Source organism: Manganibacter manganicus, assembly GCF_002075885.1.
GTDB lineage: Bacteria > Pseudomonadota > Alphaproteobacteria > Rhizobiales > Rhizobiaceae > Mesorhizobium > Mesorhizobium manganicum.
This window is the reverse complement of sequence record NZ_MDET01000022.1, coordinates 1-54,379: the sequence shown is the minus strand read 5'-3', so window position 1 is coordinate 54,379 and position 54,379 is coordinate 1. Positions and strand designations below refer to the sequence as shown.

Annotated in this window: 58 protein-coding genes; 24 read left to right on the top strand and 34 right to left on the bottom strand. The window is 62.1% G+C overall.

The annotated features are described in order from the left end of the window. Positions 1–125: 125 nt before the first annotated feature. The 3 genes from BFN67_RS14270 to BFN67_RS14260 form a co-directional block, all read right to left on the bottom strand. Positions 126–581 carry a hypothetical protein gene (locus BFN67_RS14270; protein ID WP_245295245.1) on the bottom strand — a complete coding sequence of 152 codons (456 nt, stop codon included), beginning with the start codon at positions 579–581 and terminating at the stop codon, positions 126–128. A 77-nt stretch (positions 582–658) separates the two neighbouring features. Then, a complete protein-coding gene (locus BFN67_RS14265; RefSeq protein WP_245295248.1) occupies positions 659–1,603 on the bottom strand; it encodes a YVTN family beta-propeller repeat protein in 945 nt (314 codons plus the stop codon). A 47-nt stretch (positions 1,604–1,650) separates the two neighbouring features. After that, positions 1,651–2,913: an ABC transporter substrate-binding protein gene (locus BFN67_RS14260; RefSeq protein WP_080919901.1), complete on the bottom strand. Its 1,263-nt coding sequence runs from the start codon at positions 2,911–2,913 to the stop codon at positions 1,651–1,653. Positions 2,914–3,143: 230 nt separating this feature from the next. Here BFN67_RS14260 and BFN67_RS14255 point away from each other — a divergent pair, with 230 nt between their 5' ends. Genes BFN67_RS14255 through BFN67_RS14235 form a run of 5 tightly spaced genes read left to right on the top strand, consistent with a single transcriptional unit; the run spans position 3,144 to position 7,491 of the window. After that, positions 3,144–4,337, top strand: coding sequence for a (5-formylfuran-3-yl)methyl phosphate synthase (locus BFN67_RS14255; RefSeq protein ID WP_080920222.1), 1,194 nt, complete (start codon positions 3,144–3,146; stop codon positions 4,335–4,337). Next, positions 4,334–4,987 carry an amino acid kinase family protein gene (locus BFN67_RS14250; RefSeq protein ID WP_080920221.1) on the top strand — a complete coding sequence of 218 codons (654 nt, stop codon included), beginning with the start codon at positions 4,334–4,336 and terminating at the stop codon, positions 4,985–4,987. Before BFN67_RS14255 ends, BFN67_RS14250 begins: the two co-directional genes overlap by 4 nt. After that, entirely contained in the window at positions 4,987–5,538 is a 552-nt protein-coding gene (locus tag BFN67_RS14245) for a flavoprotein (protein ID WP_080920220.1), read from the top strand. Before BFN67_RS14250 ends, BFN67_RS14245 begins: the two co-directional genes overlap by 1 nt. Further along, entirely contained in the window at positions 5,531–6,928 is a 1,398-nt protein-coding gene (locus tag BFN67_RS14240; protein WP_080920219.1) for a DUF6513 domain-containing protein, read from the top strand. Before BFN67_RS14245 ends, BFN67_RS14240 begins: the two co-directional genes overlap by 8 nt. Further along, positions 6,928–7,491 (top strand): DUF447 domain-containing protein, encoded by a 564-nt coding sequence (locus BFN67_RS14235; protein ID WP_080920218.1) that lies wholly within the window; start codon positions 6,928–6,930, stop codon positions 7,489–7,491. The genes BFN67_RS14240 and BFN67_RS14235 overlap by 1 nt, the downstream gene beginning before the upstream one ends. 1 nt (position 7,492) lies before the next feature. Here BFN67_RS14235 and BFN67_RS14230 read toward each other — a convergent pair whose 3' ends face one another. Then, a complete protein-coding gene (locus BFN67_RS14230) occupies positions 7,493–8,530 on the bottom strand; it encodes a hydantoinase/oxoprolinase family protein (RefSeq protein WP_080920217.1) in 1,038 nt (345 codons plus the stop codon). A gap of 31 nt (positions 8,531–8,561) precedes the next feature. Between BFN67_RS14230 and BFN67_RS14225 the strand changes: the two genes are divergently transcribed. After that, the gene (locus tag BFN67_RS14225) at positions 8,562–9,275 is read left to right on the top strand and encodes a HisA/HisF-related TIM barrel protein (protein WP_245295265.1); all 714 of its coding nucleotides are present in this window, start codon (positions 8,562–8,564) and stop codon (positions 9,273–9,275) included. 224 nt (positions 9,276–9,499) lie between these two features. Here BFN67_RS14225 and fae read toward each other — a convergent pair whose 3' ends face one another. The 7 genes from fae to BFN67_RS14190 all read right to left on the bottom strand — a co-directional run bounded on the left by fae (position 9,500) and on the right by BFN67_RS14190 (position 16,000). Beyond that, positions 9,500–10,006 (bottom strand): formaldehyde-activating enzyme, encoded by a 507-nt coding sequence (fae, locus tag BFN67_RS14220; protein ID WP_080920216.1) that lies wholly within the window; start codon positions 10,004–10,006, stop codon positions 9,500–9,502. A gap of 164 nt (positions 10,007–10,170) precedes the next feature. Next, on the bottom strand, positions 10,171–11,010 hold the full coding sequence (locus BFN67_RS14215; protein WP_080920215.1) for a triphosphoribosyl-dephospho-CoA synthase: 840 nt from the start codon (positions 11,008–11,010) through the stop codon (positions 10,171–10,173). 6 nt (positions 11,011–11,016) lie between these two features. Next, positions 11,017–11,961 carry an ATP-grasp domain-containing protein gene (locus BFN67_RS14210; RefSeq protein WP_080920236.1) on the bottom strand — a complete coding sequence of 315 codons (945 nt, stop codon included), beginning with the start codon at positions 11,959–11,961 and terminating at the stop codon, positions 11,017–11,019. Between the two features lie 73 nt (positions 11,962–12,034). Further along, positions 12,035–12,991, bottom strand: coding sequence for a methenyltetrahydromethanopterin cyclohydrolase (gene mch, locus BFN67_RS14205; protein WP_080920214.1), 957 nt, complete (start codon positions 12,989–12,991; stop codon positions 12,035–12,037). Continuing rightward, positions 12,988–14,133, bottom strand: coding sequence for an ATP-grasp domain-containing protein (locus BFN67_RS14200; protein ID WP_080920213.1), 1,146 nt, complete (start codon positions 14,131–14,133; stop codon positions 12,988–12,990). Before BFN67_RS14200 ends, mch begins: the two co-directional genes overlap by 4 nt. Next, complete coding sequence (locus BFN67_RS14195; RefSeq protein ID WP_080920212.1) at positions 14,096–14,989, bottom strand: NAD(P)-dependent methylenetetrahydromethanopterin dehydrogenase; 894 nt, start codon at positions 14,987–14,989, stop codon at positions 14,096–14,098. Before BFN67_RS14195 ends, BFN67_RS14200 begins: the two co-directional genes overlap by 38 nt. Before the next feature lie 42 nt (positions 14,990–15,031). After that, positions 15,032–16,000, bottom strand: a complete 969-nt coding sequence (locus tag BFN67_RS14190; protein WP_080920211.1) for a beta-ribofuranosylaminobenzene 5'-phosphate synthase family protein — start codon at positions 15,998–16,000, stop codon at positions 15,032–15,034. 106 nt (positions 16,001–16,106) lie between these two features. Between BFN67_RS14190 and BFN67_RS14185 the strand changes: the two genes are divergently transcribed. The 5 genes from BFN67_RS14185 to BFN67_RS14165 all read left to right on the top strand — a co-directional run bounded on the left by BFN67_RS14185 (position 16,107) and on the right by BFN67_RS14165 (position 21,016). Then, entirely contained in the window at positions 16,107–16,487 is a 381-nt protein-coding gene (locus BFN67_RS14185; protein WP_080920235.1) for a 4a-hydroxytetrahydrobiopterin dehydratase, read from the top strand. A gap of 119 nt (positions 16,488–16,606) precedes the next feature. Continuing rightward, the gene (locus tag BFN67_RS14180) at positions 16,607–17,686 is read left to right on the top strand and encodes a molybdopterin-binding domain-containing protein (RefSeq protein WP_080920234.1); all 1,080 of its coding nucleotides are present in this window, start codon (positions 16,607–16,609) and stop codon (positions 17,684–17,686) included. After that, positions 17,680–19,311 (top strand): formylmethanofuran dehydrogenase subunit A, encoded by a 1,632-nt coding sequence (locus tag BFN67_RS14175; RefSeq protein ID WP_080920210.1) that lies wholly within the window; start codon positions 17,680–17,682, stop codon positions 19,309–19,311. The genes BFN67_RS14180 and BFN67_RS14175 overlap by 7 nt, the downstream gene beginning before the upstream one ends. Next, the gene (gene fhcD / locus BFN67_RS14170; RefSeq protein WP_080920209.1) at positions 19,299–20,207 is read left to right on the top strand and encodes a formylmethanofuran--tetrahydromethanopterin N-formyltransferase; all 909 of its coding nucleotides are present in this window, start codon (positions 19,299–19,301) and stop codon (positions 20,205–20,207) included. The genes BFN67_RS14175 and fhcD overlap by 13 nt, the downstream gene beginning before the upstream one ends. Beyond that, the gene (locus BFN67_RS14165; protein ID WP_080920208.1) at positions 20,204–21,016 is read left to right on the top strand and encodes a formylmethanofuran dehydrogenase subunit C; all 813 of its coding nucleotides are present in this window, start codon (positions 20,204–20,206) and stop codon (positions 21,014–21,016) included. The genes fhcD and BFN67_RS14165 overlap by 4 nt, the downstream gene beginning before the upstream one ends. Positions 21,017–21,097: 81 nt before the next feature. On the opposite strand, the gene pqqE is transcribed toward BFN67_RS14165, so the two are convergent. The 4 genes from pqqE to pqqB are packed head-to-tail and all read right to left on the bottom strand — an operon-like array spanning position 21,098 to position 24,217. Continuing rightward, on the bottom strand, positions 21,098–22,228 hold the full coding sequence (pqqE, locus tag BFN67_RS14160) for a pyrroloquinoline quinone biosynthesis protein PqqE (protein WP_080920207.1): 1,131 nt from the start codon (positions 22,226–22,228) through the stop codon (positions 21,098–21,100). After that, on the bottom strand, positions 22,225–22,524 hold the full coding sequence (pqqD, locus tag BFN67_RS14155) for a pyrroloquinoline quinone biosynthesis peptide chaperone PqqD (protein ID WP_245295264.1): 300 nt from the start codon (positions 22,522–22,524) through the stop codon (positions 22,225–22,227). Before pqqD ends, pqqE begins: the two co-directional genes overlap by 4 nt. Next, on the bottom strand, positions 22,524–23,279 hold the full coding sequence (gene pqqC / locus BFN67_RS14150; RefSeq protein WP_080920206.1) for a pyrroloquinoline-quinone synthase PqqC: 756 nt from the start codon (positions 23,277–23,279) through the stop codon (positions 22,524–22,526). Before pqqC ends, pqqD begins: the two co-directional genes overlap by 1 nt. Further along, complete coding sequence (pqqB, locus tag BFN67_RS14145; RefSeq protein WP_080920232.1) at positions 23,276–24,217, bottom strand: pyrroloquinoline quinone biosynthesis protein PqqB; 942 nt, start codon at positions 24,215–24,217, stop codon at positions 23,276–23,278. The genes pqqC and pqqB overlap by 4 nt, the downstream gene beginning before the upstream one ends. Here pqqB and BFN67_RS24560 point away from each other — a divergent pair. Continuing rightward, on the top strand, positions 24,101–24,553 hold the full coding sequence (locus BFN67_RS24560) for a hypothetical protein (protein ID WP_192856843.1): 453 nt from the start codon (positions 24,101–24,103) through the stop codon (positions 24,551–24,553). The genes pqqB and BFN67_RS24560 overlap by 117 nt on opposite strands. 25 nt (positions 24,554–24,578) lie before the next feature. Here BFN67_RS24560 and BFN67_RS14140 read toward each other — a convergent pair whose 3' ends face one another. The 4 genes from BFN67_RS14140 to BFN67_RS14125 all read right to left on the bottom strand — a co-directional run bounded on the left by BFN67_RS14140 (position 24,579) and on the right by BFN67_RS14125 (position 28,742). Beyond that, a complete protein-coding gene (locus tag BFN67_RS14140; protein WP_080920231.1) occupies positions 24,579–25,166 on the bottom strand; it encodes a PQQ-dependent catabolism-associated CXXCW motif protein in 588 nt (195 codons plus the stop codon). A 58-nt stretch (positions 25,167–25,224) separates the two neighbouring features. Continuing rightward, positions 25,225–26,118 carry a substrate-binding domain-containing protein gene (locus BFN67_RS14135; protein WP_139789176.1) on the bottom strand — a complete coding sequence of 298 codons (894 nt, stop codon included), beginning with the start codon at positions 26,116–26,118 and terminating at the stop codon, positions 25,225–25,227. Between the two features lie 4 nt (positions 26,119–26,122). Further along, positions 26,123–26,647, bottom strand: coding sequence for a c-type cytochrome, methanol metabolism-related (locus BFN67_RS14130; RefSeq protein ID WP_080920205.1), 525 nt, complete (start codon positions 26,645–26,647; stop codon positions 26,123–26,125). Between the two features lie 178 nt (positions 26,648–26,825). Continuing rightward, a complete protein-coding gene (locus tag BFN67_RS14125) occupies positions 26,826–28,742 on the bottom strand; it encodes a methanol/ethanol family PQQ-dependent dehydrogenase (protein ID WP_080920204.1) in 1,917 nt (638 codons plus the stop codon). A 690-nt stretch (positions 28,743–29,432) separates the two neighbouring features. Between BFN67_RS14125 and BFN67_RS14120 the strand changes: the two genes are divergently transcribed. Beyond that, a complete protein-coding gene (locus BFN67_RS14120) occupies positions 29,433–29,804 on the top strand; it encodes a hypothetical protein (protein WP_080920203.1) in 372 nt (123 codons plus the stop codon). A gap of 67 nt (positions 29,805–29,871) precedes the next feature. Here the strand turns inward: BFN67_RS14120 and BFN67_RS14115 are convergent, their stop codons facing one another. The 6 genes from BFN67_RS14115 to BFN67_RS14090 form a co-directional block, all read right to left on the bottom strand. Continuing rightward, positions 29,872–30,717 carry a quinoprotein dehydrogenase-associated SoxYZ-like carrier gene (locus BFN67_RS14115; RefSeq protein WP_080920202.1) on the bottom strand — a complete coding sequence of 282 codons (846 nt, stop codon included), beginning with the start codon at positions 30,715–30,717 and terminating at the stop codon, positions 29,872–29,874. Positions 30,718–30,807: 90 nt separating this feature from the next. Beyond that, positions 30,808–31,791, bottom strand: a complete 984-nt coding sequence (locus tag BFN67_RS14110; RefSeq protein WP_080920201.1) for a quinoprotein relay system zinc metallohydrolase 2 — start codon at positions 31,789–31,791, stop codon at positions 30,808–30,810. After that, positions 31,788–32,540 carry an ABC transporter ATP-binding protein gene (locus BFN67_RS14105; RefSeq protein WP_080920200.1) on the bottom strand — a complete coding sequence of 251 codons (753 nt, stop codon included), beginning with the start codon at positions 32,538–32,540 and terminating at the stop codon, positions 31,788–31,790. Before BFN67_RS14105 ends, BFN67_RS14110 begins: the two co-directional genes overlap by 4 nt. Beyond that, a complete protein-coding gene (locus BFN67_RS14100) occupies positions 32,509–33,255 on the bottom strand; it encodes an ABC transporter permease (RefSeq protein WP_080920229.1) in 747 nt (248 codons plus the stop codon). Before BFN67_RS14100 ends, BFN67_RS14105 begins: the two co-directional genes overlap by 32 nt. Before the next feature lie 50 nt (positions 33,256–33,305). Next, on the bottom strand, positions 33,306–34,295 hold the full coding sequence (locus BFN67_RS14095; RefSeq protein WP_080920199.1) for an ABC transporter substrate-binding protein: 990 nt from the start codon (positions 34,293–34,295) through the stop codon (positions 33,306–33,308). 15 nt (positions 34,296–34,310) lie between these two features. Continuing rightward, positions 34,311–34,520 carry a hypothetical protein gene (locus BFN67_RS14090; protein WP_080920228.1) on the bottom strand — a complete coding sequence of 70 codons (210 nt, stop codon included), beginning with the start codon at positions 34,518–34,520 and terminating at the stop codon, positions 34,311–34,313. A gap of 329 nt (positions 34,521–34,849) precedes the next feature. Between BFN67_RS14090 and BFN67_RS14085 the strand changes: the two genes are divergently transcribed. Continuing rightward, positions 34,850–35,230 carry a c-type cytochrome gene (locus tag BFN67_RS14085; protein ID WP_080920198.1) on the top strand — a complete coding sequence of 127 codons (381 nt, stop codon included), beginning with the start codon at positions 34,850–34,852 and terminating at the stop codon, positions 35,228–35,230. A 152-nt stretch (positions 35,231–35,382) separates the two neighbouring features. Here BFN67_RS14085 and BFN67_RS14080 read toward each other — a convergent pair whose 3' ends face one another. Continuing rightward, positions 35,383–35,679, bottom strand: coding sequence for a hypothetical protein (locus BFN67_RS14080; RefSeq protein ID WP_080920197.1), 297 nt, complete (start codon positions 35,677–35,679; stop codon positions 35,383–35,385). A gap of 136 nt (positions 35,680–35,815) precedes the next feature. On the opposite strand from BFN67_RS14080, the gene BFN67_RS14075 reads away from it, so the two are divergent. Then, positions 35,816–35,980, top strand: coding sequence for a DUF3309 family protein (locus BFN67_RS14075; protein ID WP_080920227.1), 165 nt, complete (start codon positions 35,816–35,818; stop codon positions 35,978–35,980). Between the two features lie 103 nt (positions 35,981–36,083). On the opposite strand, the gene BFN67_RS14070 is transcribed toward BFN67_RS14075, so the two are convergent. Continuing rightward, entirely contained in the window at positions 36,084–36,482 is a 399-nt protein-coding gene (locus tag BFN67_RS14070) for a low affinity iron permease family protein (protein ID WP_080920196.1), read from the bottom strand. 499 nt (positions 36,483–36,981) lie between these two features. On the opposite strand from BFN67_RS14070, the gene BFN67_RS14060 reads away from it, so the two are divergent. The 6 genes from BFN67_RS14060 (at position 36,982) to BFN67_RS14035 (ending at position 43,026) form a co-directional block, all read left to right on the top strand. Then, entirely contained in the window at positions 36,982–37,185 is a 204-nt protein-coding gene (locus tag BFN67_RS14060) for a CsbD family protein (RefSeq protein WP_080920194.1), read from the top strand. Positions 37,186–37,320: 135 nt separating this feature from the next. Continuing rightward, positions 37,321–37,530 carry a hypervirulence associated TUDOR domain-containing protein gene (locus tag BFN67_RS14055; protein WP_080920226.1) on the top strand — a complete coding sequence of 70 codons (210 nt, stop codon included), beginning with the start codon at positions 37,321–37,323 and terminating at the stop codon, positions 37,528–37,530. Next, complete coding sequence (locus BFN67_RS14050; protein WP_080920193.1) at positions 37,530–38,063, top strand: DUF488 domain-containing protein; 534 nt, start codon at positions 37,530–37,532, stop codon at positions 38,061–38,063. Before BFN67_RS14055 ends, BFN67_RS14050 begins: the two co-directional genes overlap by 1 nt. Positions 38,064–38,184: 121 nt before the next feature. Continuing rightward, positions 38,185–40,134 (top strand): PrkA family serine protein kinase, encoded by a 1,950-nt coding sequence (locus BFN67_RS14045; protein WP_080920225.1) that lies wholly within the window; start codon positions 38,185–38,187, stop codon positions 40,132–40,134. Positions 40,135–40,151: 17 nt separating this feature from the next. Continuing rightward, complete coding sequence (locus BFN67_RS14040; RefSeq protein WP_080920192.1) at positions 40,152–41,465, top strand: YeaH/YhbH family protein; 1,314 nt, start codon at positions 40,152–40,154, stop codon at positions 41,463–41,465. A 4-nt stretch (positions 41,466–41,469) separates the two neighbouring features. Further along, positions 41,470–43,026: a SpoVR family protein gene (locus BFN67_RS14035; protein WP_080920191.1), complete on the top strand. Its 1,557-nt coding sequence runs from the start codon at positions 41,470–41,472 to the stop codon at positions 43,024–43,026. 66 nt (positions 43,027–43,092) lie between these two features. Here BFN67_RS14035 and BFN67_RS14030 read toward each other — a convergent pair whose 3' ends face one another. From BFN67_RS14030 to BFN67_RS14010, 5 genes are all read right to left on the bottom strand, one after another. Further along, positions 43,093–44,532, bottom strand: a complete 1,440-nt coding sequence (locus BFN67_RS14030; RefSeq protein ID WP_080920190.1) for an amidase — start codon at positions 44,530–44,532, stop codon at positions 43,093–43,095. A gap of 10 nt (positions 44,533–44,542) precedes the next feature. Further along, complete coding sequence (locus tag BFN67_RS14025; protein WP_080920189.1) at positions 44,543–45,631, bottom strand: Gfo/Idh/MocA family protein; 1,089 nt, start codon at positions 45,629–45,631, stop codon at positions 44,543–44,545. Between the two features lie 93 nt (positions 45,632–45,724). After that, entirely contained in the window at positions 45,725–46,879 is a 1,155-nt protein-coding gene (locus BFN67_RS14020; RefSeq protein ID WP_080920188.1) for an ABC transporter substrate-binding protein, read from the bottom strand. Positions 46,880–46,942: 63 nt separating this feature from the next. Then, complete coding sequence (locus BFN67_RS14015; protein ID WP_080920187.1) at positions 46,943–47,785, bottom strand: ABC transporter permease; 843 nt, start codon at positions 47,783–47,785, stop codon at positions 46,943–46,945. Positions 47,786–47,797: 12 nt separating this feature from the next. Further along, positions 47,798–48,616, bottom strand: a complete 819-nt coding sequence (locus tag BFN67_RS14010; RefSeq protein WP_080920186.1) for an ABC transporter ATP-binding protein — start codon at positions 48,614–48,616, stop codon at positions 47,798–47,800. Between the two features lie 320 nt (positions 48,617–48,936). Between BFN67_RS14010 and BFN67_RS14005 the strand changes: the two genes are divergently transcribed. Beyond that, on the top strand, positions 48,937–49,854 hold the full coding sequence (locus BFN67_RS14005) for a MurR/RpiR family transcriptional regulator (RefSeq protein ID WP_080920224.1): 918 nt from the start codon (positions 48,937–48,939) through the stop codon (positions 49,852–49,854). A gap of 230 nt (positions 49,855–50,084) precedes the next feature. Beyond that, positions 50,085–51,863 carry an NAD(P)/FAD-dependent oxidoreductase gene (locus tag BFN67_RS14000; protein WP_080920185.1) on the top strand — a complete coding sequence of 593 codons (1,779 nt, stop codon included), beginning with the start codon at positions 50,085–50,087 and terminating at the stop codon, positions 51,861–51,863. A gap of 113 nt (positions 51,864–51,976) precedes the next feature. Here the strand turns inward: BFN67_RS14000 and BFN67_RS13995 are convergent, their stop codons facing one another. Beyond that, positions 51,977–53,221 carry an amidohydrolase/deacetylase family metallohydrolase gene (locus tag BFN67_RS13995; RefSeq protein ID WP_080920223.1) on the bottom strand — a complete coding sequence of 415 codons (1,245 nt, stop codon included), beginning with the start codon at positions 53,219–53,221 and terminating at the stop codon, positions 51,977–51,979. A 253-nt stretch (positions 53,222–53,474) separates the two neighbouring features. Between BFN67_RS13995 and BFN67_RS13990 the strand changes: the two genes are divergently transcribed. After that, positions 53,475–53,981, top strand: a complete 507-nt coding sequence (locus BFN67_RS13990; RefSeq protein ID WP_080920184.1) for an SDR family NAD(P)-dependent oxidoreductase — start codon at positions 53,475–53,477, stop codon at positions 53,979–53,981. On the opposite strand, the gene BFN67_RS13985 is transcribed toward BFN67_RS13990, so the two are convergent. After that, positions 53,914–54,379 (bottom strand): ATP-binding protein (locus BFN67_RS13985; RefSeq protein WP_139789142.1); only part of this gene is annotated, 466 nt, incomplete at its 5' end. The two genes, BFN67_RS13990 and BFN67_RS13985, sit on opposite strands and share 68 nt — an antisense overlap.

Genomic DNA, 54,379 nt, shown 5'->3' with positions numbered 1-54,379 from the left:
ATGGCCGTAGAAATGGCTGACGCCGGCGACATCGAGCGCCGCCGGTTTGCCTTCACGGTCGATTGTTCTCACATGCTGCAAGCAGTGCTCCTTTCCTCCCATTAATAAGACGGGAAGAAAGCCGGCTATTTGATGGTTATGGTTCCCTTGACGCCCTTGTCGGCGAGATCGGGCACCGACCATGTGTATTTGCCTGGCCGAACCGTATGGAACTGCACCAGTATGGTGCCCTTGTCGTCGAATTCCAGCCAGGCCGGGGCGCCGGCCATGTGAACCTCGAGATCGTCGATGACGATCTGGTCGACCCAGACATTGCGGAACAGATCGGTCATGAACTTGTATTCGAAGCCGCCCTCGGAGGTGATCTTCCAGCGATAGCCCTGGTTGGCAATCAGTTCGAAATCCTTGGTGTTGACGTCATAGTTGGAATCTTTCGAGCCGATGATCAGCTCCGGCACGTTCTGACTTGAACGCGTGTGCTGCGGCGCATCATCGTCATCGTCGGCCGCATGTGCCGCAAGGGGGCTAAGGCCAAGCCCCGTAAAGGCGATCAAGGCGATGGCGGTGCAAAATTTCATCATGTTCTCCCCGTTGGTTGCAATTTGGCAGGTGGTATGGAGCCTGATCCGAAAAGCCTGCGACTTTTCGGGACCGGGCTCTAGTTCGGTGCGACGATGACCCCCCAGGGCTCCTTGCCCACGGTGAGCGACTGGACAGGCTCGTCCGTCGCCGCATCGATGAAGGTGATGTCGTTGGAATTGCCGTTGGTGGAAATCAGCGTCTTCTGGTCCGGCGTGAACGCCAGATGCCAGACGCGCTGGCCGACGAGGATGTATTTCAGCACCTCGTAGGTCTTGGTATCGACCACCGCGACATGGTTGGCGGGACCGAGCGCGATATAGGCCTTCTTGCCGTCGGCGCTGATATTGACGCCGACCGGCTGGATCGTCTCGGCCCTGAGGCCGGGGATCTCGAAGGTGATCTTGTGCACCACCTCGCGCTTGGCGTTGTCGATGACGCTGACCGTGCCGCCGACCTCGGCGCTGACCCAGACCTGCGAACCGTCCGGCGTGAATTCGGCATAGCGCGGCCGGGTGTCGACCAGCACATTGTCGACCACTTCATGCGTCTCGGTGTCGATGAAATGCGCCATGCTGGTGGTCTCGGACGTATTGACCAGCACCTTGCCGTCCGGGCTTATCCCCATGCCTTCCGGCTCGACGCCGACCGGGATTTCCGAAAGCACCTTCTTGTTCTCGACATCGATGACGGTGACCAGATTGTCGTCCTCATTGGCGACGTAGAGCTTCTTGCCGTCGGGCGAGAGCACGAAAAGCTCGGGGTCCGGCCCGGACGGCAGCGAACTGACGATCTCCATGGTCGCGGTGTCGATGACCTCAACCGTGTCGTCGTCACTGGCGCACAGATAGATGAACTTGCCGTCATGCGAGATGGTGATGCCGCGCGGCCGCTGGCCGACATCGACCGTCTTGACCACCTTCATCGTGTCGGTGTCGACGACACTGATCGAATTGCCCTTCTCGTTGGAGACATAGGCGGTATAGGCGAAGGCGGGGCCGCCGGTGACGCTGGCGGCAAGCATGGCCAGGATCAATGCTCTTGGTCGCACCTGAATTCCTCCCGTTCGGTTCATTTGAGAACGCATTTGGTTTCCGGCTTGTCCACGCCGAGCGTGTCCAGTTCGGAAACCTGATGAAGATAGCCTTCCTGCGGCGAGGTCGAGATGACCGACCTGGTGTCGCCCAGCAGGATCGGCTGCCGAAGCTGAAGGTTCCAGTCGCGGAAGGTCAGCTTCTGCCCCTTGAAGGCGGCGACCGAAAACTTGTCGGAACGCAGATAGGCGTCCATCGTCTCGGGATCGGTGCCCTTGGCGCGGGTGGCCGCCTCGCCGACGACGCGAACCGCCGTCCATGCCAGCATGTCCTTGGACAGCATGCGCCGCCCGGTGGCCTTGAGGAAACGGCTCTGCATCTGAATGCCGGCCCATTGCTCGCTGGCCGGGTGCCAGGCCGAGGGCACGAGCCCGGTGGTTCCGGCCACCGGGCGCGGCATCCAGGTGCGGTATGGCACATAGGTGCCGAACACCTCGCTCTCGTCGGCGACCAGCATCACGTCGTAATCGGGAAGCCCCTGCGTGAAGGTCGAGATCAGCTTCTGGATCTGCACCGCGCCAGTGTCGGTGCGGCGCGCCGTGCCGGTGTCCTTGAATTCCTTCTCCGCCAGGATTTCGCCGCCGAAACGCGACGCGGCCCGGCGCAGCGCATTGGCAAAGAGATGGTCGCCCTCATGCGAACCGTAGATCAGCACCCATTTCGGCCAGCGCTTCCACATCAGATATTGCGCCAGCGCATCGGCCAGCATGGAGCGCGTCGGCGCGATGTGGAAGACGTTGATGCGGCAATTCTCTTCGCGCAAGCTGTCGTCGGTGGCGCCGATATTGAAGATCAGCACGCCCTTGTCGCGGGCGATGTCGGCGATCGCCAGAATTTGCCTGGCCGAAAGATCGGCCACCACATAGCGGTCGCCCTTGGCGACCAGTTGGTTGAAGGCGGCGACCGGATCGTCCTCGGGCTTGATCTGGATCGTGTCGAGGGTGAAATGCTGACGCAGGAACTTGCCGGTCGTGTCATTGTCGGCAATCGCCACATTGGCTCCGGCAATGCCTTCGTCCTCGGGCGGCTGGTCAAGCAGGGAAAGCGTCAGATGCGGCTTGAAAGCACGCAGATAGCCGATCCGGATTTCTGTGATCGGCTTTTCAGCCTTCTTCGCCGCCGTGGCCTGGGCCGGCTGTTCCTGCGCTATGGCAGATGAACCGTTAACCGCGAGGCCATTGACCGCAAGAGCAAGTGCGCCCAAGAAGACCGCGACGCTGCGTGGTCTCGCATCTGTCATAAACAAATAACCAATTCTCGCGCCAAAGTCCGAACTTGTCGGAAAAAAGCGAAGTCAAGGTGCCCGTGGCGGACTGTAATCAATTCGAAAAAATTATCAAACCCAGTGACCGTATTTTCCCCACAGGCAAGTTTTTTTCGTTATGATTATCCATTGCATAATGCATCGCGCCGGTGAAACTGTTCCGGACAGACTGGAGTTACAATCCGCATGATCAAGGTTCTGGTGCCATGACCAAGATGCTGGCCAGCGTGACGGGGCCGCAGGAGGCGCAGATCGCGCTTTCGGAAGGCGTCGATATCATCGATCTGAAAGACCCGAAGGCCGGCGCGCTGGGCGCGGCGACCATTCTCGCCATCACGGAAACGGTGATGCTGATTGCCGGCCGCCGGCCGGTCAGCGCGGTTTGCGGCGACCTGCCGATGGAACCGCGAACCATCCGCGCCAAGGTCGAGGAGATTGCCGCTACCGGCGTCGATTATGTCAAGATCGGTTTCTTTCCTTCCCAGGCCGCCGCCGATTGCGCCCGCGCGCTCAAGCCGTTAGCCGGCAAGGCAAAGCTGATCGCGGTGCTGTTTGCCGATCTCGACCCGGACTTGAGCCTGTTGCCGGTTTTTGCCGAAAGCGGCTTTGGCGGCGTCATGCTCGACACGGCGAAAAAGGGGCAGGGGCGGCTGCTCGATCACATGCCGCTGGTCGACATCGATGCCTTCGTGCGTCGCGCCAGGGAAGCGGGGCTTGAAGTCGGGCTGGCCGGCTCGCTGGAAGCGCCGGATGTGCCGCGCCTGTTGACGTTCGGACCTGACTTTCTCGGCTTTCGCGGTGCGCTTTGCGATGCCTCGGTGCGCACTGACGCCATCAGCGCCGAGGCGGTGGCGCAAATCCGCGACCTGATACCGGAAGAGCGCAAGGCCGGAAGTTCGGCAAGCGTCGATTACCGGCTTCTGGCGGCGCGCGGCTATTCGCCCGATGCCATCGACCCGACACTCGGCACAGACCGCATCTTCGTACGCGATTTCGTGCTGCCGGTGGAGATCGGTGCCTATTCCTTCGAGCACGGTCACACCCAAACGGTACGTTTCGACGTCAGCGCCGATGTGCTGCGCGTTACCGATCATCCTGAAGACATGCGCCATGTCTTTTCGTACGACATCATCATGGACGGCATTCGCGCCATCGTCGCGCGCGGCCATGTGCAGTTGAGCGAAACGCTGGCCGAGCAGATCGCCACCATGGTGCTGGAGCATCCGCGCGTGGCGCGCGTCGTCGTCAAGGTGGAAAAGCTGGAGTTGGGGCCGGGTGGCGTCGGCGTCGAGATCGAGCGCAAGCGCGCCAAGCAGCAGCGCGCCACGGGCCCGCGTGGCGCGAGCGGCGAGACGCAGACCGTGTTTGCCGGCGGTGGCCGGAAAGGCCGCCACTCTTGAAGGCAGTCGTCGTCAAGCTCGGCGGAAGCACGTCGCGCGAGGCGCAGGGGCCGGTCTGGATTGCCGCGCTGGCAAAAGCGGCGCTGCCGCTGGTGATCGTGCCGGGCGGCGGGCCGTTTGCCGACGCGGTGCGTGCCGCGCAGGCAGATATGGGCTTTTCCGATCGTGCCGCGCATGCGATGGCAGTTCTTGCCATGGAACAGTTCGCCCACCTTATTCTCGACGAGCAACCCGTTGCCGATGGCCGGCCCCGGCTGGTCGGCGTCCGCTCTTTTCCTGAAATGCAAGCCGCGCTGGCTGCAGGCCGCATTCCGGTCTGGCTGCCGTCCTGCATGGCGCTGGAGGCGCACGACATTCGCGAATCCTGGGACGTGACCTCCGATTCCCTCGCCGCATGGCTGGCCGGCAAGCTGACGGGGCAAACCTTGCTGCTGATCAAGCAGAGCGGTGACTTTTCAGAAGGCGATACGGCCGTCAGCCTGATGCAACGCGGCATTCTCGATGCCGGCTTTGCCGAAATGCTGCCGCAAGGCGTGGAATTGCGGCTGGCCGGGCCGAACGATGCGCCTGCAGCCGCCAGCATCCTTGCTTCGGGCAGGCTGCCCGGCGTGGCGATAAAGTCCGCGCAAGCCGTGGAAAGGACCGTGTGATGGGCAAGCTCTCCGTTCCGCGCTGGGCGTGGGTGCTGACCGGATCGGGGCACTTCTTCACCGAGAGTTTCGAGCTTATTCACGACCTGCAGAATTGCGACGTCTTTGTCTCGAAAGCCGCGGCGGAAGTGCTGCGCATGTACAAGCTGAAACTCGATTTTCCCGAGACCACCCGCGTGCTGCACGACAAGACGGCCAGCGCCATTCCGGTCGGCGAATTCTACCATGGTGTCTATCATACGGTGGTGATGGCGCCGGCCAGTTCCAATACGGTGGCCAAATGCGTATTCGGCATTTCCGACACGCTGGCCACGAATGTCTTTGCGCAGGCCGGCAAATGCCGAGTGCCGGCCATCGTCTTCGCCTGCGATACCGCGCCGGAGCTTGAAACCATGGCGCCACACGGGCTGGTCAAGGTTTATCCGCGCCGCATCGACCTTGAAAACACCGAACGCCTGAAAACGTTCGAGCGAACGCAGGTGGTGGAATCGCTGGCCGACCTGCGCGCCGCGATAAGTCGTCGGAAGTCCGAGCTGGAAGGTCATGGCTGAGCGTTGGGCCTTCCTGACCGGTCATCTGGCCAGGGTGCGGCTGGAGCGCCTGCTTGCCGGCCTCGGCGAAACCGACTTTGCCTGGGAGGTGATCGATATCGGCGTCAAGGTCGCGGCCTTGATGAGCGAGGAAATCATTTCCCGTCGTCTCAAGCTGCCTCAAGGCATCAGCCGGGTCATTCTGCCGGGGCGTTACCGTGGCTCGCTGGAAGGGTTGGAAGTGCGTTTCGGCGTGCCGTTTGAGCGCGGTCCCGATGAGGTCGCCGATCTTCCGGCCTATCTCGGCAGGCCGGGCGGGCCACCCGATCTTTCCCGCCATGACATGCGCATCTTCGCCGAGATCGTCGATGCCTCGACGCTGCCGCTCGATGATCTGCTCAAGCGCGCGCGCCGGCTTGCCGATGGCGGCGCCGATGTGATCGACATCGGCTGCCTGCCCGACACGCCGTTTCCGGGCCTTGCAGATGCCGTGCGGACGCTGAAAGGAGAGGGGCTTTCGGTCAGCGTGGATTCCGCCAACATCGGGGAGTTGGAGACGGGCGCGCGCGCCGGCGCCGATTACCTGCTCAGCCTCAACGAAAACACGCTGGCGCTTGCCGGCGATTATCCGGTGACGCCGATCCTGATTCCGGCCAATCCCGGCGATCTGGATTCACTTGGCCGCGCCATAGCCGCCGCGCAGGACGCCGGCATTGCCTTTATTGCCGATCCGGTGCTGGATCCGATCCATTTCGGCTTTGCCGCTTCGCTCGGCCGCTTCATCGAGGCGCGCCGCCGCTGGCCGGATATCGAATTGATGATGGGCACAGGCAATCTGACCGAGTTGACCGACGCCGACAGCTCCGGCGTGACCGCAATTCTGGCCGGCCTGTGCTCGGAACTGGAAATCCGCAATGTGCTGACCGTCCATGTTTCGCCGCACACGGTTCGCACCGTCGAGGAGCACGATATCGCCCGACGCATGCTCTATGCAGCTAAACGCGACGGCGCGCTGCCGCGCGGCTATCACGCCGGGCTGTTGCAGGTGCATGACCGCAAGCCGTTCGCCTTTTCAGCCGAAGATATCACCCAGCTTGCCGGCGAACTGCGCGACGCCAATTTCCGCATCGCCACCACGGAGGAAGGCGTCCATATCTTCAGCGGCAAGGGGCATGAAGTGGCCACCGACGCGTTCGAGCTTTTCCCCGGCCTTGGCGTGGAAAACGATGGCGCACATGCCTTCTATCTCGGTGCCGAACTGATGAAGGCCGAAATCGCCTGGCGCCTCGGCAAGCGCTACGCGCAGGACGAGCCGCTGGCGTGGGGTGCGGCAGCGCCGGCGCCGGAGGCCGACCGCACGCGGCTGAAGCAGGCCGGCCATACGTTAACGGCCAAGAAGGGGGACCGGTGATGCCCTATATCCGCGAATGTATCGTCACCACCGTGAACCGGGCGGGCAGGGTGCATATCGCCCCGCTCGGCATCATTGCCCAAGATGACGGTTGGGTGATCGCGCCGTTCCGTCCCTCCACGACGCTCGACAATCTCACGCAGGTTCCCTTTGCGGTCGCCAGCTATACCGACGATGTGCGCATCTTTGCCGGTTGCCTGACGGGCCGCAAGGACTGGCCGACCGTGCCGCTGGCGGGCTTTGCCGTTCCAAGGCTGGCGGCTGCGCTCGCTCATTCGGCGTTGGAGGTGGAAAGCGTGGCCGACGATGGCGCGCGCCCGCGCCATTTCTGCCGCGTGCTGGACGAGGCCGTGCATGCGCCCTTCACCGGCCTCAACCGGGCCAAGGCGGCGGTGCTGGAGCTCGCCATTCTGGTCAGCCGGCTCGGCATGCTGCCGGAAGAGAAGATCGATGCCGAGATCGCCTATCTGACGATTGCCATCGACAAGACCGCCGGCCCGCAGGAACGGGAAGCCTGGGACTGGCTCATGCAGCGTGTGAAGCAGCACAAGGCCGGGCTATGACCTATGCCGCGTCGGCAGCCAGCAAGGCCACGGCGGAAGCCGGCCCGGCGGATCGCGCTTCGCCGCGCATGCTGTCATCGGCGGGGATGAGATCGCCGAAATCCGCATAGCGGCGCTGCATCCTCTCAGCCAGCCGGACGATCTGGGTGTGGCCGATGCCCGCACCGACAACGGGCACGGATGGCGGCAAGCCTGTCGCAACCAGAACCGCGGCGTCATGCACCTGCCGAAGCTGACGTTCGCTGAACCAGCTTGCGATCTGTTGCCATTCCTGCGCAGGCAGGTCGGCGGCATCGCGGCCCAGCAGATGCGCCAGCCGCGAAATCGAGCCGTCCACCGTCTTGGGCTTGCCGTCGACCGTCGGGTGCTTGTCGTCGTCCTCGTTGAGCACGCCGAGAATGCGATGCACATCGGCCATGGCGGCGAAATACTCGTTCATCAGCGGCGTCATGCGCCCGCCGACCGGCGCCGATTGAGCAAGTGCAAAGGGGAAGCTGCGGGTAAAGCCGGTATAGACCAGTTCACCGGTCAACAACCTGCCGGCGTCGGTTCCGCCCTGATTGGCGACCCGGTTACCGCGCAGCGCCAGAATATCGGTGGTGGTCGAGCCCATATCGACAAACAGGGCCTCGCCGGTCAGCTTCGCCACCAGTGAGGCGGTGGCGTGCCAATTGGCGGACGCGACCTTGAGCGGCATGGTGCGGGCCTTGTCGCGCGTCACGAAACCGGCCGACACCGTGTAGATCAGCCTGTCGCCCGTCGGGAAATGCCGTTCGATCACATCGATCAGGCCGCGAACGCCTTCTTCACGCGTGGCGAATACATCCGAGAGTTCGCCCGTCATGGTGAAGGCCAGCCTGACGGCGCCACGGTAAAGAGGTGCGGCTTCGGAAAGGGCGGCGTCAAGGCAATCCAGCCCTTCCCAGATCGGCGTGGCGAAGGTCTGCGCCGCCACGAGGCGCTTCGCTTCAGCCCGTGCGATCTTGAGATGGGCACCGCCAATATCGAAGCCGGCGACGACGCTCTTTTCTTTTTCCATGGTTCAGGCTTTCATGTCGTGAGTTGAAACTTTGGAGGTCGAAACGGTGCGCATCATCCCGGTTCTCGATCTGAAAGACGGTCAGGTGGTCCATGCCAGGAAGGGGCAGCGCGACCTCTACCGGCCGATCGAAACGCCGCTGAGCCCGACCTCCGAGCCGGCTTCCGTGGCGGCCGGCCTGCGCTCGCTCTACCCGTTTCCCACATTCTATATCGCCGATCTGAACGCCATTGCCGGCGGCCTGCCGAATGACGAAGCGCTGGCGGCGCTGCGCGGAATGAAGCTGCAGCCGCAATTGTGGGTCGATGCGGGCATTGCCGAAAGCGGGCCGCTGGCGGCAGCGCTGGAAAAGCCTTGGCTGCGGCCGGTTCTCGGCACCGAATCGCAGAAGGATGCCTGGCTGCTGGCGCGTTTTGCCGGCCACCCCAACCTGATTCTGTCGCTCGATTTTCCGGGTGCGGATTTCCATGGCCCTGCCGGCATTTTCGACAATGTGGATCTGTGGCCACAGACGGTGATCGTCATGACGCTGGCCAGGGTCGGAGCCGCAGGCGGTCCCGATTTCGAGCGGCTGCAAGCGATCAAGGCCAGGGCCGGAAAGCGGGCAATCATCGCCGCCGGCGGCGTTCGCGGCGCCGACGATATTCGCAGCCTTGCCGAACTTGGCATAGACGGCGCGCTCGTCGCCACCTGCCTGCATAGCGGCACGCTGACGCCCGACCAGATTAAGACCCTGCACAGCTAACAAGCCGGCGAAGAGAATGTTCCTCGCCGGCTTTCCGGTTCACAGAGCGCGACGACGTTCAAGTGAACGCAGTCGCTTCAAGTTTCTGTCTTTGACGCATGATCGTGTCCGAAAAGTCTGCGACTTTTCTGGATCAAGCTCTAGAAACCCAGACTTTTCATCAGCCGGCGCAACAGACCATCCGGCGTCGCAGAGGGTTCTACCTGTGCGGGGCTGTCTCTTGTCTAAGCCGCGAACGGATGCTTGACCTTGTCGCGCTGCGCCGTCGCCTCGGCTGCCGTCGGCGTGCCCTCGACGGCGCGCTTGATGGCTTCCTTGGTGGCTTCGTAATTGTACTGCTGGATCTTGGCATCGTCGGCCGCGTCCCAGTGGATGAACACACCGACGCAGATGAACACGTCGTCCGCCTCATTGGCCGGGATGACGCCGTCGGCAACGCTGTCCTGCACCGCCTTGGCAACCGCATGCTGGGCCGGGCCGAACATCTGCACCGCCTGCTTGGCGCCCTTGATGGTGACCTTGTTGAACATCACCGTATTGGGCTTGCAGGCGAGGTTGGGCGCGATGACGGCCAGCAGCGAGGTGAAGCCGTCCTTGTTGTTGGTCAGCGCGTTGCAGAAGGCGGACTCGACCGCGCTGCCGCGTGGCCCGATCAGAAGATCGACATGCGCGACCTCATTGCCGTCGCCGACAAGCGACTCGCCCACCATTACCTTTGAAATCTTTGCCATGCCAATTTCCTCCAGACACAATTATGATGCCCATTGACGCCGCTACCGAGCGAGCGCTCGATGGACAGCTATCCTTGTTGGCAGCGCCCGAAGCGGGCCGGTTGGCTAGATAGCAGCGAAAGCACCTGCCTCCGCTGGATCAAAGTGAAGCATCAATGCCGGTTTTATGCAAGGCGTTGGCTCAAGCCTTGGCCTAAAAGACAAGCCACGGTCAGATCGGCGCTGGTGCCGGGGTTGATGCCGCGCGCTTTCAGACGCCGGTCGAACTCCGTCAGCAGGCTGATGCGCGTTTCGTCACCGGACAGGCCGGATAGTTCGGCGGCGACGGTTCGGGCCTCCCGCCGGACATCAGCCGCGACGTCAAGGCCGTGCTTGCGCGCGACATGGCTGTCGGGAAAATCGGACAGAAACGCCATATAGACGGCGACCGTCGGCCACATGCCGCTTTCGCCGCGCGATGTTGCCGCGCGCCAGGCGGCAAGCCCGGTGTCGAATATCGCTTCGTAGCCGCTGACATACTGGCTGGCGATCATGTCGCGGTCGGCGGCCTCGGCCATGGCGTCCAACAGGCCGATGCGGGGCGCCTCGCGCACATCGTTTTCCGCCGTGCCAAGGCCGCCGGGCGAGGCGAGCGCGATGGCCGAGAAGACGGCGGCGGCGTCGTCCATGTCGAGATTTTCCAGAACGGTGCGCAGATTGGCGCGCAAATCCGGGCCGGGCCGCTCCGCGGCGGCGAGCAAGGGGGCGGCCAGCAGCACGATGCCGAGATTGGTGTTGGTGGCGACCGCTTCGCGCGTCGCCCGGATGGCGGCAAGGATGCGCTGGCCGACCGGCCGGCCGGGCTCGCACAACGGAGCCGCCGACACGTCGGCGCTGGTGAGGAACTGTGCGGCCGACATGCGATGCCCATCGGCGAAGACATGCACATTGCCCGGCTTCAGCGCCTCGATCTCGGCGCGGCAGGCAGCGCGATAGGCATCCATAAGTTGTTCGCGCGATATCATCGCCGCTCACGCACCTGCCGCGACAAGCGGCATTAGGTCTGGCTCTCCGGCCGGCCTGCGGTTTTGCAGAAAGGCCAGCAGGGCATCGGCGACAGCACCGGCGATATTGGTTTCGACCACCGTTTGCAGGCCCGACCATGCGGGCATGCTGTTGACTTCGAGCACGAAGGCCGCGCCGTTTTCCGCCTTGATGACATCGACGCCGGCAAAGCGGGCGCCGACGGCCCGCGCCGCGGCCACCGCCAGGCTTTCCAGCAGGCTCTTGTCCGAGGGATCCACCTGCTCGGGCACGCCGCCCTGATTGACATTGGTGATCCAGGACGCGCCGCGCCGGCACATCATCGCCACGGCCTTGTCGGCACAGACAAAGACGCGGAAATCGCGGAAGGGCGGTCCCTGCCGCGCTACATAATGTTGCAGATAATAAACGCCGTCGATTTCTTCTTCCGGCGGCAGGTCGGCCAGCGTATCGATCATCCTGATGCCGCGCCCCTGCGCGCCGAACAGCGGCTTCAGCACCAGCCGCGCCTTCGGCAGTTCGCGCGCCGCAATCGCCCGCGCGGCGGCCAGCCCCTCCACCGCAAAGGTCGGCGGCGTCGGCACCCCCGCCTTTTCTAGCACGAAGGTGGTCGTCGATTTATCGACGCAGCGTTCGACTGCCGCCGCCGGATTCCATACCGGCACGCCAAGCCCGCCCAGCGCATGCAGCACACCGAGGCGGCGTGTCACCGCCTCGAACGAACCCGCCCCGATGGAGCGCACCAGCACCGCGTCCGGCAAGGTGCCGGCGAAGCCTGGAATGGCAAGGCCGCTGGCGCTGCCGGTGTCGAAGGCGATCTCCGCCAGCGGCACGGTCTCAGCCATCGCGCCACGGGCGTTCAAGGCTGCGGCAAGGCTGCGGCTTTGCGGCGCTTCCGGCCTTTCATTGACGACAAGGATTTTGGGGATCATGCGGCGGATACGTTCTTTTGGGGTTCGTGCTTCGAAGGCCGCAGCGAGGATAGGGCCGGCATCATGATATGCGTCACCCCAGGCTGCGTTCGAGCATGGCGAGGTCGCGGCCGCCGGCACGGAAGGTGTCACCGCTGTCGATTGCGCTCACCACGATTTCGGCCGGGCTGAACAGCAACGGGTCGATCGCGTAGAAATCGCCCTTGAAGCGTTTGAATATCTCGGCGAAAGGCTGGCCGAAATCGCGCGAGGCGCGGCTGGGCAGGGCTTCCGCCAATTCGCGCGCCGCCGCGGCCGAACCGCGCACGAAAAGCTGCACGCTGCCGCCATAGATGATAGCGTCGTTGGTGCGGCCCATGGCGGTCAGGAAATCGGGATGCGGCGCTGGCACCGGCGCGATGCCGACGCCCTCGGCAATATCGTCCAGCGGGAAGCCCAGATCATTGGCCTTGTGCAGCGCCACCTCCAGCACCCGCGCGACGATCTGCACCGTGCCGGCAAGGCTTTGCGTGGGGGCATAGAGAAAGGTCAGCTTGTCGGCGGTGATGCCGGTTGCCTTCGCCACCTTGTCGACCACCGCTTCGGGCGGCGGTTTGGCCGTTTCCAATATCAGAAGCGCCGAAGCGGCTTTGTCGCGATAGGCGAACTTTTCATAGAGCGGCTCGACCCGCGCCAGCGCGCGCGCCGGGCCGGAGCCCATGGCGAAATAGTCGCCGGCCGAGAGGTTCCAGCCGGCATACTGGCTGCCGAGGCAGGCCACCGCCGGCTGCGAGGAGCCGACCTGCACGGCAAGCGGGTAGCGGGTGCCGCCGCGCTCCATCACCGTGGCGATGCGGCCAAGCCCTCCCATCGCCGCCTCGGCCATGGCAAGGCCGGCCTCAAGGCTGCCCGGCGCCTTGGCGCCGGCGTCGATCAGGCATTCGCCGCGCGGCCCGGTCGAGACCGTGACGCGCAGGCGCTCGGCGTCACGCTTCATGCGTTCGGCGATTTGGCGCGCATTATCGTTGAGCATGGCCGAGCCGTCCTTCATGGCCCGCCTCCTTCCCAGTGAGATTGCAGGCTGAGTGCGTTGGCCTTGAGCGCTTTGCAAGTTGCGGCGACGCTCAGGCCACGGGCGAAAATCGTGCAGACCGGGTCGCCTGCCGCGAGTTGGGTGCCGGGCGACTGGCGGTCGGCGGCCCAGTCCGGCCAGGCGAACGCCGGAAAGCTGGCGATGGGCGCGTCCGTATAGGCGATCATCGAGGCCATTGCGTCGGTGAACTCCGGCAGGCGGAACGGCCTTCCGGCCGAGGCATCGAGATGTGCCGTGATGAGCGGCGCTTTATGATCGTCGAAAATGTCGAGCGTGGCACCGGGGCGCGGATTGATCTCAATCAGCGTATAGCCGGAGCCCGAACGAATGAAATCGGCGCTGCACAGGCCGACCAGATTGGCATGGCGTGCCAGTGCGCGCAGCCAGCCGCCGATCCGTTCGGCTGTGTCGCGCGGGAAGCGCCTCAGCCGTACCGCGCCGCCATAGCGATAGGGGGCGCCGGGTGCGCGCGCCACCCATTGCCGGCTGAAGCCGACGATGCGCGTGTCCTTGCCGGCGGCCACGAACAGCGCCGAAACGCTGTTGCCTTCGACGAAGCGCTGGAAATAGCGGCCGGCGGGCAGCGGTTCGCCGTTGGCGCGGCCGATATGGCTGCCGCCGGCGCCGCCGCTGGTCTTGACCACCCAGTTTTCAGGGTCCGCCGGCGTTTTCCAGGAGATTTCGGGATGCGGGATATCGAGTTCGGCGCAGGCGCGCGCCAGCCTGTCGGGATCCTTTACCGCGCGGATCGCCTCGCCGCCGCAGCCGGCGACCGGGAAATGGCGGGCGAGGCTGTCGACAAGTTCCGGCCGGCGCTCGAAGCCGGAGCCAAGCACCAGCGCCGCCGGCCGCTCGTCGCCGGTCAATTGCCGCAGCGCCGGGACCAACCCATCGCCGGCCATGCCGCTGTGCAGGTCGCCGGGCAGCTTCATGGCGTGCTCGGCCAGCGCCACCGTGTCGCAATCGCGAAACAGATCAACGACCAGCGGCCGATGACCGGCGCGACGCGCGGCGGCAGCCAGCGCGCGGCCGGAAATCGACGCGATCAGCAGCGCGCCGTTTTTACTTGGCGATTTCGCGGGCGAGGGCAAATGCGTCATGGAAGTCGAACGTGACCGTCTTGTCGGAATCGATCATCTTGCGGAAGAGACCGGCCTGAACCTTGTATTTCACATTGCCGGTGGCCAGCGCGCCGATGCCGACAATTTCCGTCGCTTCGATCCGTTCGCCATCGGCCTGGACGTCAAGCCCCTCGATGCCGGGCGGCGGCACCGCGTTGATGTCGGCGGCGACCAGCAGGCCGGTCCCGGATAGCTGCTTTTTCGAAAGCACCTGCACCCCGGCCTTGGCGCAGGACAGCACGACGTCGCTGGCCTCGACCAGCTTGCGCTTTTCCGCCTCGCCGGACGCGTCGGCGGCCGCTATCTTCAGCTTGAAGCGCTGCTCCATGCCGGCGGCGATGTTCAACACCCGCTTGGCGCCGTCATGGCCGGCGAGCGTGACATGCGCACCCTCGCGCGCGGCCAGAACGGCGGCGCAGAAACCGACGACCCCGGTGGCGCCGAAGATGGTGAGACGCGCATCCTTGAGGCCGCGCTTGAAATGTTTTTCCAGCGCCTTTTCCACCTTGGCCACCATGGCCGCCGCCGTGGTGAAGGAGCCGGCGGGGTCGGCGAACACCGAAAGCTGGAAGGGCGGTACCATCGCCTTCCTGGCTGCCACGGACATGTCGAGCGCGAGCGGCGCATCCTTGCCGGCGATGAACACGCCGGTATCGGCGCCGGCATCGGGCGGGCGCGAGAAGATGGCGTCCTGCACCAGCCCGGTGACGTCGCCCAGTTCCACGCCGACATAGGGCACGATGGCATCGAAGCCGGCGTCGAGCGCCATGTTCACGTCGAACGGGCTGATCTGCTTCAACGGTGTCAGCATGTGCAGTATGTGCTTGCGGGTCATTTTACCTCTCATTTCGTGAAGTCATGCGCCGTGGCGCGCCGGTTAGCTGCCGACGAGATCGAGCTTGCGCGCATCGATGCCGGCGCCATGATTGCGGCCGGAAACGATACGCATTTCGATGCCCTGGGGCGCGTCGCGCCGAACGGCTTCCACCATCGCCGACGCCGCTGCCTGCGAGGCGGCGAAGGCAAAACCGGTCGGTCCCCATGAGCTTTGGCCGATGCCGACGGCGCCGGCCTCGGCCAGCCTGTCGGCTGTCGCCGCGACGGCTCTGGAGGTGAACACGCCGCCCTGCGCCGGCGCGAAATGCGTGCCGACCATATGCTGGATCGCCGCAATGGCGGTGCCGAAACGGGCAAGGTCACGCTCGACAACCGCCGGCAGCGCGCCCATCAGCACATAGCGGCAGATGTCGGCAGCCATGCCGGCCGGGAAGGTCGGCAAATCGTGGAAAGCCTCGACTTCCGCCGTGCCGTGAATGCCGGCGCGCGCTTTGTCGAGAATGAGAATCACCCGCCATGCCTCGGGGAAGGGCAATTGCGCCAGAACCGGAGGCGGCGCGTCGGCAGCGAGCTTGCCGCCGTCGACAATGATGCCGCCGGCATGAAAACTGGCAATGCCGATGCCCGAACGCGCGCCCCGGTCGAGCAAAGTGGCGTCGGCCTGCGGTTCGAGCGGCAGGCCGTGCAACGAGCGCAGGGCAGCCGAAACGGCCAATGCGATCTGCGTGCCCGAACCAAGCCCGGCGTGCGGCGGTATCGCCTGCTCGATGGTCAGCCGGTGCGCTCCGCCAATGCCGAGATGCCGGCAGAGCGTGGCTAGGTAGCGCGCCGCGCGCCCGCTGTCCGGCCCGTCGGCACTGGCCTGGCCGGCACGCGACAGGTTCAGCACCGTTTCCGGTTCTGAAAGCGGCAGGCCGATACTGCCGAAACGGCGCCCGAGGCCGCCGTTCAGATCGAGAAAGCCGAGATGCAGGCGGGCGGGCACCCGGATGGTCACGCAATTAGACATTCATCCCCCGTAAGTGCATCATGCACGACAACGGAAGTTCATGTGCCCGCGCCCATGATACCGGTTTTCGGGAAGGGAGCAAGGTGGGCGAATATTGGAGGAAATGATGAGCGAGAAGAGCAGCGAGCGGACCTATTCGGAGGCCGAGATCGCGGAACGGCTGCAAGGAGAACTGCCGAAATGGCGGTTCGAGAACGGCTGGATCCGGCGCAAATACAAGACCCATGGCTGGAAATCGACGCTGATGGTCATCAACACGGTCGGTCATCTGGCGGAAGCGGCGTGGCATCATCCCGACATAGCTGCATCCTATGCCTGGGTCGAGGTCAAGCTGACCAATCATGCGGCAAAAGGCATCACCGACAAGGATTTCGAGCTGGCGAGGAAGATCGAAGACGTGGTGGCATGGCAGCCGGGCCGGGAAGGCGGCGCGCTGACCGGCACGCCGCAGACCGACCAGCGCTTCGCCTATATCAAATACGATTGACGCGATCGCCGGCATAGCGGCAGCGAAATGTCGCAGTGTCATTCGTGAACTTATGTGGGGTTCACGACCGCATCGCTTTCGTCTAAAAACGGTGTCGGCACCAGAAAGTTATGAGAAGCATGGCGGTTGCGTGGATCGGCGACCGGAGTGTGCCTGTTGACGATGCGGCAAGAAAAGCCGCCGAGCTTCTGGCTGCCAGTCTCTGCCCGGTTTTCAGTCTCGATACGGATGTGCATGGCACGCGTGCCGCTTTGGCGCTGGCGCGCAGCGCGGGTGCTGTCTGCGACCAGTTCGATGGCGCGGCGACGGCGCGCGAGGCGGCGCAATATACGGACAGAGGCGGCCTGTTCATCGCGCCGGGCGAGGTGCGCCGCCGCGCCGATCTGGTGGTGATCGTCGGCGCGTTGCCGGCACACCACGACGAGTTGATTGCAGAGTTTGCCAGCACCGTGCCGGACCTGACCGGCAAGGATGCCGAACGGCGGTTTTTTCTGGTCGGCGACGATGCGAAAACGCCCGGCAAGGCGAAAGCGGTGCGGCTGGCCTGCGAGGGCGGGCTGGAAGCGGCGCTCGGCGCGTTGCGGGCGCAATGCGCGGGACGGCAGGTCACGCACGGCGTCAGCCATTTCGACGCTTTTGCCGAAGCACTGGCGGCGTCGCGATTCCCGGTCTTCACCTTTTGCGGGGTGTTTGCCGGCGCGCTTGCACTGGAAATGCTGCAAGGGCTGGTCGGCGATCTCAACCGCAAGCAACGCGCCTCGGCGCTGCATCTGCCGGCCAGCCCGAACGGCTGGGGCAGCACGCTGGTTTCCACCTGGACCACCGGCTTTCCGCTGCGCACCGGCTTTGCGCGCGGCCATGCCGAGTTCGACCCATGGCGCTTCGATGAGGCGCGGATGCTGGCCGAGGGCGAGGCCGATCTGCATCTGGTCGTTGCCGAAGACGCCAGGCAGGTGCCCGCCGCGCCCAAGGGGGTGCATATGATCGCGTTGGCCAAAACCGCAAAGCCGGTCGCGGGAGCTGCCGTGACCATCGCTATCGGTGTGCCTGGCGAGGACCACGACGCGGTCGTTTATTCGAGCCGTCTCGGCACGCTTGCGGCCATGACCGCCAAAGCGTCGGGCGAATTGCCACCGGCCGCCGGCATCCTGCGCCGGATCGGCGAAAACCTGCCTGAACGGGAGAGCCTGCCATGCTGACCCGGGTCGCCGGCGGCGAAATCGTCGATCCAGTCAATGGCCGCCTCGGCACCGGTGATCTATGGGTCGAGGACGAGACGATCGTGCCGCCGCCCACGGGCCGAAAGCCGGATCTGACGCTCGATGCCAAGGGCTGCGTGGTGATGGCCGGGGCCATCGACATCCATTCCCATATCGGCGGCGGCAATGTGAACACGGCGCGCCTGCTCCTGCCCGAGCATCACAAGGCGCATGCGCCGCGTCCTGGTGCCACGCCGCTTGCGCAACTCGGCTGGACGACGTTCGAGACCGGCCGCCTCTACGCCCAAATGGGCTTCACCACCGTGGTCGAGCCGGCGATGTCGCCGGGGGCGGCGCTGCACACCCATCTCGAACTTGCCGACATTCCGATCATCGACAAGGCAACGCTGGCGATCCTCGGCAATGACGATTTTCTGCTGTCGATGATCCGCGACAACGCCTCTGCGGCCATGATCGAGGACTACGTTTCATGGACCGTGGCGTCGAGCCGTGCGCTGGGCGTCAAGGTCATCAATGCGGGTGCCGCCGCCGCCTTCAAGGAGAATGTGCGCAGCTTTTCCTTCGATGACGAGGTGCCGTTCTACGGCACCAGTTCGCGAAAGATCGTCAAGACATTGCAGAAGGCCGTGACCGGGCTTGGCGTGCCGCATCCGCTGCATGTCCATTGCAACAATCTCGGCATTCCCGGCGCGCCGGACACGGCCGCCGAAACCATGGCCGCGGCCGAAGGCCTGCCGCTGCATCTGGCGCATCTGCAGTTCTACAGCTATGGTTCGGAGGGCAAGCGCGGCTTTTCTTCCGCCGCGACGCGGCTGGCCGAACTAGTCAATACGACGCCGGAAATCACCATCGACATCGGCCAGGTGATGTTCGGCCAGACAGTGACGATCTCGTCCGACGTGCTGCGCCAGTTCACCGCGCGCGGCAGCGCCAATCCGCGAAAATCGGTGATTATCGATGGCGACGCCAATGGCGGCGGCATCGTGCCGTTCCGCTACAGCAACGATTTCTTCGGCTCGCTGCAATGGGCGATCGGGCTGGAGCTGTTCCTTTTGATCGAAGACCCGTGGCGGGTGTTCTTCACCACAGATCACCCGAACGGCGCGCCCTTTACCACCTATCCGGAAATCTTCGGGCTTCTGATGAGCAGGGACGCACGCGCGAAGGCGATGGAAGCGGTTTCCGGCCGGGCGCTCAAGCTGACCACGCTGCCCGCACTGACCCGCGAATACACGTTCGAGGACATTGCGGTGATGACGCGCGCCGCCCCGGCCAAACTGCTCGGCCTGAAGGATCGCGGTCATCTGGGGCCGGGCGCGCTGGCCGACGTGGCGGTCTATCGCAAGGGCGGCGACATTGCGCAGATGTTCCGATCCGCCGCCTTCGTGCTCAAGAACGGCGAACTGGTGGTGGAAGACGGCGCGGTGAAGAAGATGCGCTGGGGCAGGGCGCTGCGGCTGAAGACGACGCCCGACAAGGCGATGGTCAAGCGGATGGAGGCCTACCATCAGCAGCGTTACGGCCTGTCGCTCGACTGGTTCGACTTCCCCGATTCCGCCATCCAGCGCGAGCAGCCTTTCGGTGAGGTGTCATGCAGGGCTTGAGCGTCAACGGCGTCGCCATCGACGATACTTTTGCCGAGGCCTTCGGCATGCGCGCCACCGCCATCATCATCACCGGGCCGAACCGCAAATGGGCGCGGCAGGCGGCGATCACCATGACCGGCTTTGCCACCTCGGTGATCGGCTGCGGCTGCGAGGCGGCGATCGACACGGAACTTCCGGCCTCGCAAACGCCGGACGGCCGGCCGGGCTGCCGGGTGATGATCTTCGCCATGAGCACCGATGGCTTGCAGGCGCAATTGCAGAACCGGCTCGGCCAGTGCGTCCTGACTTCGCCGGGCAGTGCCTGCTTTGCCGCGCTCAAGGGCGTGGCTGATCTCAAGCTTGGTTCGGCGTTGCGCTATTTCGGCGATGGCTGGCAGGTGTCGAAGAAATTCGGCGGCCGGCATTTCTGGCGCGTGCCGGTGATGGACGGCGAATTCCTGTGCGAGGCCACGACCGGTCTCACCAAGGATGCCGTTGGCGGCGGCAATCTGCTTCTGGTCGCCTCCTCCAATGCCAAGGCGCTAGCCGCAGCCGAAGCTGCTGTGGCGGCTATCGAAGAGGTGCCTGGCGTGATCATGCCGTTTCCCGGCGGCATCGTGCGCTCCGGATCCAAGGTCGGTGGCAAGTACAAGGGCATGATGGCCTCGACCAACGACGCCTTCGCGCCGACATTGCGCGGCGTGGTCAAGAGCGAACTTGGCCCGAATGACAATGCCGTTCTGGAAATCGTCATCGACGGCGAAACCAGCGACGCGGTGGCGGCGGCGATGAAGGCCGGTATCCGTGCCGTCACGGGGCTGGGGCCCGACAAGGGCGCCTCGCGTATCACCGCCGGCAATTACGGCGGCAAGCTCGGCAAGTTCCATTATCATTTGAAGGAGCTTCTGCCGTGAAGCCGCTGACCTTCACCTTGCGCGAAGCGCCACCGGAGCGGCTCGATCTTTCGCCGCTCACACCTGAAAACTTGGCCGACATGCCGACGAGGCAGATCGAAAATATCAGGCTCGGCACGTCGAAGCGCGGGCTGTGCGTCGGCGACGTGTTCAAACTTTCCGGCAGCGATGTGACGACGATCGTTTTCGAGGGCGGCAGTTCGCGTTTCGATGGCCTCGGCACAGGCATGGAAGATGGCAGCATCCGCGTGATCGGCGATGCCGGCGTGCAGGCTGGACGAAAGATGAGCGGCGGCAGTCTGGTGGTCGAAGGCGATGTCGGCCTGCATGCCGGTTCGGCTATGCGCGGCGGCCGGCTTGAAATCCATGGCGACGCCGGCGACCATCTTGGCGGGCCGCTGGCCGGCGAACTTGCTGGCATGAATGGCGGGCTGGTCATCGTGCGCGGCCGCGCCGGCGACCATGCTGCCGATCGGATGCGGCGCGGCGTGGTGGTTGTTCTGAAAGGGTGCGGCGATTATGCCGGTGCCCGCATGATTGCCGGGACGCTGGCCGCGACCGGCGGGGTGGGGCGGCTGCCCGGCTATCTGATGCGGCGCGGCTCCATCCTGCTCGACCGCAGGCCGGAAAATCTGTCGCCCGGCTTTGTCGAATGCGGGGCGCCCGACAGTGTCTTTGCCGCCGTTTTCGACCGCCATCTGTTGCAGGAGAACATCCTGAAGCGCCCGCTGCTGGGCAATACGCCGGGCAGGTTCGGCGGCGACAATGCTGTCGCCGGAACCGGCGAGATTCTTTTCCGGCGTGACTGACGGCAGGCTCATACCAGAGTCTTGGATGGGCGCGGTGCGCAGTCGCGCGCTCCAACGGTCATTCAAAATTGACCGTTGGTATCAGGCCTTGACCTTGGCGGCCTCGTGTCCCGCGGTGATGCGCCGATAATGGAAGTCGGCAGAGGCGTCATGCGCCGCCGCAGCCGCCTGGGCTTCAGCCACGAATGCCGCCATGCGGGCATGGTGAGGCGATTTGATGCAAGCCGGGTCGGTTGCCGCCGCGTCGCCGGCAATCGCCATGGCCTGACAGCGGCAGCCGCCCCAATCGATTTCGCAGCGCTCGCAGGAGCGGCATGGCTCCTGCATCCAGTCGGTGCCGCGGAAGGCGTTGAAGGCCGGTGAATCTTCCCATATCTCGCCAAGCGACTTTTCGCCGAAACGCTCGAAGGTCAGCGAAGGAATGGTATGCGCGGCATGGCACGGCAGCACCGTGCCATCGGGTGCGACCATGAAGGCGTCGCGCGCCCAGCCCCCCATGCAGGGCTTGGGATAGATGGCGAAATAATCCGGCGTCACGAAATCGATATTGAGCACGCCGGCCAGTTTCGCGCTGGCGGCCTCGACGATCTCGGCCTGGCGCATGACCGCCTCGCGGTCAGGCATCAACGCGTCGCGGTTGAGCAGCGCCCAGCCGCCATACTGGATATTGGCGATTTCCAGCCGTTCCGCACCCAGCGACAGCGCAAGCTTGATGAATTCGGGCACCTGCTCGATATTATGGCGATGGATGGGCGCGTTGATGGTCAGCGGCAGGCCGGCCGCGACGGTGCGCCGTGCCGTCTCCAGCTTCTTTTCATGCGCGCCGCGATTGTGGCCGATCCTGTCCGTGGTTTCGGCTCGTGCGCCCTGAAAACTCAATTGCAGATGGTCGAGGCCGGCTTCCGCAAAGGCTTCGATGCGGCCCTCAGCGATACCGACGCCGGCGGTGATCAGATTGGTGTAAACCCCGCGCCCCGCAAGCCCCGCGATCAATTGTTCCAGATCGCGCCGAAGCGTCGGTTCGCCACCGGAAAGATGCACCTGCAACACGCCGAGATCGGCGGCCTGGCGGAACAGATAGAGCCAGGTCTCTGTGTCGAGCTCGCGATTGGCCTTGAGCAATTCGACCGGGTTGGAGCAATAAGGGCATTGCAGCGGGCAACGATGCGTCAGTTCCGCCAGCATGCCGATGGGAGGAAGCGGCGCGCTCATAATCTCACCAGCAATTTATCGGCCCATTCCTGCAGGAAAGCGGCAACATCGCCGGCCATCTCCTGCGGCGAAGCGTCATAGTCGCGCGCCAGATCCTCGGTGATCTCATCGACCGTCCTGCGCCCGTCGCAAAGCTTCAGAATGTCGAGACTGGCCTCATTCGGCCAAAACACCTTTTCGGGCGACAAAACGGCATGAGCCTGCCGCACCGGATCGAACTGGATGCGCACATGGCGCGGCAGGCGAGGCACCGACTGCCCGGAAACGATCGCCCGTTGCCGTTCGATCATCATCATCACGCCTCCGGCCGGAAGGCGCCGGGTGGAATGTTGCCTCCGCCCTCGCCATAGGCGTGCTGGAGCGCATCCAGCATCGCCCACAATATATCGCATTTGAAGACCAGCGCGTCGATCACCTGCTGCTGGCGCTCCGGCGTGTCGGCGTGCTTGCGCACATAGGCCAGCGCGAAGTCGGAATCGCGCGCGGCCTGTTCCGGCCTGCGGGTGAAATAGGCCAGCGTGTCGGCGGTGACATAGTCGTATTTCGCCAGCATCGCCGGCACGCGCTCATTGATGATGACCGGCGAGAACAGTTCGGTCAGCGAGGAAGCCACGGCCTCCAGCAACGACCGCTCGAAACAGAAGGCAAGATAGGCGCCGACGGCAAAGCGCGTGGCCGGCAGGGCCAGCCGCTGGCTTTTGACGGCATCGGCATCCACCCCGAGCGAGGTGGCCAGATGCAGCCAGCGTGCAATGCCGCCGCTCCAGCCGTCCTCGCCATCATGATCCTCGATGCGCTTGCGCCATTCGGCACGGAAGGCCGGGTCTTCGGCATGGGTCAGGATCGCCGCGTCCTTGCGCGGTATGACCGCCTGATAGCAGTAGCGGTTCAGCGCCCAGGCCTGCAATTCGCCCTTCGACAGATCGCCGCCGGTCATGCGGTGATGGTAGGGGTGGCGGTTGTGGTAACGCTCCGCGCCGACCTGGCGCAGTACGGCTTCGAGCTCGCCTGGTGAAAGTCCGCCGCTGGCTGCCCGATGAAAATCGCTCATAGGTTCAGTTCCATGCCGTCATGGGCGATTTCCCAACCGGCCGCCCTGACGCGCGCATGCTCGGGCGAATTTTCGTCAAGGACCGGGTTGGTGTTGTTGATATGGACGAAGACGCGACGGCCGATGGCAACATCCGCAAGCGAGGCGACGGCGCCGCTGTCGCCGCTCATGGAAATGTGCCCCATGCGCTGGCCGGTCTTGGGGCCGACGCCGGCGGCAATCATCTCGTCATCCGTATAAAGCGTGCCATCGAACAGCAGGCAGGCTGCGTCGGCAAGCCGTTGTTTCAGCGCCGCATCCACCCGCGCACAGCCCGGAATATAGAAAGCCGCCGACTCGTCCCGATCCCGCTGGCTGATTTTAACGCCGATCGTATCGCCACTGTCCGAGCCGAAATCGGCATTCGGATCGCTGCTGTCTTCGAGATAAAGCGCGATCTTGCCGGGCACCGCGAACGATTCGACGGCGAGGCCGGTGTCTTCGCCATCAGCGTCGCGCAGCGAAACCGCTTCGTTGAGCGGCAAGATGCGGCGCGGCACGATGGCCGGATCGAGCACGTTGAAAATGGAATTTCCGGCGATCACGTCCAGAACCTCGCTTGTGCCGTAAAGCGCGAAGGGCTCACGTTCGCGCAGGCTGAGCAGCCCGGCCACATGATCGACATCGCCATTGGTGAGCACCACCGCGCGGATCGGCGTGGAGCGCAACGGTGCGTCAGCTTGCGGCTGAAGCTCAGGGGTCGCGGCAATCTGCTGGCGTATATCGGGAGATGCATTGAACAACACCCAGCCTTGACCATCGGGTGAAGCCGCCAGGCTCGATTGGGTTCTTGGCGTTACGCCGGGATTTCCGGCGCGAGCCGCCCGGCTGAGGCTGTGGTTGCAATTCCACTGGGGAAAGCCGCCTCCAGCGGCCGAACCTATGATTTTCAGGCGCAAGACAACCTCCGCTCGGAAGCCAACAGCCTGATGATCCGGACCATCGGCTTGCCTGGCGAGGGCATAGGGCGGCTGAAGGTGCGCGCCCCGTGTCGAGGCGCGCACCTTGTCAGCTTACTTCTTCGGCGTGATTTCGGCAGGCAGATACCGCGAAATCTCAAAACCGGCTGCCACCTGGCACATGGCCGGCTTTTTCCAGCTTTTCTTCATCGCATTTCTCCTCTTCCAAGGCTCCGTGAAGAGCCATTTTCACACTTCACCATTGCGGGCACCAAAATGCAATGGATAGTCCATAAAAATGGACAAATGAAATATATGTTTTCTGGAAATCAATAAAATATACCGAAAAACACCAGCATGTTCAATGATTTGCTACATACGGCCTGCTCTCCTTCAAAGGCAGCCCGGCCTTCTCCCAACCATCGGCGCCGAGCGGATACCACAGCACGGACCGATAGCCCCATTCGACGGCGCGCCTGGCTGCGTTCCACGACATCCAGCAATCCGTCATGCAGTAAAACAGCAAAGGCTTGTCCTTTGTTCCCCGCGAAACCCTGTCCAGAGCATCGCGGAAATAAGCGGTCGTTTCCGCCGACAATGCACCGTAGCCGACATTGACCAGCCACAGGCTGCCGGGAATGTCCTTGCGCACGCGATCGCGCCAGATCGTTCCTGCCGGCAGGTCGGCCGGCTTCGGCGTATAGGGCATGACGTCCAGAAACACCGTCTCGCCGGCACGCCACAGGGCTTCCGCTTCTTCTGTCGTGACGACGCGCGCGCCGGCAAGGGTCTGCGGCACCGGCCCGCGATACTCATTCATGCGATAGGTGTCCGGCTCCTCGACTGCGGGCGTCCACTGCGCCTGTGCCCGCACCGGCATCGCCCAGGGTGGCGTCAACTGGCCTGTGATGGAGGCTGCAAGCAGCAAGGCTATCGTCCTTCCGTTCATCGCCGTCATCCGGCTTATCCGGTTTGCCGATCCGCTTCCGTTGCGTGACCGGCCCCTGCTATTGGGTGATCGGTTTATCCTGCTCGTCGATCAGCGGTACGTTATAGTCGAGCAGGAGCTTGTTGATCTGATCCTGGTTTTTGCGGATGACCTTGTTGAGCGTGCGCTTCCATTCCTGATCGGAGCGCCGCACGCCCATGGTGATGCGGTAGGCCATGCGCTCGCCGGCTTTTTCCTTGACCAGCGGCACGAGCATCACATCGGCGTTCATTTTCTTGGCGTAATAGCCGACCATCGGCCCCCACATGATCGCGGCATCTATGGTGCCGGCCTTCATGTCCTTGAACATCCGTTCGGCCATGGATTCCGTGACGCGCGTGTCCACCGCCAGAGGATAGATCTTGGCCGTGCGCAGCAGCTTGTTTTCGGCCATGTTCGCGGTAGGCGGCGTACGTTCGACCACGCCGAGGCGCTTGCCTTTGAGCTTCGGATCCTCGATCGTCTCGACCCCCGCTATGTCGCTGCCCTTGGGATAGACCAGCACATAGGCGGAGCGGTAATAGGCATTGGTGCTTTGCACGGCCTCGCCGCCTTGGGCATAGCCCATGATGATGTCGCAGCGATGGGCCGACAGCGTATTGCGCACAAAGCCCATGACCGACGGAAACCAGGTATAGGCAACGGATTTGCGGCCGGTCTTCTCGGCGACCAGTTCGGCCAGCTTGTTCTCGAATCCTTCCCCGCTCTTGTCGGTAAACGGCATGTTGGAAGGATCGGCGCAGACCCGCAATATATTGGGGTCCACCAGCTCGCCGGCGGCGCCAAGGCCGGTGCCTTGCGCCTCGGCCGGCTGTGGTGGCAGCGCGGCCATCATGCCGGCCAGCAGGGGCAGCACGAGGAGCGACCTGGCTGGCCACGATCGCTTCTTTTCCGGCAAGATGCGGTTCAACATGGCGTCAACCCTTCATGCAGGCCGCTTCGGCATCCTTCGCTGCCTGCGATTTCGGCTCGTGCTTGGGAGGACGGCCGCGCGGGGCGGCCCCGACGGCGCGCGCGCGCAGGTAGACGTAGATGTCATCCATGTAGCAATAGACGTTCTTGTTGTCGCCGAACGCCGGCATCACCTTCTCGTTGCCGCCGCCGACTTCCTTCTTGCCGCCGGCCACGATGGAAAGAAACGTGCCGTAATCTATGTTCTTCAGGCTCTTGACCAATGCCGGGGCGTAGGTCGAGCCCATGCCGTCCTGGCCGTGGCAGACATGGCAATCGGAATGGTAGCGGCGATAACCGCTGAACGTGTACCAATCCACCATGCCGTTCTCGATCTTGAAGGTCGGATTGCCGTCGGCATCGTAGTATTTGCCGTCCTCGTCCGTCACGGCCTTGGCCTTTTCAATCGTGTCTTCGGCATAAGCGGTCGTGGAGACATTGAGGGCCAGAACACCCAGGATGAAAGCCGGAATGACGGTACGGATCAACATGCAGATACTCTTCCTCATCTGGCGGCTGCCTTGCGGCCCGCCGAAGCAAGCGCGTGCCACGCTGCTGGATTCGTTTGACGGACAACAAGAGCCCGATGGGATCGTCGCCACAGGCTCTTGTGGTTTTCCTCACGCCTCCCGCCGACAGCCGGCGGGAGGCTTTCTCAGCCTTGGGAGGTCAGTCGGGAAGGCCGAAGACGGTGAGCTGGCCACCGAGCGCCGTGTAGTCGGCAAGCGCGGCGTAGCCACCCACGGCACCGAGACCGGCGGTGCCGACCACCTGGTCCTCAGTGCCCTGCTCGCGGCCCTGATCGACGGCGCCATGCCATGCGGCGGCGTTGTCGGGGGAGAGCAGGCCGCCGGCGAGGCCGATACCGGCCCAGCCGCCGACGCCGGACAGAACGGCGATGTACTGCTTGCCGTCATGCTCGAAGGGCGTGATGTTGCCGATGATGCCGGAGGGCGTCTTGAACTTGTAAAGCTCGTTGCCCTTCTCGTCGACGGCCTTGATGTAGCCTTCCAGCGTTCCGTAGAAGACCACATCGCCGGCGGTCGCCAGAGCACCGGACCACACCGAGAACAGCTCGGGCTTCGACCAGACGATCTCGCCCTTGGCGGCGTCCCAGGCAATGAAGTTGCCCATGTTTTCGCTGCCGGGCGCCGGATACATCGACACGGTGGCGCCGACATAAGGCTGACCGGCGGTGTAGCTCACCTTGTAGGGCTCGTAATCCATGCAGACATGGTTGGTCGGCACGTAGAACAGGCCTGTCTTGGGCGAGTAGGTCGCCGGCTGCTGGTCCTTGGTTCCCAACGCAGCCGGGCAGATGCCAGCGGTGTTGGTGTCTTCGCCATTCTTGTCGGTCGAGTATTTCGGATCGACCAGCGGCCGTCCGTAGGTCTCGCTGTTCGGGTCCATATCGACCTTCGTGGCCCAGTTCACCGCCGGATCGTACTTCGCGGCGACAAGCAGTTCGCCGGTTGCGCGATCCAGTGTGTAGGCAAAGCCGTTGCGGTCGAAATGCACCAGGACGTCATGCTTCTTGCCGTTGACTTCCATGTCATCGACGAGAATCATCTCGTTGACGCCGTCATAGTCCCATTCGTCGTGCGGCGTCATCTGGTAGAGCCACTTGGCCATGCCGGTGTCGGCGTCGCGGGCCATGATGGTCATCGACCACTTGTTGTCGCCCGGCCGCTGGACCGGATTCCAGGTCGAGGGGTTGCCGGTGCCGTAGTAAACGAGATTGAGCTCGGGATCGTAGGAGAACCAGCCCCAGGTCGTGCCGCCGCCGGTCTTCCACTGCTCGCCTTCCCAGGACTTGGTGCTGGAATCGGCGCCGATCGGCTTGCCGAGCTGCGTGGTCTTTTCGGGATCGACAAGCATTTCCTTGTCCGGGCCCGTGGAATAGGCCTTCCAGGCCAGCGAACCGTCCTTCAGGTTATAGGCGGCGAGGAAGCCGCGAACGCCGAACTCGGCGCCTGAAATGCCGATCAGCACCTTGTCCTTGACAACGAGCGGAGCGGCCGTGCCGGATTCGCCCTTGCCGCCATCCGTCATTTCACCGTTCTGCGTCTTCCAGACCTGCTTGCCGGTCTCGGCATCAAGCGCCACGACATTGGTGTCGGCCTGGTTGAGAATGATCAGCGCCGGATGGTCGTCGGTTTTCGGAGCATAGGCGACGCCACGATTGACCGTGTCGCAGCACATGATCGGAATGACGTTCGGATCCTGTTTGGGCTCGTACTTCCACAGGATCTTGCCGTCATTGTTGATGTCGAGCGCATAAACGGTGTTCGGGAACGGTGTATGAACATACATCGTGTCGCCGATGATCAGCGGGCCACCTTCATGGCCGCGCAGCACGCCGGTCGAGAATGTCCATTTCGCCTGCAGGTTCTTGACGTTGTCCTTGGTAATCTGGTCGAGGGTGGAATAGCGGGTGTTGGCGTAATCACCCGATTGCATGACCCAGTCCTTTGGGTTCTCGCTCATCTTCGCCAGGTCTTCATTCGCGAAAGCCGCACCAGCTATCCCGATGGACAGGAATGTCGCGGCAGTCAGAACTTGAGTGGCTTTAGTCAGTACACGCATTGGAAATCCTCCCGATGGTCACGATGGCAAATCGTCCGTTCAGCCCACGAGGGCATGCCCAAGCGATTCAGGTGTGGGGGAAGTATTTCCGGCAGCGTGTCACGACCAAGCCAAGGCAGCCAGCGGGCACCTTTACTGCCCGCCCCGCTTGGCCTTCGAAAGACAGCCGCTGCTCCCTATAACAGCGACTTCCATTGAAGCCGGAAACAAGAAAAGCCTATGGCATAAAAATCCGATAGGCAAGCACAATAGTGAAAATTCCGACTTTCGTCCTATTTTGCACCGCAATATCAGCAATTGTGCGTTGCAACATAAATAACATATGCCGTTGTTTTGCATGAAAATATGTCATGCTTGTGATATCGAAAGCAATTTGAACTATAACTCAAGCGAACGTTACCGATTCGAACGTGACAATATTTTATTTATACATCCTCGTCATTTAGGGATAGAGAGCGCCGGGTTTTCTGAATTGGAATCGCTCCGCATATGAGGAATCGCGGCGGAATGCCGCGGCAATTTTATATTGGCGTGTGCGGGGCTGAGGGGCTGGCGGCACCATTGCGAGGTTGCCGTCGCGTTGGTACTTTAGTCCTAAGCTTGCCTGGTGGGCGCTTGACCCGCAGCGGTGAATGCCACCAACTGCGGTTTCACATGGCGGCACCATGCAGAGCAATACGGAGTTGTCCGATGAACAGACATGCAGCACTGCTGGCCTTGCCCATGCTCGCCCCGGCCCTGCTGGTAACGTCGCTTGCATCCGCAAGGGCCGATTCGATCGCCCCGGTGAACGATTATCCCACCGTCGCGGTGGTCGATTACGTGCTGGGCTGCATGCGCGCCAACGGCCAGACGCGCCAGGCTCTGGAAGCATGCTCCTGCTCGATCGACGTCGTCGCGTCGATCCTGCCCTATGCCAGTTATGAAAAGGACGCGACCTTCAAGAGCCTGTCATTGATGACCGGTGAGCGGGCCAGCCTGTTCAAGGAAAGTACGCCGGCCAAGGCCGCCGCGCTCGAACTCAAGCGTGCGCAGGCCGAAGCCGACGTGCGCTGCTTTTAACCTTTACCCAAAGGCAGATGACGCTTTCGAGGGGGTAAGGAAATGGCGCGGGCTCAAGCGCCGGAGATTACATGCCGGTTGCTTCGAGCGGCCATGCGCCGTTGAACACCTTGCCCTTGGTGTCGGTCGCCTGCGCCTTGATCTCGCCCGTGCCCTTCACCTTGTAGTCGAAGCGGAAATTGGGATCTTCCGAGATCGAGATGCCGCCTTCCATCGACAGCAATTGCCGTCCGCCCTGCGAGATGTCCAGCGTCTGGATGAAATGCGCCGGAATGAAATATTGCGTCAGCGGGTCGCGCTGAAGGCCGGAGTTGTTCGGGTGGCGGATCATCAGTTGCAATTCGGGCTCGCCGCCATTTGCCGGCGAAGCAGCGAACTGGCGCAGCTTCATCTGCCCCATCGTCTTCAACGCCTCGTCCATGTTCTTCACCGCCGGCGCCGAACAGCCGCCCGATGCCTTGACGAAGGTTTTTGCCATGTGCAGGCCGCCATCGGGGGTTTCGGCGATGACGCGCAGATAGGAATAATCATTGACGCGCAAGCGGGTCGCGATGTGCGTGATGCCGGCATCCTTGCCGATCTTGAAGGTTGCCGCGACGGGAGAGGGGTTCACGTCGATGATCAGGGTCAGCGCCGTGATCCCTTGCGGCGTGCGGGCCGGATCGACGGTAATGTTCACCGGCACCAGCGCGGCATCCTGCGCGCGGCCCGGCGCCTCGATGGCGACCACGCCATCGGCTTCGCGAATGGTGCGGTCGCCGAACACCACGCCCTTGAGGTCCTGCCAGATATGATCTGACGATTCCATGGTCTGCTGCGCCTGCGCCGGCTGTATGCCGATGGCGGCCAGGGTCACGCCGAGCGCGCTCGCGCGCAGCAAGGCGCGCCGTGTGCACATGAAGCTGGTCTGCATTTCAACGCCTCCACCGATGGAGCAAGGGTGGTGCCCGGCAAGCCTTCATTATAGCCATTTGCCGCGCGGATGACAAACCGAAGTCCTGTTTCACTCCCATTCGAGTTCGGCATAGGCCGTCGTGGCGTTGCGGCCGTTATAGGCGTCGAACAATTCCCAGTTTCCCGCCTCGCTTTGGCCGGCGGTCTTGGCCGCCTCCGCCATCGGCGTGCCGGCGGCGATGGCCTTGCGCAGATCGGCCGCAAGCGCCTCGAAATAACGGCGCTCGCCGGCAAGTGCTTCGGGCCAAAGCGAGGGGACCGGCCCGTGGCCGGGCAGGACGCGGCTGGCGGGAATGGCCGCCAGTTGATCCATCTGCCGCATCCAGCCGAGCAGGGAGCCGTCCACAATCGGCAGATGCTTTACAAACACCAGGTCGCCGGCAAACAGCGTGCCGCTCTCGGGATCGTGGACGGTGAGGTCATTGTCGGTATGGGCGGCCGGCCAGGCCTTGAGTTCGAGTTTGCGGCCGCCGAGATCGAGTTGCATGGTGTCTTCCACCAGGACGGAAGGCGGCACGATCTCGACGCCGGTCATCAGCGCCGGTCCGAGCTGCTCGCGATAGCTCTGCAAATAATAAGGCCCGCGCGCCGCAAGAGCGCGTGGCAGATTGCGATGCCCGACGATGGTCGCGCCGATGTCGCGGAACGCGGCATTGCCGAAAATGTGGTCCGGGTGCATGTGGGTGTTGACGAGATAGCGCACCGGCTTGGCCGTCGCCTTGGCAATCGCGGCGATCAAGGCTTTCGCCTGAACAACGCTGCCGCCGCTGTCGATCACCGCGACCGCATCGTCGCCGACGACGACGCCCAGATTGGCGACGGCGCCTTCGTTGCGGGGCGTCTCCAACTCGACGACACCTTCAAAGGCAAGAACACCCTCGGCGACGGTCTTGAGCGCAAGCGGGGGCTGGGCGGCGGCCAGTGCCGCTGCGCCAAAGGGCAGGGGCATCAGCGCGGCTTGTGCGCCGAGCCATGCAAGGCCGCCGATCAGTCTGCGTCTTGCCGGGTCTATCGGCAAAGCGGGCCGCTTCATGCGTACCCCCCGCCGGCCTGTTCGGGAAATTTTATGTGGAAGGCGCGCAGCAAATCATCCACCACCTGCCTGTTGCGGTGCTCGCGCGGCAGGCGGATATCGAACACGCCGCGCACACGGGCGGGCCTTGGCGTCAGCACCACGATGCGGTCGGAAAGCGTCACCGCCTCGCGCAGATTGTGCGTGACCATCAGCGCCGTGGTCGGGCGCGCCGACCACACCGACATCAGCAGGCCGCGCAGCCGTTCGGCGGTCGGCTCGTCGAGCGAGACGAAAGGCTCGTCCAGAAACAGAACGGACGGCTCGATGGCGAAGGCGCGCGCCAGCGCGACGCGACGGGCAAGGCCGAGCGAAAGTTCGGACGGATAGAGCGTGCGCATCTCGGCAAGGCCGAGTGCCTCGAACAGCCAGTCGAGATCGGTTTTGCGGGCTGCTTTCGGCAACGCCAACTCAACATTGCATGCAACATTGCGCCAGGGTAGCAGCGTCGGCTCCTGAAACACCGCTGCGGTGCGGGTTTGGCCCCCTGGCAGGGTGTAGGAACCGCTGAATTCACGGTCCAGACCCAACAATATTCTCAACAATGTACTCTTGCCGCATCCCGACGGTCCGAACAGGCAGGCGAAGCTGCCATGCGGGACCTCGAAGGCGAGATCGCGGAGCGCCGTCAGCGCCACACCTTGCGCCGAGATGAAGGTCTTTTCGGCGATCCTGACCTCAAGCGGCGCGGCGGCGCCAACGGGTCGCATGTCGTTCAAGGGGCTGCACCATCATAAACTCGACTGCCAGCATGATTGCCACGAAGGCAAGCGTATAGGCCAATATGCCGGCAACGTCGAAAAGTTGAAAATAAAGGCTGATCTGGAAACCGACGCCATTGGAGCGCCCGAGCAGTTCCACTACCAGCACGATCTTCCAGATCAGCGCGATGCCGGAACGCGAGGCGGCGGCAAGATAGGGCTGCAATTGCGGCAGGAGGATATGGCGAATCCGATCCGGCCAACTGAAGCGGTAGACAGAAGCCAGTTCCGAATAGGCCGGATCGAAGGCGCGCGCGCCTTCACGCATCGTCACCACCACATTGGGGATCTTGTTGACCGCCACCGCACCGATGGCCGCCGCCTCGTTCAAGCCGAACCAGATATAGGCGAGCACGATGACGACAAGCGCCGGAATATTGAGAAACAGCACCAGCCAGGGGTTGAAGAAGCGGTCCGCGCGGCGCGACAGGCCGAGAAAGGTGCCGATTGCCGTGCCGACCACCATGGCCACGATATAGGCCGCCACGACCCGGCCAAGCGTGGCGCCGAGATTGTAGAACAGATCGCCGCTTGCCGCTTCCGCAGCCAGCGTGCGCCATACCGCAACGGGCGTCGGCAAGGCCCGGCTTTGCCATGCCCCGGCGGCAAGCCACCATAACAGGCCGAGCGCGGCCAGGGAGGCCGCGACCGTCAGGGCCGGCATGACGCCGCTCCTTGTCATGATCCCGGCATTTCCATTGAGGGTGGGCGGTTTCATTGTGAAACGACCCGCCAGAAGGTGCCGGGCGCCATCTCTGATGCCTTGCCGACCAGTTTTTTCCCGCCGATCGCGGCCAGCACCCGGTAGAGCTTTGCCGCATCGGCGGCATCCTGCGCAATCGGTCTTTTGGGAATGCCTTCGCGATAGCGGTCGCGCAGTGTTTTAAGTTCGTTGCCCTCAGCCCGCACGATGGGCGCCAGGGTTTGCCATTCGCTGTCGGAACTGGCCAGCACGTTCTTGGCGGCGTTTGACGCCTTGATGAACCCGGTTATGGCGGACGGGTTTCGGGCGGCCCATTTTTCATGGAAGACATAGCCGAGCGCCGAGACCGGCCCGGAGGCGCCAAGCGCCAATGCCGCGTCATCGGCGCCGAGCAGCCGGCGAAAGCCTTTTGCCTCCAGCCGTGCGCAGAAATGCCAGAAGTTGAGCAAGGCATCGAATTCGCCCTCGATCATCTTCTGTTGCAGAAGCGGCGGCGCACCATAAACAACCTGGCTTTGCCGTGTCAGGTCGATGCCACTGTCACGTTCGGCCATCGCCCGGATCAGCAGCCAGCTCTTGTCGAGCGGGCCGCCGGCGACGGCAATCGACTTGCCGGCCAGTTCATCAAGGGTGCGGATCGGCGAATCCCTGGGGATCATGATGGCGCCGACGGCTGTCGAATAGGGCACCAGCGTCACGTCGCCGCCATTGGCGCGCAGCCGCGACACCCACAGCCAGTCGGAAACGATGATATCGAGATCGCCGGCCAGAAAAGCGACATTGCTGGCCTCCTCTCCGGCAAAATAAACGATGTCCAGATCGATCCCGTTGGCCGCGTCGAAGCCATGCTTCTTCAGCGTTTCGAGTTCCCAATTGACTGTACCGAACTTGAGGGCGCCTATCCGTACCGTGCGGCTTGCTCGCGCCTGCGACGATGTCGCAGCAAATGCGCTGCCGGCACCCAACACCACCCGGAGCATGTCACGCCGCGAGATGCTCATGCCACTCCTGGCCGATCAGATGTTTGCCGATCCGTCCGGGAAAGCGCATTTCCAGCGCTTCACCCGCAATTTCGGATGTTGCTGGGTCCATTTGGCGATCTCACGGGGTGCCAGGAACATGCAATTCATCAACAGGCCGTTGCTCTCGAAATAGAGATGCTCTTCCCGGCACGAGCCAGGATTGGCCACCAGGCAGGCTGTCAGGATAAGATCGACCATGTTCATTTTCGCACCATCCTTGCGTGCAGCCATAACTGCTGCGGATGAAATGGCCGGCCCGGAGAGAACGGCGGCCATTTGTCTCAGCGGTCCCTCAGGTGCCAGCAAGACCGTATGCAAAGCCTACGTCTTCCGCTCCATCCCGTCAACAATGGCACACCGGCGCAAAAGGTGGTCCTTGGTCCAGTTGACTTCGCCAGCCTGGCGGCTAGCTTCCTTGATGCCGGCTCGCTTTGCGCGGGGCCGTGGCGTCCATAATACCGGCATGCGCGGCGGGTGAATGCGCACCGCACATACCATCGTTTGGGCACCCTGACGATGCATGAGGAGATACTATGCGTACTATCACAATATTGGCTGCAATGTCCGTGATGGCCATGCTTGGCAGCCAGGCGCAGGCGCAAGACGCTGCTGCTGGCGAAAAGGTCTTTAATAGATGCAAAGCCTGCCATTTCGCCGACAAGGACCAGAACAAGGTAGGGCCGTCATTGCATGGGGTCATCGGCCGGACTGCCGGGACTCACCCCGGCTACAACTATTCCAAAGCGATGGTCGATGCCGGCAAATCCGGCGTCGTCTGGGACGAGGCAACGCTGACGAAATATCTGCAAGATCCCAGAGGCATGGTGAAAGGCACCAAGATGGCCTTCCCCGGTCTCAAGAAAGAGGCCGACATCGCGAATGTGATTGCCTATCTGGAGCATGAATCGAAATAGGCATTCTGCCGATCATGCTTACCCATGACCTATGAAGTGGATGGCCACCAATATGTGGTGATTGCACCCGGTGGCCATCATTTCATGCACACCAAGAGCGGTGATGAAGTTATCGCTTACGCGCTGCCGAAAAGTTGGCGGTGCCGTGCTGCCTATTTACGCGTAGCGTGACGCTGGCCCAGCGCCGTATTGAGCAGTGCCGGAAGAGCTTTTTTGGGTTGCTGCGCATCGCCATCAGGGTTCGGCGCAGGCGACTCTCTTGTATCTCTCGTCGGCTTCTTGGGCTGTGGTCGTTTTTCTTTCGGCTTGTCGACCTTTTCGGCGATGCCAACACCGAGTGGCGGCTTTCGGTTCTCGGCGGCTTTTTGCGAGAATTTATCATTCGCGTCCGGGGTATCCTTGGTCATTGGCTTGCGCGCGCCAAGCTCATAGGCGGGTTTATCGGTCATCGATCCGTTCCTTTGTTTAATGTGCAGAAACCACGGCCGGCATCAGATGTTCCGGAGCGCGCTCAAAGGAACCACCGGCCCTGCTGCGCATTTCTTCTTGGGTCCCATTTTTTCGAGCCCACACAAGGAGAGAGCCATGACCTTGGGCACAATTCTGATCATTGTCCTGATCCTCATATTGCTGGGAGGTTTCAGTGGGCTGGGTGGAGCGCCTTTTTATGGGACTGGATATTATGGCGGCGGCGGCCTTGGCCTCATACTTGTCATCGTGATCATTCTGGTTTTGCTGGGGCGGCTGTAGCAGATGAAGCAAAAGCCATGAGCATGCGGTCCCAGCTTGGGCCGTGACCGTTTATATCTGTCGGTCGCTGCCGGAGTCGGTAAAAGTCTCAGCGGCCCTTTTTTCATTTGGTGGTTTTGATTCGCCGCGCAGAAACCTTGCTTTTTTGGCTTGCGCGCTCCTTGGCCCGCTCGCAAACCTTCCGGAACTCCGCGACTTCGGCTTCGGTCAGATGTTCGATTCCGATGAAATCGTTCTTACCCTTGCCCGACCTGATGAGTTCGTCCAGTTTCGCCTGAATGGCCGCGCCGTCGCGATTCTGGGTACTTTGGATCAAGAACACCATGAGGAAGGTGACAATTGTCGTGCCGGTGTTGATGATGAGCTGCCATGTTTCGGAAAAATCAAAGACGGGCCCGCTGACCGCCCAGATCATCACGGCGATCACGCAGATAGTGAACGCAGCAGGGCGACCGGTCCAGCGCGACACGGAATCAGCAAAACTTGTGAATAGCTTTTCCATGAAATCCAGACTCTCAAGAGGCCGGGCTAGATCTATTAGTGCTAACACGAAGGACGAGCGACCCTCCGGTGGCGCGACGTTCGCCCGCCAGAGCCGCATGACCGTCTCGTAATCGTCCGACCAGCAATAGGCGAAGTGCCGAATGCCAGCTTGCCTTGCATCAGCATTTCACTTGCTACGCAATCCGCGTTCCGTTCGTCTTCATCGGAAGACGAACATATAGAGCAGAATGATAACGATAAGCGGCACGCCGAGCAGCCACAGGACAATACCTCGAAGCATGGAATCTCCTCCGTTTCGTGTGGGAGATAATGCAAGGGAGAGAACTTGGTTCCCAGCACTGCCTTGCCTGCAATCGGCGACCTTCCACCGCGACCGGGTGGCCATTTTTGGTCTCTGGACGACGACGGAATGAACCGGCTGGTCGAATTCGGGTTCGAACCATTTTCGTCTTCGCGCGTTGCGAAGCTGGGCGATCCCCGCCCGTTGGAGAGACATCATGGACTGGAATCGCATCGAAGGAAATTGGAAGCAGGTCAAAGGCAACGTCAAAGAGCAATGGGGCAAGCTCACCGACGATGATCTTGACCAGATCGCAGGCCGTCGTGATCGATTGGAGGGCAAACTTCAGGAGCGCTACGGAATCGAGAAGGATCGCATTCGTTCGCAAATCGATGATTGGTACAACCGGCAATCCTGGTGAGTTGACCAAGAAGTCGAAACATGACGTGACGGAAAGTTTCGCCGCTTTGGCGGGGCTTGATCACGTTGGAACGAATTGTTCGGCAGTTGTTTCAGGCAGCGCCGAGCAGACGCTGGAATAATGCGAGATGCGGCCATGGCCAAATATTCCAAGGGCGATCATGTCGGCTGGAATTCCGAAGCGGGAAGAGTAAGCGGCAAAATCATCAAGATTCATTACGAGGATTTCGATTATAAAGGCCACCGGCGACATGCGTCCAAAGACGCGCCACAATATGAAATCAAGAGCGATAAAACCGACCATATCGCCGCCCATAAGGAAGACGCGCTGACGAAGATCGATTGATGACGGCGCAGTTTACCATGATCGGGCACTCCAATCGTAACCTGGACGAACTGCTGACCATGCTCCGGAACGCGGGGATTGGCCTGGTGGTTGATGTCAGAAGGTTTCCGAGATCACGCAGCAATCCCGAGTTCAATATCGACCGGCTTCCTCAGCATCTGGCCCGATTGCAGATTGGCTATAAGCATTGTCCGGCGTTGGGCGGCCGGCGGTCGAAACAACCGGCTGTCGACAGCAAGATCAATGCCATGTGGCATGTGGGGAGTTTTCACAACTACGCCGATTATGCCTTGAGCGCCGAGTTTGGCGCTGCATTTGATGAACTTCTCGAACTTGGCCAACATCAACGTCTCACATTGATGTGCTCCGAATCGGTCTGGTGGCGATGTCACCGCCGGATCATCACCGACCACCTCCTTTTGAACGACCATGCGGTCGATCATCTGATGGGGCCGGGGCAGACCGAGCGCGCAACGCCGACCCCCGGCGCGCAAAAAAACGAACATGGCCAGGTGATCTATCCGGGCGATTAGGTCTTACGGCCGGTTGTCTGTTCGCGGCCCGCCCCATGCATTTTCATGGAACCAAGGGAGGCTCCAACGGTTGTAAACGTATGGGGCATCGGGCAACAGGATGTCCCGCTGCGAGGTTATCATGCAGGGGAATAATTCCGACGTTTTCGACCTTTTCTCGAGGATATATAAGAATGCCGCTCAGGAGGAGATGAGCCTTCAGCAATATCTCCTGGGCTGCCGCGAAGACAAATCGATGTACGCTTCCGCGCCAGAGCGGATGGTGGCTGCGATCGGCGAGCCAAAGCTGGTGGACACCAGCAGGGATGAGCGGCTTGGGCGCATCTTCGCCAACAAGACGATCAAGCTCTACCCCTCCTTTTCCGAATTTTACGGCATGGAAGACACGATCGAGCGCATTGCCGGTTATTTCCGTTATGCCTCGCAAGGCTTGGAGGAGCGCAAGCAGATCCTCTATTTGCTTGGTCCGGTCGGCGGTGGCAAGTCCTCGCTGGCTGAGCGGCTGAAGAGCCTCATGGAAACGCATCCGGTCTACACACTCAAGGTGGGTGAGCAGATCAGCCCCGTCTTCGAATCGCCGCTGGGCCTTTTCGACCCCGAGCGCATGGCCGACCTGCTGGAAGATAAATATGGTATCGCTCGGCGCCGGCTGAACGGTCTGATTTCGCCTTGGGCGGCCAAGCGGCTGGATGAACTGGCCGGCGACATCTCGAAATTCTCCGTCGTCAAGCTGCTGCCGTCGCGGCTGCGTCAAATCTGCATCGCCAAGACGGAGCCTGGTGACGAGAATAACCAGGACGTCTCCTCGCTGGTCGGCAAGGTCGATATTCGGCAATTGGAGAATTTCAGCCAGTCGGACCCCGATGCCTATTCCTACAGCGGCGGCCTGAACCGCACCACGCAAGGGCTGCTCGAATTCGTCGAAATGTTCAAGGCGCCGATCAAGGTGCTGCATCCGCTGCTGACCGCTACGCAGGAAGGCAACTACAACGGCACCGAGAATTTCGGCGCTTTCCCCTATCAGGGCATCATCGTTGCCCATTCCAACGAGTCGGAATGGCTGCAATTCAAGAACAACAGGAACAATGAAGCCTTCCTCGACCGTATACTGGTGGTCAAGGTGCCGTACTGCCTGCGTGTGACCGAGGAGCGGCAGATCTACGAAAAGCTTTTGCGCGAAAGTGAATTGGCCAACAACTCCTGCGCGCCGGAAGTGCTCGACATATTGAGCCGCTTCACCGTTGCGACACGGCTTGCAGAGCACGACAACTCGCCGCTTTATACCAAGATGCGCGTCTATGACGGCGAGAACCTGAAAGAGATCGACCCCAAGGCCAAATCCGTCCAGGAATACCGCGACGCTGCCGGAGTCGACGAGGGCATGACCGGCGTTTCCACGCGGTTCGCCTTCAAGATTCTGTCACAGACCTTCAATTACGACACCAAGGAAGTGGCGGCCGATCCTGTGCACCTGATGTATGTGTTGGAGCAGGCGATCAAGCGCGAGCAGTTTCCGAAGGAGACGGAAGTCGCCTATCTTGATTTCGTGAAGTCCGAGTTGGCCGCCCGCTATGCCGAATTCATCGGTCACGAGATTCAGAAAGCCTATCTGGAATCCTATAGCGAGTATGGTCAAAATCTGTTCGACCGCTATATCGCCTATGCCGACGCCTGGATCGAGGACCAGGATTACAAGGACCCCGATACCGGGCAGATCCTCAACCGCGAGATTCTCGACAACGAACTGTCGCAGATCGAGAAGCCGGCGGGCATCGCCAATCCGAAGGATTTCCGCAACGAGGTGGTGAAGTTCTCGTTGCGCGCGCGCGCCCGCAACAATGGCCGTAACCCCTCCTGGACGAGCTACGAGAAATTGCGCGAGGTGATTGAAAAACGCATGTTCGGCCAGGTGGAGGATCTTCTGCCTGTCATCAGCTTCGGCTCTAAGCAGGACACCGTCACTGAAAAGCGTCATACCGAGTTCGTGCAGCGTATGATCGAGCGCGGCTATACCGAGCGCCAGGTCCGCCGACTGGTGGATTGGTACATGCGTGTGAACAAGGCTGGCTGAGGCTGTTGGGGATATCCATGCCGATCTTCATCGATCGCCGGCTGAACCCGAAGGACAAGAGCCTTGGCAATCGCCAGCGCTTCCTGCGCCGCGCACGCGGGGAATTGAAGCGCAGTATCCGCGAACACTTCCGCGCCGGCAAGATCGCCGACATCGACAGCGGACAGAATGTCTCCGTGCCCGCTGGCGGGACCGATGAGCCTCGTTTCGAGGAGGCCGGTGACAGCGGCCGCCGGCAGCATGTGCTACCTGGCAACCGTGAGTTCGTGACAGGCGACCGCGTTCTCAAACCCGGTCAGGGCGATGGCGCCGGCTCAAAGCCTTCGCGTGAAGACTCGGAGGACGATTTCCGCTTCATGCTGTCGCGCGAGGAAGTGCTTGAACTGTTCTTCGAGGATTTGGAACTGCCCGACATGGTCAAGCTCAACCTCAAGGAAGTGCTGGCGTTCAGGCCACGCCGCGCCGGCTTTGCCGCCACTGGCGCGCCGACCAATATCAATGTCGGCCGCACGATGCGCAACAGTCTTGGACGCCGCCTCGCGCTGAAGCGCCCCAAGAACAGCGAATTGGAAGCGGTCCGCCAGGAACTGGAAGAGTTGGAAGCAGGCTGTCAAAACGACGCGGCGAGCGCAAGGATTGCGCTGTTGCTTGCAGAACTGGAACTGCTGGAGCGGAGGCGACGGGTGATAGCCTATGTCGATCCGGTGGACATTCGCTTCAACCGTTTCGAGGCGCAGCCGGTGCTCAACGCCAACGCGGTCATGTTCTGCCTCATGGACGTATCAGGCTCGATGGGTGAGCGTGAGAAAGACCTCGCCAAGCGCTTTTTTGTGCTGCTGCACCTGTTCCTGAAGCGCCGTTACGACCGCACCGAGATCGTTTTCATCCGCCATACCCACGAGGCACAGGAGGTGGATGAGGAAACTTTCTTCTATAGCACACAGAGCGGCGGCACCGTCGTCTCAACGGCACTGGAGGAGATGCGCAACGTTATCGATGCGCGCTATCCCCCCAGCGACTGGAATATCTATGCAGCGCAGGCCTCTGACGGTGACAATTTCGTTTCCGATTCCCAGCACTGCATCACGCTTCTGGAAGAAACCATCATGCCGCGTTGCCAGTATTTTGCCTATGTCGAGATCATCGATGAACGCGAGAGCCATATTTTCGGTGCGACGCCGAACGGCACCGCCTTGTGGCACGCCTACAGCGCCGTCAAGGACAACTGGCCGAACTTCCAGATGACCCGCATTGCCAAGGCTGCCGACATTTATCCGGTCTTCCGTCAACTCTTTACCAGGCAGCCCGCGGCAGGCCGAAAAGGCAGGTGAGTCTATGGCAGCCCTTTTGAGCAAAAGTGGCGCCGACTTACTCTTTTCGGGCTCAGACTGGGATTTCGCGACGCTCGCGCGCGCGCATGACGCGATCGAGCAGGTAGCACGGGAGGATTTGCGTCTTGATGTCTATCCTTCGCAGTTGGAGATCATCACGTCCGAGCAGATGCTGGACGCCTACGCCTCCATTGGCCTGCCGCTGATGTACCGGCACTGGTCGTTCGGCAAGCATTTCCTCTATCAGGAGCTACTTTACCGCAAAGGGGGCCGCGGCCTTGCCTACGAATTGGTTATCAATTCCGATCCCTGCATCGTCTATCTCATGGAAGAAAACACCATGGCCTTGCAGGCTCTGGTGACAGCGCACGCCGCCTTCGGTCACAACCATTTTTTCAAGAACAATCATTTGTTTCGGCAGTGGACCGACGCCGGCGCGATCTTGAGCTATATGGATTTCGCCAAGCGCTATATTGCGGATTGCGAGGAACGCCACGGCACGGACGCGGTGGAAGCCGTGCTTGACTCGGCGCATGCGCTGATGGACCAAGGCGTCTTCCGCTATCGTCATCCACCTAAACTATCGTCGGAAAGGCAGCGCGAAGGGATTCGCGAGCGTCTGGATTACGAGGCGCGCATCTATGATGATCTGTGGCGGACGCTGCCGTCTGCCAAAGCAAGCGAACAACTCGACGAAACCGAGGAAAAGGCGGCCGACCGTAAGCGCGCGCTCAATCTGCCCCAGGAGAATATCCTTTATTTCCTGGAAAAGAACAGCCTGGTGCTGGAGCCGTGGCAGCGCGAGGTTCTCAGGATCGTGCGCATCATCGCACAATATTTTTATCCTCAGCGGCAGACCCAGGTGATGAACGAGGGCTGCGCCACATTCGTGCATTATACCATCATGAACACCCTGTTCGACCGTCATCGCATCAACGAAAGCGCCATGTTGGAGATCCTGCACAACCATTCCAACGTCGTCTTCCAGCCAGCCTTCGACGACCCGCGCTATTCCGGCATCAACCCCTATACACTGGGCTTCGACATGATGCAGGACATCAAGCGCATCGCAACGGCCCCAACAGCGGAAGATCGTGACTGGTTTCCTGACATTGCCGGCAATGGTGACTGGCGAGCCACCTTGCTCGACGCTTGGGCCAACCACCGCGACGAATCCTTTATTCGGCAATATCTGAGCCCCGCCCTCATGCGCAAATGGCGCTTCTTCGTTCTCAACGACACGGCTGGAGAAGCGCATTACGAAGTCGGACCGATCCATAACGAGCGAGGCTATGAGAAAGTGCGCACCGCCCTCGCCAACAGCTACGACATCGGCGAGACCCGCCCCAACATCCAAGTGACGGACGTGGATCTTCTCGGCGACCGGCGTCTGCGCCTCCAGCACAAGGTCAAGGACGGCATCCTGCTGGATGAGAAGAGCCGGGATGCAACGCTACGCCATATCTGCAAGCTTTGGGGTTACGAGGTGAGTTTGGCAGGCATTGACATGCAGACCGGTGCCTCGATCTACGAGCGATCGAGTGCCGAAATCGTCCAATGAACCTCCTGCGCTCTTCCCAATCGTATTGAAGGATTCGTTGCTCCCAGCCAGATGTGTGAAAGCTGCTTATGCGCTGATTGGCGGTCTGCGATCCCGCCACGGCATGGCCTGTTCCAGCTGCGTTGATGCTGCCAGCACGGTGGCTTCGTCGCCATAACGGCCGACAAGCTGCACGCCCATGGGAATGCCTTCCGCGCTCCATCCGACCGGCAGGGAGATGGCGGGCAGGCCCGACAGGTTGAACGGGAACATGAACACGGAATCGGCCCACTTCGCATTATAGGCGTCGAGATCGGTCATCGTCATGTCGTAATAGCCCAATGGCCGTGGAAGCTGCGTCAGCGTCGGGGTGACGAAGATGTCATAGGGCTGAAGGTCGGCGGCGACGGCGTGGCTGAGCTGGCGCAACTGGCCGATATCGTTGGCGTGCTGGACGCCGCTGATCGACCGGCCGCGCTGGATGATCGCCCAGGTGACCGGCTCGACATCGTCGGGCGTCACCGGACGACCGATGACCGTCTCCATGTAATCGAAAAGAGCCGCCGTCTCGACCGGCGTCATATGGGTGTAGAGCTTCCAGGCGGCGGTGCCGTCCATGGCCATGTCATGTTCTTCGACCGTGTGGCCCATGCCCTCGAGCGTCTTGACCGTGGCAAGCACGGTGGCCTTGACCTGCGGGTCGATTGCCGTGCCGTTCGGCGGCGTGACGGTGAAGCCGACACGCAGTTTCTTCGGTGCCTGTGCCGCGAGATTGAGCCAGCTTACATCGGGAGTGGGCGGCGTATAGGGATCGCCGGGCACGGAGCCGGCCAAGGCGTCGAGATAGGCGGCCGTATCGCGCACCGTGCGCGTGGCGCACAGGAAGTAGGCGCCGCCATACCAGTAGTCGCCGAATGGCGCCAGGGTGACGCGCCCGCGCGACGGCTTGAGGCCGACGACGCCGCAGCAGGAAGCGGGTACGCGGATGGAGCCGGCGCCATCGCTGGCTTCGCCGATCGGCACCATGCGCGCCGCAACCGCCGCAGCCGAGCCGCCGCTGGAACCGCCGGGGGTGATGCCCGCTTTCCAGGGGTTGTGCGTCGTGCCGTAGAGTTTCGGTTCCGTGGTGATCGACCAGCCGTTCTCCGGCGCGTTCGACTTGCCGACGAGAAGCATGCCGGCGGCCTTGATACGGCGCGTCGCCTCGGAATCCGCTGTAGCGACCTGGTCCTTGAGGAAGGCGGATGAATTGGTGAGCGGCGCGCCTTCCCACATCGAGGCCAGTTCCTTGAGCAGGAACGGCACGCCGGCGAAGGGCGCGTTGCGATCGACGGTGGGAGCCGCCTTGCGCCCCATGTCGTAAAGCTTGTGGATGACGGCGTTGAGCTGCGGGTTCAGCCGTTCGATCAGCGTCACCGCCGCTTCGACGGTCTCGACCGGCGAGACCTCGCCTTTCCTCACCAATGCGGCGAGGCCAAGCGCGTCGCTGTCGGCATAGGTCTTCAACAGGCTTTCGGTGACGGCCATTTTTCTCTCCTCAACTGAGTTCGATGACCCGGCCTTCCTTGATGCTCTGCTCGGCGGCGAGCACGATGCGCAGGCTGTCCACCGCCGCGGCCATGGAATCCGTAAGGTCGAGGTCTTCGCGGATGGCGCGCAGGAAGAACGCCTGCTCGCGGTCGCACAATTCCTGATGGCCAGGCTCGTCCTGCATGGAGATAAGCTCGTCCGGCCTGGAAAAATTCTTGTCGGCATCCACCTCCGCGTAATGCACCTTGATCGCGTCGGTCTTGGTGTGGCGGTCGATGTCGGCTGAATCAGAAACCTCCTCGGCATCCTTGGCCGCACTTTCTGTCTGCCCGGCGACAATGGAGACGGCGCCTTTCGGTCCTACCACGTCTTTGACGAAATAGGCGGTCTCGCTCATCATCGGCCCCCAACCGGCCTCGTACCATCCGACGGAGCCATCATCGAAGGTAACGTGCAGATGGCCGTAATTCTGCTTTGCGGCATCCGCCCACAGCTTTGCGCCGATGCCGTGCACCCGCACCGGCTTCGCCCCGGTCAACTGGCACATCACGTCCACATAATGCACGCCGCAATCGACGATGGGGATCAGCGAATCGATCAGGTTCTTGTGCCATCCCCAGGCGGATCCGCTCGACTGCTGGTTGAGGTTGAGGCGCATGACCAGCGGCTTGCCGAGCGTCTTACCGACCTCGATGAATTTCATCCAGGAAGGGTGCACGCGCAATATGTAGCCCAGAACCAGCTTGCGGTTCTTCGCTTTGGCGGCGGCCACCACGGCCTCGGCGTCTTCGATGGTGGTGGCGATGGGCTTTTCCATGAAGACATGGCAATTGGCTTCAAAAGCCTTCAGCGCATATTCGGCGTGGCTGTTTGGCCATGAATTGATCGAGACGGCATCGGGCTTCGCGTCCTTCAGCGCGGTGTCGAAATCCTCATAAAGCGGATAGGCGGCCAGTTCGGCGGGAAGCGTCTTCGACTTGATCGAACGGCTCATGATGCCGACGATCTCGAAGCCCGGATTGCGATGATAGGCACTGGCGTGCGAGACGCCCATATTGCCAAGGCCAACGACCAGAACTTTCACCGTGTCGGACATGCTTTGCTCCCGTACATATTGCGTCGAATTAATGTGCGGGCGGGCGCGAATGGCAGCCGCCCGCATTGTCATTTCAGGCCGTCGCACTCCGCTCTAAACTGCATTGTCGAACAGATGAGCCTTGATGTTTTCGACATCGAGAGCGGCGAAGCCGTCCGTCAATTTCACCGCATCGGCATCGGCCTTGACCTTGGCGTGATCGAAATCGTTGGCCGTCTCGATCATCTCGTTCGTGCAGACATCCTCGGCCTTTACCGGGTTGGTGACCTGGCCGATCTTGTGGATCTCGTCGAAGAAGGCCTGCCAGCTTTCCATGTCGTGCCAGCCCCAGCCGCCGCGCTTTTCCATGTCGCCACGGAAGACGTTGATCTGTTGCAGGATCGAGGTGGTGCCCAACTCAGGTCCGAGATTGGAGGCCAGCGTCGGGAACTGCTCGAACACGGCTTCCACCGCCGCGCGCGGGTTCTGATAACCGAATTCCAGACCCATCGCCCAGGCGCGCAGGTATTTCTCCAGGAATGCCTTCTTGTCGGGGTCTTCCAGATCGGCCGTGCGGACCACGAATGTGTTGGCCGGCAGCTTGGAGTGCTGTGCGCCCAGCCAGTACTCGAAGTCGAGTTTCTTGGCGATCCATTCGGCGCGCAGGCCTTCCCACGAAAGAGCGGCATCACCCTGGCCGCCGGCAAGCGCCGTGCCCCATGTCGGCCAGCCCGCCTCGACATATTTCACTTTCTTGACGTCCACGCCCTGCGCCGCCAGCAGCGGGTCGACGATGGCCTGCCATGCGGCCGAGCCGAGAAGGATGGTCTTGCCTTCCAGCGTCTTGAGATCGTTCGTGCCTTCGCCCTTGCGGAAGGCGATGGAGAAGGTGTCGCGCGCGCCCATATGGAACACGGACTTCAGCTTCATGCCGTTTTCGATGGCGAAGGAGAACACGCCCGGCGACGGGAAGCCCATATCGGCCTGGCCGACATCGACGAACTTGACCGTGGCAGTGCCATCGGACGGGCCGGGCTGCATATCTGTGGCGAGGCCGTCGAAATAGCCGGCTTTCTTGGCGGCCCAATAGGGGAAATCGTCCAGAACCTCAAGCGTGCCGCGCGGTGAAATCCAGGTGAATTTCTCATAAGGTGCCGCTTGCGCGCGGCGCAGGCCGCCGCCCAGTGCCGTTGCGGTGACAAGCCCGCTCGCTGCGACCTGCAGGAAGTAGCGGCGGCTCATGCCGGTTGAAATCAGGCTGTCTTTCATTGTTGTTTCCTCCCGAATTGACGTTGAAACCCTACTTGTCTTGTCCGCGGCAGGGGTGGCTGCCTATGCCTCCCAGCTCGCCCATTTCTTCCCGATCAGGAAGAACAGCACGTAGATCAATATGCCGAGGATCGACAGGATCAGCACCACGGCGAAGAACTGCGGCATCTGGATCATCGACGAATAGGTGGTGAGCCGGTTGCCGAGGCCGAAGCCACCGCCGACCATCTCGGCGCCGACGGCGGTCAGCAGGCCGAAAATGGCACCGATCATCAGGCCCACCAGGATCATCGGCAGCGCCATCGGTGCCCTGATCTTCCAGAATATCTGCAAGGTGGATGCGCCGTAGGAACGCGCCAGCGCGATCTTGGCGCTGTCGACGCGGCGAAACCCGGTGGCCGCGTTAATCATCACCATCGGCCCCGCGGCCAGCGCCACGGCGATGATGCGCGGCTCATAGCCAAAGCCGAAGCGCAGGATGAGCAAAGGCACCAGTGCCAGCATGGGCGTCGTCACCAGAAGCAGGATGTAAGGCGCGATGATCTTCTCGGCGAAGGGGAACTGCGTGATGACGGCGGCGAGCACCAGCCCGATGCTGGCGCCGATTGCGAAGCCGCCCAGAAGCTCCACCAGCGTATAGCCGAGATGCGGCGCGATCAGTGGAAATTCGGTGAACAGCGCCATGGCGATCGCACTCGGTCGCGGCATGATATATTCCGGCACCTGGAAACTGCGCAGCGCCAGTTCGATGCCGCCGATAATCACCACAGCCACCAGCGCGATGGCCAGCACCTCCATCCCCGAACGCATGCCCGAACTACCGGAAAATGCAGAAAGATTGGTCAGGCTGACATCACCGCCCTCGGCGGATTTGGCCTTGGAAAATTCGGGTATGGCGTCGCTCACGGCTCGGTCCCCTCAATTCACGGGCGCGGCAGTTTTGACGACGGCAGGCTGCGAACTTGCACGGCCGCCGATAATGTCCATCTTGATCGCATTTTGCAGATCGAACACCTCGCGGGTCGCCATGATCTCCAGCGAACGCGGGCGCGGGAACGGCACGTCATATTCCTTCGCGACGCGGCCGGGGCGCGCGCTCATCACCACCACCCGGTCGGAAAGGAAGATCGCTTCTTCGATGGAATGGGTGATGAAGACGATGGTGGTGGGGGTATCCAGCCAGATTTCCTCTACCAGCCGGTTCATTTCCTCACGCGTGAAGCTGTCCAGCGCGCCGAACGGTTCGTCCATCAAAAGCACCGACGGTTTCAGCGAAAGCGCGCGCACGATGGCCGCGCGCTGCTGCATGCCGCCGGACAATTCGCGCGGAAACTTGGCATTGAAACCTTCAAGCCCGACGCGCTGCAGCAGATGGTCGATCCACATCTTGTCCGGCTTTTCTCCCTTGATCTCGAAGGGGAAATTGATGTTGGCGGCCAGATTGCGCCAAGGCAGGAGATTGGCCTCCTGAAAGACAATGCCGATCTCGGGCCGCGCGCCGGCAACCGGCTTGCCATCCAGCAGGATTTCGCCGCCGGTCAACTTATGCAGGCCCGACATCGACCATAAAAGCGTGGTCTTGCCGCAGCCGGAAGGGCCGACAATGGAGACGATCTCATTGGCCTTGACGTCAAGCGAACACCGGTCCAGCGCCAGAAAATCACCCGACGCGGTGGAGTAGGCCTTGGTTGCCGCGCGCACGGCGAGCTTCGGGGTTGAGGCGTGGCCCGCGGTCATAGTTCCCTCTAAGATTGGATTGTGACCTTGCCAGATCATCTTTGGTGCGAGTTTGTAACTATCCTACTTAGCTGTCAAGCGTCACAGATGACGCAGTGACGACTCCAGTGTGATTTACCACGAATTGTGTTGAATTCGCATGCTTTTCCGAGCTTGAAATGTATGTAGGTTTCCTACATACTCGATTGAGGGTGAACGAAAAACTGCCTTGCCTGCACGCACAGTGCGGTAAGAAGCGGTCTTGGAAAGGGATGAGGCACCCAATGAACCAGACCGAGGCAGACCAGCCTGTCGCTGACGGGCCTGACGCGGACAAGCACATGACCGCTCCGAGCAAGGCCGAGATGCGCGAACGCGCGCGGCGCATCCCCGACATCATCTCGCTTGTGAAGGATTCCTATGTCGATCTGCGGCCGGCCGAGCGGCGCGTTGCGGACGTGGTGCTTCAGGACGTGCGCTTCGCGGTCGATGCGTCCAATGCCGCGCTTGCCCAGCGCGCGGAGGTCAGCGAGCCGACGGTGACGCGTTTCTGCCGTGCCATCGGGTGCAAGGGGGTGCGCGATTTCAAGCTTAAGCTGGCGCAGAGCCTGGTTGTCGGCACGCTCTACCTTGCCAGCGAGCCGCCTGAGGGTAACGACAATGGCATGCCGTTCTGGAACGCTGTTTTTGGCGAGGCGCGGCGGGCGCTGGAGGAAGCCGAGCGGCAACTGGACCCGGTGCAGTTGCAAAAGGCGGCTGAACTGATTGCCAAGGCACGGCAGGTGGCCGTGTTTGGGCTCGGCGCAAGTGCTGCCGCGCTCGCCCAGGAAATCCAGCACCGCCTGTTTCGCTATGGCATCGTCGTCGGCGCCCATTGCGACCCCTATGTGATGCGCATGACGGCTTCGACGCTGAAGCCGGGCGATCTGGTCATCGCAATCTCGGCGACCGGGCGCACGCGCGAGGTGGTCGAGGCGGTGGAAATCGCCAAGCACTATCGGGCAAATGCGGTGTGCGTGACCGCGCCGGACACGGACCTTGCCCGTATCTGCGACGTCGGCCTGACGGTGGCGGTGCCCGAATATCCCGACACGTTGAAGCCGACGGCTTCGCGCTTCGCCTTTCTGGTCGCGATCGACCTGATGGCGGTGGCCGCAGGCTATGCCATCGGTGCGACGGCGCGCGAGACGCTGCGGCGCATCAAATACAACGCCCAGATCCATCGTGTGGGCAAGGAAATGGAACCGCTGGGCGATTAGAGCGTCCTTTGTGCGTTCGATTGAACGCACAGGACGCTCTAAAACTATGATGGAGCATCGGAATGATCCGAAAACCGGTAACCACTTTTCGGTCCGATGCTCTAAGCGCCATGCGTTCGATTGAACGCGCAAAGAACGCTCTGACACTTTGATGGAGCATTGGAATAACCCGAAAACCGGTAACCGCTTTTCGATCCAATGCTCTAAGCGCCGACAAGGAGAGGAATTCAATGCTCGATATCGCACCCACCAAGCAGGCAACAACCTGGCTCGGCGCGTTTGCCCGCGCGCTGGAGGCGCGCGACATAGACGCGGCCATGCAATTGTTCCTCGATGACTGCTACTGGCGCGATCTCCTGGCCTTTAGCTGGAACATCAAGACCGTGGCCGGGCGCGATGCCGTTTCCGACATGCTTGGCGCTACGATTGAGGCAGCACAGGCTTGTGCTTTTCATCTTTCAGGTGAGGCGACGGTCGAGGATGGAACCGTCGAGGCGTGGTTTACTTTCGAGACCGCCGCCGGGCACGGCAAGGGCTGCCTGCGCCTGCGCAACGGCAAATGCCGCACGCTGTTTACGGCGACTGACGAACTCAAGGGGTTCGAGGAAAAGAAGGGGCCGCAGCGCCCGCTCGGCGTGAAGCACAGGGCTGATCCGAACCGCGAGACCTGGTCGGAAAAGCGCCGGCGCGAAGAACGCGAACTGGGCACCCTGACGCAGCCCTATTGTGTCGTCATTGGCGGCGGGCAGGGCGGCATGATGCTCGGTGCGCGGCTGCGCCAGCTCGGCGTGCCGACCGTGATTTTGGAAAAGAACGCGCGGCCAGGCGATTCCTGGCGCAACCGCTATCGTTCGCTCGTGCTGCATGACCCGGTCTGGTACGACCACCTGCCTTATATCCCTTTCCCCGACAATTGGCCGGTGTTCACGCCCAAGGACCAGATGGGCGACTGGCTGGAAATGTATGCAAAGGTGATGGAACTGCACTACTGGACTTCCAGTAGTTGCACCGGCGCCACTTACGATGCCGCGAGCAAGACCTGGACGGTCGAGGTCGATCGCGATGGCGAACGGGTGGTGCTGAAACCGAAGCAACTGGTCTTCGCCACCGGCGCTTACGGCCCGCCGCGCATGATCGACCTGCCGGGCTCGGAAGCCTTTCAGGGCGAAATCCTGCACTCCAGCCAGTATGCCGACGGCTCGCGCTTTCGCGGCAAGGCCTGTGCCGTGATCGGCGCGGCCAGTTCCGGGCACGACGTCAGCGTGGACCTTTGGGAAAGCGGCGCCAAGGTGACCATGATCCAGCGTTCGCCGACCACGGTGGCGAAGTCGGCCACCCTGATGGCTCTCGCCTTCGACACCTATTCGGAGGATGCGCTGGCGCGCGGCATCACCACCGACAATGCCGACTGGATGGCGGCCTCGACGCCGTTCGCCCTGATGCCGGAGACGCAGAAACCGCTCTACGACAAGATCCGCGCCCGCGATGCCGAGTTCTACGAGCGGCTTGCCGGTTCCGGTTTCGCCATAGATTTCGGCGAAGACGAGACCGGCCTGATGATGAAGGCGGTGCGCACCGGCTCCGGCTATTATATCGATGTCGGCGCCTCCGACCTGATCATCGACGGTGAAATCGGCGTGGTGGGCGGCACCGGCATCAAGGCGCTGACGCCGACCGGCATTCTGTTCGAGGACGGGCGCGAACTCGCCGCCGACGTCATCATCGCCTGCACCGGCTACCAGTCGATGCACGAGACGGTTGCGCAACTCGTCTCGCGCGAGGCGGCGGACAGGATCGGCCCATGCTGGGGCCTCGGGTCAGGCGTGAAGGGCGACCCCGGCCCGTGGAAGGGCGATCCGCGCAATATGTGGAAGCCGACCGCCCATGAGGCGCTGTGGTTTCATGGCGGAAACCTGGCGCTGTCGCGCTTCTATTCCAAGTTTGTCGCCATGCAGATCAAGGCGCGCATGGAAGGAATTCCGACATCGGTCTACGGTGAGCCGGGATAGAGCATTTCCAGCAAAAGTGGGAGCGGTTTTGTGTCCGGAAATGCGATCAAAACAAATAGGTAGAGCCGCGCTGCCGATTCAGCGAAGAGGCCAGAGCTGCTCTGGAAGCCTGCTCAGCCGGCGGGCTTGCGCAGCGTGCTGAAATAGCGCGCTGCCACGTCCACATGGGTGCAGTGGCGCGAGGGCGCATAGCTTTCGGTTTCATCCGGCTCGTCGAGCGCAGTGTTGGGCCACCATGCGCCGCCGGCTACAATACCGGTCGATACCAGCCGGCTTTCGGCGATCAGTTCCGTGGCGCGGGAATCGAAGAAGGTGTAGCGGCCCGCCCGTTCCTTCAAGATGGCGATATCCGCCGGCCCGCCCACCGTCAGGCGGCCGAGCTCGTTGCGGCCGATCGCGTCCGCCGGGTTTTGCGTGGCGGCGCGCAGGACATCGGCCAGCGGCATGCCCAGCGCCAGCAGTTTCGACATGCACACCAGCATGTCGAAGGCCGGCCCATCGACGCAGTAGAGATGCACGTCGGAACTGATGACGTCGGGCGCCAGTCCCTCCTTGAGCATGATGCGCGCAACATCGAAATCAAACGATCCCATGCCATGACCGATGTCGAATATCACCCCACGCTCACGCGCCAGACGCATGTCCGGTCGCACCGCGCCTGAAGCAAAAACCGGTGCGTTTGGGAACGGCCGGAAGCAGTGCGTCAGAATATCGCCTTTGCGCAGGCGCGGCAGGACTTCCGAACGACCGGGCGGCGGCTCGTCTATATGTGCCATTAAGGGCAAGCCGACAGCATCGGCCGCCTCCAGCGCGATATCGACTGGCGCAATACCGCTGGTGCCACCGGCGATGCGGCCGGAGCGCACCTTCACACCGACCACGACATCATCATGTTCGCGCACCGCCGCCATAACCTCGCGCGGATCGCACAAATTGAGATCGGCGCACTCGCCGACCATGACGGTACGCGAAAAACCGAAAATGCCGGCGAATGAAATGTTCACAAAGGCCAGGATGCGGACCTTCGAGCGCTCCATGACATGGCGGCGGAACCCCAGGAAATTGCCGGCACCAGCGCTGCCCGCATCGATGAAGGTGGTCGTGCCACTCTTGGCGGCAAGACGATCGGCATCGACGCCGAGCGAGGTGCCACCCCAATAGACATGACTGTGCAGATCGACGAGGCCGGGTGTCACAAGGCAATCGGTAGCATCAATGATCTGCGCCGCATTGGCGGCTTCGATCGTGGGCGCTATAGCAACGATCTTGTCGGCGCTGATCGCTATGTCGTGCGGGGCATCAAGGCCGGAAGCAGGGTCGACAACGCGCCCATTCTTTACGAGCAGATCAAAGCGCATGATTTTGTCCCCAGTCAAACGCGGCTTGGTTTCGTTTCGGATCATACCCCCGCAGCGTCCAAACCCCTACGATCGCCGCCCGGAATGGGCGGGCACCATGAAGGATCACAACTGTCGTGCAAGCCGTGTTGGAAAGCAACATAAACTTTGGGATCGATGTTGCTTTGTTACAAGATTGCCGCCATCCTGTATCGGCCTTAATCGCGCCAACGGGCTGCCCTGATGGTTTCAGGTCATTGCGGAGGAAATTGCCATGATGGATTTCAAAGGGCGCACTGTGGTTGTCACAGGGGCTGCCGGCGGTGTTGGCAGCGCCTTGGTGGATGTCCTCTCGGCTTCCGGGGCAAGGATTGTCGCCTGCGACCGCGAAGGCACCGATCTTTCACGCAAGGAGATCGCGCAAGCCCATCATTTCGACCTGCTGGACGATGACGCTATTGCCGAATTTGCCGGGGAGGTTACCGGCGAGGTTGCGCCGGCCGCCCTTATCTCCAATGCCGGCTGGACGCGGGCCGAAACCCTGTCTTCTGTGTCCACGGCGGCGCTCGACATGGAGATGTCAACGGCGGAGCAAAATCAGGCCATTGGGCGGCGCAAAAGTAGGCCACTTCGCGCCGCAAGTGGGGAACGTCGGGAGGGCGTAGCCCGACCAGAGTTTCCCGCTTGCGGCGTCGGCGATTTTTGTGAGGGTTTCAGCCAGCCTTTCGGGCGCGGCTTTGAGCGAGACGGTAGCTATCGCCGTTCATCTCGAGAATGTTGACGTGGTGGGTGATGCGGTCGAGCAGAGCGCCGGTCAGGCGTTCCGACCCCAGCGTTTCCGTCCATTCGTCAAAAGGAAGATTGCTGGTGATCAGGGTCGCACCGCGCTCGTAGCGTTGCGAGATCAGCTCGAACAGCAATTCTGCCCCGGTCTTGGAGAGCGGCACGAAGCCGAGCTCATCGATGATGAGGAGCTTGTAGCCAGCCGTCTGCTTCTGGAAGCGTAGCAGACGCCGTTCGTCGCGGGCCTCCATCATCTCGCTGACCAGGGCGGCAGCGGTAATGAAGCCGACGGGAAGGCCCTTCTGACACGCCGCCAGGCCGAGGCCGAGCGCGACATGGGTCTTGCCCGTGCCGCTGGGACCGAGCGCGATGACGTTCTCGCGGCGCTCGATCCAT

Coding starts and splice junctions, on each gene's coding strand:
- BFN67_RS14030 (WP_080920190.1), bottom strand. CDS start 44,532: ATGGCCGTCACCGAAAGCCTGTTGAAGACCTATGCCGACAGCGACGCG.
- fae (WP_080920216.1), bottom strand. CDS start 10,006: ATGGCAAAGATTTCAAAGGTAATGGTGGGCGAGTCGCTTGTCGGCGAC.
- BFN67_RS14090 (WP_080920228.1), bottom strand. CDS start 34,520: ATGAACATGGTCGATCTTATCCTGACAGCCTGCCTGGTGGCCAATCCT.
- BFN67_RS14070 (WP_080920196.1), bottom strand. CDS start 36,482: ATGGAAAAGCTATTCACAAGTTTTGCTGATTCCGTGTCGCGCTGGACC.
- BFN67_RS14020 (WP_080920188.1), bottom strand. CDS start 46,879: ATGAAAGACAGCCTGATTTCAACCGGCATGAGCCGCCGCTACTTCCTG.
- BFN67_RS14010 (WP_080920186.1), bottom strand. CDS start 48,616: ATGACCGCGGGCCACGCCTCAACCCCGAAGCTCGCCGTGCGCGCGGCA.
- BFN67_RS14255 (WP_080920222.1), top strand. CDS start 3,144: ATGACCAAGATGCTGGCCAGCGTGACGGGGCCGCAGGAGGCGCAGATC.
- BFN67_RS14080 (WP_080920197.1), bottom strand. CDS start 35,679: ATGACCGATAAACCCGCCTATGAGCTTGGCGCGCGCAAGCCAATGACC.
- BFN67_RS14095 (WP_080920199.1), bottom strand. CDS start 34,295: ATGAGCATCTCGCGGCGTGACATGCTCCGGGTGGTGTTGGGTGCCGGC.
- BFN67_RS14050 (WP_080920193.1), top strand. CDS start 37,530: ATGACGGCGCAGTTTACCATGATCGGGCACTCCAATCGTAACCTGGAC.
- BFN67_RS14120 (WP_080920203.1), top strand. CDS start 29,433: ATGAACAGACATGCAGCACTGCTGGCCTTGCCCATGCTCGCCCCGGCC.
- BFN67_RS14245 (WP_080920220.1), top strand. CDS start 4,987: ATGGGCAAGCTCTCCGTTCCGCGCTGGGCGTGGGTGCTGACCGGATCG.
- fhcD (WP_080920209.1), top strand. CDS start 19,299: ATGCAGGGCTTGAGCGTCAACGGCGTCGCCATCGACGATACTTTTGCC.
- BFN67_RS14105 (WP_080920200.1), bottom strand. CDS start 32,540: ATGCGACCCGTTGGCGCCGCCGCGCCGCTTGAGGTCAGGATCGCCGAA.
- BFN67_RS14265 (WP_245295248.1), bottom strand. CDS start 1,603: ATGCTTGCCGCCAGCGTCACCGGCGGCCCCGCCTTCGCCTATACCGCC.
- BFN67_RS14085 (WP_080920198.1), top strand. CDS start 34,850: ATGCGTACTATCACAATATTGGCTGCAATGTCCGTGATGGCCATGCTT.
- pqqE (WP_080920207.1), bottom strand. CDS start 22,228: ATGAGCGCGCCGCTTCCTCCCATCGGCATGCTGGCGGAACTGACGCAT.
- BFN67_RS14260 (WP_080919901.1), bottom strand. CDS start 2,913: ATGACAGATGCGAGACCACGCAGCGTCGCGGTCTTCTTGGGCGCACTT.
- BFN67_RS14215 (WP_080920215.1), bottom strand. CDS start 11,010: ATGATATCGCGCGAACAACTTATGGATGCCTATCGCGCTGCCTGCCGC.
- BFN67_RS14075 (WP_080920227.1), top strand. CDS start 35,816: ATGACCTTGGGCACAATTCTGATCATTGTCCTGATCCTCATATTGCTG.
- BFN67_RS13995 (WP_080920223.1), bottom strand. CDS start 53,221: ATGCGCTTTGATCTGCTCGTAAAGAATGGGCGCGTTGTCGACCCTGCT.
- BFN67_RS14100 (WP_080920229.1), bottom strand. CDS start 33,255: ATGCCGGCCCTGACGGTCGCGGCCTCCCTGGCCGCGCTCGGCCTGTTA.
- mch (WP_080920214.1), bottom strand. CDS start 12,991: ATGAAGGACGGCTCGGCCATGCTCAACGATAATGCGCGCCAAATCGCC.
- BFN67_RS14040 (WP_080920192.1), top strand. CDS start 40,152: ATGCCGATCTTCATCGATCGCCGGCTGAACCCGAAGGACAAGAGCCTT.
- BFN67_RS14175 (WP_080920210.1), top strand. CDS start 17,680: ATGCTGACCCGGGTCGCCGGCGGCGAAATCGTCGATCCAGTCAATGGC.
- BFN67_RS14055 (WP_080920226.1), top strand. CDS start 37,321: ATGGCCAAATATTCCAAGGGCGATCATGTCGGCTGGAATTCCGAAGCG.
- BFN67_RS14210 (WP_080920236.1), bottom strand. CDS start 11,961: ATGATCCCCAAAATCCTTGTCGTCAATGAAAGGCCGGAAGCGCCGCAA.
- BFN67_RS14110 (WP_080920201.1), bottom strand. CDS start 31,791: ATGAAGCGGCCCGCTTTGCCGATAGACCCGGCAAGACGCAGACTGATC.
- BFN67_RS14005 (WP_080920224.1), top strand. CDS start 48,937: ATGACCGCTCCGAGCAAGGCCGAGATGCGCGAACGCGCGCGGCGCATC.
- BFN67_RS14230 (WP_080920217.1), bottom strand. CDS start 8,530: ATGGAAAAAGAAAAGAGCGTCGTCGCCGGCTTCGATATTGGCGGTGCC.
- BFN67_RS14135 (WP_139789176.1), bottom strand. CDS start 26,118: ATGTTGAACCGCATCTTGCCGGAAAAGAAGCGATCGTGGCCAGCCAGG.
- BFN67_RS14180 (WP_080920234.1), top strand. CDS start 16,607: ATGGCGGTTGCGTGGATCGGCGACCGGAGTGTGCCTGTTGACGATGCG.
- BFN67_RS14025 (WP_080920189.1), bottom strand. CDS start 45,631: ATGTCCGACACGGTGAAAGTTCTGGTCGTTGGCCTTGGCAATATGGGC.
- pqqD (WP_245295264.1), bottom strand. CDS start 22,524: ATGATGATGATCGAACGGCAACGGGCGATCGTTTCCGGGCAGTCGGTG.
- BFN67_RS14235 (WP_080920218.1), top strand. CDS start 6,928: ATGCCCTATATCCGCGAATGTATCGTCACCACCGTGAACCGGGCGGGC.
- BFN67_RS14270 (WP_245295245.1), bottom strand. CDS start 581: ATGATGAAATTTTGCACCGCCATCGCCTTGATCGCCTTTACGGGGCTT.
- BFN67_RS14060 (WP_080920194.1), top strand. CDS start 36,982: ATGGACTGGAATCGCATCGAAGGAAATTGGAAGCAGGTCAAAGGCAAC.
- BFN67_RS14195 (WP_080920212.1), bottom strand. CDS start 14,989: ATGACCCGCAAGCACATACTGCACATGCTGACACCGTTGAAGCAGATC.
- BFN67_RS14000 (WP_080920185.1), top strand. CDS start 50,085: ATGCTCGATATCGCACCCACCAAGCAGGCAACAACCTGGCTCGGCGCG.
- BFN67_RS13990 (WP_080920184.1), top strand. CDS start 53,475: ATGATGGATTTCAAAGGGCGCACTGTGGTTGTCACAGGGGCTGCCGGC.
- pqqC (WP_080920206.1), bottom strand. CDS start 23,279: ATGAGCGATTTTCATCGGGCAGCCAGCGGCGGACTTTCACCAGGCGAG.
- BFN67_RS14200 (WP_080920213.1), bottom strand. CDS start 14,133: ATGACGCATTTGCCCTCGCCCGCGAAATCGCCAAGTAAAAACGGCGCG.
- BFN67_RS14240 (WP_080920219.1), top strand. CDS start 5,531: ATGGCTGAGCGTTGGGCCTTCCTGACCGGTCATCTGGCCAGGGTGCGG.
- BFN67_RS14125 (WP_080920204.1), bottom strand. CDS start 28,742: ATGCGTGTACTGACTAAAGCCACTCAAGTTCTGACTGCCGCGACATTC.
- BFN67_RS14190 (WP_080920211.1), bottom strand. CDS start 16,000: ATGTCTAATTGCGTGACCATCCGGGTGCCCGCCCGCCTGCATCTCGGC.
- BFN67_RS14140 (WP_080920231.1), bottom strand. CDS start 25,166: ATGAACGGAAGGACGATAGCCTTGCTGCTTGCAGCCTCCATCACAGGC.
- BFN67_RS14130 (WP_080920205.1), bottom strand. CDS start 26,647: ATGTTGATCCGTACCGTCATTCCGGCTTTCATCCTGGGTGTTCTGGCC.
- BFN67_RS14185 (WP_080920235.1), top strand. CDS start 16,107: ATGAGCGAGAAGAGCAGCGAGCGGACCTATTCGGAGGCCGAGATCGCG.
- BFN67_RS14115 (WP_080920202.1), bottom strand. CDS start 30,717: ATGCAGACCAGCTTCATGTGCACACGGCGCGCCTTGCTGCGCGCGAGC.
- BFN67_RS14045 (WP_080920225.1), top strand. CDS start 38,185: ATGCAGGGGAATAATTCCGACGTTTTCGACCTTTTCTCGAGGATATAT.
- BFN67_RS14035 (WP_080920191.1), top strand. CDS start 41,470: ATGGCAGCCCTTTTGAGCAAAAGTGGCGCCGACTTACTCTTTTCGGGC.